We start from the raw sequence: 57671 nt of genomic DNA on the forward strand, positions 1-57671 counted from the left end.
GACTTGGGCTACCCGCTGGGGGGCCGACACGATTATGGACCTATCAACCGGCAAAAATATTCATGAAACCCGCGAATGGATTATTCGTAATTCTCCTGTACCCATTGGCACAGTACCAATTTACCAAGCCTTAGAAAAAGTAAATGGTGTTGCAGAAGACTTAAACTGGGAAATCTTTAAAGACACCTTAATTGAACAAGCCGAACAAGGCGTCGATTACTTTACCATTCATGCTGGGGTGCTATTGCGCTATGTGCCAATGACCGCTAACCGCCTCACAGGGATAGTCTCTCGTGGTGGGTCCATCATGGCACAGTGGTGTTTGGCACATCATCAAGAAAACTTCCTCTACACACATTTTGATGAAATTTGTGAAATTATGAAAGCCTATGATGTTTCCTTTAGTTTAGGTGATGGTTTACGTCCAGGTTGCATACAAGATGCCAATGATGAAGCGCAGTTTAGTGAATTACGCACCCTAGGGGAACTAACCCATCGCGCATGGGAACATGATGTTCAGGTAATGATTGAAGGTCCTGGCCATGTACCTATGCACATGATTAAGGAAAATATGGACTTACAACTTGAAGTCTGCCAAGAAGCACCTTTCTATACACTCGGCCCTTTAACCACTGATATTGCACCAGGCTATGACCATATTACTTCCGCAATTGGCGCAGCCATGATTGGTTGGTACGGTACAGCCATGCTTTGCTATGTTACACCGAAAGAGCACTTGGGCTTACCCAATAAAAAAGATGTCAAAGATGGCATTATTACCTACAAAATAGCAGCCCATGCTGCCGACTTAGCCAAAGGTCATCCAGGGGCGCAAGCACGGGATAATGCGCTTTCTAAAGCTCGCTTTGAATTCCGCTGGGAAGATCAATTTAACTTAAGCTTAGACCCTGACACAGCCCGAAGTATGCATGATGAAACCATGCCCAAAGATGCACATAAATCTGCACACTTCTGTTCAATGTGCGGGCCTAAGTTTTGTTCTATGAAAATTACACAAAATGTACGCGAATATGCCAAGGCAAATAATTCCAGCCAAAGCACTGAAATGCATACATTAAATCAAAAAATTGAACATGGATTTAATGAAATGAAAGCCGTTTATCAGGAACATGGTCAAAAACTATACTCCAAAGTATAATTGACGCAAAAAATCTTTTATCTTCGAGTGATTCTCAGTTAGGATGAAAAACAGCTGTTTTTCATCCTAATAAAGCTTATGAATATTATTAAACAAGCCTCTTATAATCAGAATAATTTTACGATAGAAAGCCGTGAGCACGTCTTCAAAGGATTTATTCAAGTTGAAAAAGTCAGCTTACGTTACCGCTTATTTAATCAAGAACAATATAGTCGCACTTTGGCGCGTGAACTCATTCAACGCAAAGAAGCCGCAGGCGTGTTATTGTATAGCCCAACACAACAAAAAATTGGCTTAATTGAACAGTTCCGTATCGGTGCAATTGATGATGTAGATTCTGCATGGCAACTCGAAGTCATTGCAGGTGTATTAGATGGTCAAGAATCACCTGAAAGTTGTATTCGCCGTGAAAGCCTTGAAGAATCAGGCTGTGAAATCGACCAACTTCAGCATTTATTTACCTTCTATCCTTCTGCGGGTGCTTGCTCTGAAATTTTTCATTTATATGCTGCTGCCACACAACTGCCTGAACACGGCGGTATTTTTGGCTTAGAAGAAGAAGGTGAAAATATTCAGCTTCATTTGATCGATTACACTGATATTCCAGCATTATTAACCAATGGGCGGTTAAAGAATGCGCCTGTCATTATGGCCTTGCAATGGTTACAAATGCAGATAAATACTATGAAGAATGTCTAAGGGGAAGGACATGCCTCTCATTAATAATAATGATCAACACAAGCACGATCCCGTGTTTGATTGGACCATCATTCAAATATCAGATACACATCTGATGGATCAGCACGAGTTAGATTTTGTCTCAGTCAATCCTGAGCAAAGTTTTCACGACGTGATGTATCACATTCAGCAACAAGTGCCACATATCGATGCGATTATTCACACAGGTGACCTCGCACAAGTCCCTGTTGCTGAAACCTATAGCCGTTATTTACAGTTTATGAATGGATTAGATATTCCCCATTATCAAATTCCAGGCAATCATGACTGTACAGACATATTTCCATTCCATTTACAGCAAGATCAGGCACATATTTTACATTATGGTGCTTGGAGTCTAATTTTGCTCAATAGTGCGGTCAAAGACAAAGTCGATGGTTGGATCAGCGAAGTACAATTACAACAATTACATCAGCTTCTGAGTGATCATCCGCAGCAGCATATTCTGATTGCTTGCCATCACCACCCCTTTGCGATGGAATCTGCATGGATTGATCAGCATAAACTCAAAAATGCGACGCATTTGATGGATGTGATTTCACAGCACAGTAATGTCAAAATTGTGATCTGTGGACACGTGCATCAAGACTCGATGAACACATGGAATAATATTCAATTTTTATCGACACCTTCGACCAGCATTCAGTTTAAGCCACATAGCCAAACCTTTGCTTTAGATCAAGTTTTACCTGGATATAGAGTGATACGCTTAAAGAATAATGGCGAATTTGAAACCGAAGTACATCGTGTTGCTTTATCGCAACCACAAATAAATGTCGAAATTTCAGGTTATTAACTTTTCAATTTGTTTTTTTTCTATTACTTTATGTCCTCAAATGGAAAAGTGATATAAAACATCCAGACATCTGGGACTATCAAAAAGGAAAAAAAGTCTATATGATGACGACCCCCACAGGAGGAAACTCCTTGAAAGGGTGGATATAACATGCATATCACCATATTTTTTGCGTATAACCATTTACGTATATGATGAGGAATGCCCTATATGGCGAATGATAACCAAAATCAAGTTTTAGACGAACAAACTGATGTTGCAGAAGAGAAGTCTGTAAAACGCGTACGCAAAACTAAGCCAAAGTCGGCTGATGGCGGTTCTACTGCAAGCTTATTTGGTATTGAACCTTATCAGCCGAAGAAAAATGAAGAATACATGTCAGAAGGCCAACTTCAACATTTCCGCAATATTTTACTTGCGTGGAAATCTGAGTTGATGTCTGAAGTAGACCGTACGCTAAACACAATGCAGGATGAAAACACTGCACTTCCTGATGTTAACGACCGTGCTACACAAGAAGAAGAGTTTGCGATTGAATTACGTACACGTGACCGTGAACGCAAATTGATTCGTAAAATTGAGCAATCAATTGAAGCAATTAAAAACGATGACTACGGTTTTTGTGAAACTTGTGGTATCGAAATTGGCTTGCGTCGTTTAGAAGCACGCCCAACTGCGACTCTTTGTATTGACTGTAAGACTTTGGCAGAGATCAAAGAGAAGCAAAATAACGGTTAATTCATGTTATTGAGTAATGCATCCCTCCCCCTTCCTTTAAATCAGGAAGGGAAAGAAGTGAATTACGTGGGTCGGTTTGCGCCATCGCCAACCGGCCCTTTGCATTTTGGGTCTTTAATTACTGCTGTTGCAAGCTATTGCGAAGCCCGCGCTCAGCAAGGTTCATGGCTGGTTCGGATTGAAGATACCGACATCCCCCGCATTTATCCTGGCAGTGAAGCGCATATTTTACGTGCCATAGATGCCTTTGAATTTGATCCAGATAGCAACATCATTTTTCAAAAAGACCGCTTAGACATTTATGAAGACGTGATTCAGCAATTACATGCTCAAGGCTTGGTCTATGCTTGCCAATGCACACGTAAAATGCTCGGTTCTAATCATATTTATCAAGGCACGTGCAGAGACCTACAGCTCGATTTAGCCCATCAAGCCATTCGGGTTAAAGTGTCAGATCAAGTCATCCAATTTACAGACCCAATTCAAGGTACGCATCAATCGAATTTAAAATTTGATTTAGGTGATTTCGTGCTAAAACGCCGTGACGGCATTATTAATTACCAATTGGCTGTTGTTGTCGACGATCATTTGCAAGGGATCACGCATGTGGTGCGTGGTGCCGATTTACTCGACAACACCGAGCGACAAATCTGGTTGGGTCAACTTTTGGGCTATGCGCCACTGCAGTATATGCACTTGCCGCTTGCCATGAATGATCAAAGGCAAAAACTTTCTAAGCAAAATATGGCCGAAGCTTTAGATTTAAGCCAACCTTCGCAATTGCTACAACGTGCACTCAAAGCTTTACATCAACCCGAAGTAGAACTCGACCGCCCTGCACGTATGCTCCAACAAGCGGTTGCACAGTGGTCAAGTACATATATTCCACATCAAACTATGCTCGAAGGTATTTACACCTAAAAACACACCGCTACGCCTGTGTATTACCTTTCTATACTGTTATAACCTAGATTTTTTAAACTGTATCCATCTTTTATACGGCGCTTATTACGCTCATTCTGTGTATACACCTAGGGCAAAGCTGAACATTCGCCCACACGGGCATAAAAATGCCGAGTACGGTTTTCACCCTACTCGGCTGATCGATTCAACTTTAAACGGCTTAGAAGCTCGATTCTTCTTTACTTGGGTTTACTTGATTGGTCGTGCTTTCAATCTTAAGGATTAAACTCATCATCACCGCACACATAATTAAAGATGAACCACCATAACTAATAAAAGGCAAGGTTAAACCTTTTGTTGGTAGCATCCCCATGTTCATGCCCGCATTCACCAAAATTTGCAGTAAGAAAATAATACTAATGCCATAAGCCAAATAGCCTGCACGCAAGTATTGATTACGTAAGGCACGATGACCAATTTTAATACTGCAGACCACCAGTGTGAATGACAGAATCATCACGGTGGTAATCCCCATAAAGCCGAACTCTTCACCCAAAATAGCCAACATAAAGTCAGTATGTGCTTCAGGTAAATAGGACATTTTTTGGATACTATGACCGAGACCAACCCCAAACCATTCACCACGACCAAAAGCCATCAACGCATTAGAGAGCTGATAACCTGTGCCCAGCGGATCGGCCCAAGGATTGGTAAACGATAAGGCGCGTTGTAAACGATATGGCTCAAAGACAATCGCGACAATTAAGCCCACCACAATAAAGGCCATGAACGCGATAAACTGTACAGCAGGCGCGCCTGCCAAAAAGAATACGCCTAAAATCATCAAGACAATTACAGCGGTTGCCCCTAAGTCGGGCTCAGCCAAAATCAGGCCGACCGTGATAATCATGACCCCACCTAAGCGCACTAAGCCAGAGACGCTATTACGCACCTCCTCTGCCCTTCGTACCACATAATCGGCGGTGAAAATGGCCATCATCACCTTCGCCACTTCAGAAGCCTGTAAGGTAAAGCCTGCAATTTTAATCCATCGGGTGGAACCATTGACTTCTGTACCAGCGACCAACACCACGGCCAGCAGTAAAATGGTTAATATCCAAAATGGAAAAGTATTATTAAACCAGACATTTAAAGGGACTTTATATACTGCATAAGCCGCCATAGAAGCAGCTAAAATTGAAATCCCATGTCGCGTGATATAGTGAAATGGATTTTCATGTAAACGTGCAGCATACGGCATAGATGCCGATGCCACCATAATTGAACCAATACACAGCAATGCCAATACACTAAATATGAGCACATTACGTGTGGTAATTTCGGCGGGCACGCGTGGTGCCCAGCGCTCATATACCTCGGTAATTTTAGTTATGGTCGTCTGAGCTAACCCAGCCATACAACTTTCCTTATCATTTTTTTAAGCCAATGCGTTCACGCAGTCGACAAACTGATGGCCGCGTTCACTATATCCTTTAAACATATCAAAACTTGCACATGCAGGTGATAGTAGTACGACATCATACGCTTGAGCATGTTGTTGGCACATTTCAACTGCTTGTTTTAAAGTTTCAGCATGTACTAATGTGGTTGTTCCTGTAATTGCTTTTTCAATAATTGGGCGGTCTTCACCAATGAGTACTGCAACCTTGGCATATTTTTGTAGCGAATCACGCAGTGCAGTAAAATCCTGCCCTTTGCCTTGACCGCCTAAAATAATGACCACTTTACCGCCTTTGGCCTCAATGGCAGCCCCTAAGCCATCCACTGCGGCCAATGTCGCGCCAATATTGGTGCCTTTTGAGTCGTTGTAATAACGCACATCATGCAATTCTTTCACGAACTCACAGCGATGCTCTAAACCTTTAAAGGTTTTTAGGGTATTTAACATACTGTCTAGGCTTAGGCCAATTGCTTCGCCTAATGCTAAACATGCCAATGCATTCGCTACATTATGCGTGCCCTGAATATACATGTCTGCACTATTGAGTAAACGCTCACGACCACGTGCCAACCAAATAGTGCCATCATCGTCTTTCAACACACCAAATTGATTAATATCAGGTGCATTTAAGCCAAAGCTTTGCATTGGGGTAGCATCTGGCACCAACGGACGTGTTAAAGAGTCGTCGCGGTTAAATACAACTTTTTTCACAGCTTGAAAGATTCTGTGCTTCGCTGTGTGATAACCCATCATATCGCCATGGCGGTCTAAATGGTCTTCACTCATATTGAGCACTACAGCCACCTCAGCAGCCAAATTGGATGTGGTTTCGAGTTGGAAGCTTGAGAGTTCAAGCACATAAAGCTCAGGATCATCTTTGGTTAAGTCCAAAGCAGGACGACCCAAGTTACCACCCACAGCCACTTTTTTACCAGCATCAGCAGCCATTAAGCCAAATAAAGTGGTTACGGTACTTTTCGCATTTGAACCTGTAATGGCAACAATCGGTTTATCTGTTGCGCGGCGTAAAATTTGAATTTCACTCACCACAGGAATGCCTTTTGCAACCGCAGCTTGTATTTCTACTAATTTTGGATCAAGCCCTGGGCTAATGACAATTTCTTCGGCTTGTAATAACAATTCTTGATCTAATTGACCAAAACTGGTTTGCACATCACTGGGGATTTGGTCATGTCCGGGTGGCGTTTCTCGAGAGTCTGTTACTGCAACACGGTAGCCTTTGTCATGTAAGAAATTAACTGCTGCAACACCAGATATTCCGAGCCCAGCAACGACTTTTAATCCACCACGTTGTATTAACATTTTTGCCTCTGTTTATGGTCTATTTTACAACTGTGGAAATGTTAGCACTTTGCTGTTTTGAATGCTTTTTCTGTTTTAACTTTATGATGGTTTTTTTGTGTCGGCGCGTAAAAAAAACCGTCATAAAAATGACGGTTTTCTTTTACACAGCATATTTTCAATGGCTAAAGCAATTACTTCCATTTAACCGCCTGTACTTGCTCTTTTTGAGGGCGTGCTTCTTCTGTAGCAGAACAACCACAACTCCCACCACAACCCGCAACCGCAGCAGGTTTTAACCATGTTGCCAGTTTTGACCAACCACGGCGTGCACAAGCTTTTGAAATAGACGTGAAGACTGAGTTCGATGTTTGAGGAAATACCTTTTTAAACACCACGACAGCACTCCAAATGACCAAAGCAGCCACAATTAGAATTTCAATCATCTCAATCTCCTTTTACCATCAAAGTAAAATGTTTTAATCTAAATTTTTAACCTAAATAATGCGATGCAATTTGATAGGTCAAAAATGACATGAAATATGCCAAACCAAACAGGTAAATCGTCATGAATGTAACTGTTTTCATTGAGCCTGTTTCACGTTTCACTGTTGCCAATGTCGCTAAGCAATGCGGTGCATAAATAAACCAAACGAGCAGTGACAAACCTGTTGCCAATGACCAGCTTAAGTCACCCGTACTGATGAGTGTTGATAGCCCTTGTGCCACAGCATCATCGTCTGCTGCAGATAAGGCATATACCGTACCTAAAGCAGCCACAACCACTTCACGTGCAGCCATTGCTGGAATTAAGGCAATACAAATCTGCCAATTAAACCCAAGTGGTGCAAAAATAGGTTGCATTAAATGCCCAAGCATTCCTGCAAATGAATAATCGATATCTGGCAGCGTTGCACCTTCTGGCGGTTGAGGGAAGGTACACAAGAACCACAATAAAATTGAAAGCGCAAAGATAATACCACCCACACGCTTTAAGAAGATTTTGGCGCGATCCAATAGACCAATCCAAACACTCTTAAAATCTGGAATACGATAACTTGGTAATTCCATTAAAAGTGCATGTTGTGATTTATCTTTTTGGAAGAATTTAAGTACGGTCGCAACCAATAAAGCACTCACAATCCCTGCTGCATATAAGCCAAACAGTACCAAGCCTTGTAGATTGAACACTCCCCAAACCATTTTTTCTGGAATAAAAGCAGAAATCAGTAGCGCATAAACAGGTAAGCGTGCCGAACAGGTCATCAGTGGCGCAACAAAAATCGTGGTTAAACGGTCACGTGGGTCGCTAATGCTTCGAGTTGCCATAATGCCAGGTACGGCGCATGCAAAACTTGATAGCAATGGAATGAAGGCACGGCCACTTAAGCCAGCTTTATACATCAACTTGTCTAAAAGGAATGCGGCACGAGGTAAATAACCCGATTCTTCTAAAACCAAAATAAAGAAGAAAAGAATTAAAATCTGTGGCAAGAAGACTACAACACCACCTGCACCCGCAATAATGCCGTCCACCACCAAACTATTGAGCATTGGGTGTGAAATATAAGCACCAACGGTTTCGCCAAACCAACCAAAGAAGCCTTCAATGCCATCCATAAATGGCGCAGCCCACGCAAAGACCGCTTGGAATACCACAAACATCATCACAGCAAGGCTAATCAAGCCAAACACAGGATGTAAAAATATTTTATCTAAAAAGTCAGAACGCTTATCTTCTTGGTCTACATACACCACTACATCTTTTAAGATGTTTTCGATTTGTGCATGAACAGAATCTGCTTTGCCCACGTCACTCAACGCAGCATCAGGTGTTCTAAAGGTGCCTGCATCCAGCGCACCCATGAGATTTTCAATGCCTGCATTACGTACAGCCACTGTTTCTACCACTGGAATACCCAAACGCTGAGAAAGTTTTTGCGTATTAATCTGCATGCCACGACGACGTGCTTCATCCATCATATTCAATACCAGTAGAATAGGACGTTTCAGCTCAATCATTTCCATGACAAGGCCCAAATGCAGTTTTAAGTTTGTGGCATCCACCACACATAAAAATGCATCTTGTTGGCCTTCTTCTGCAATTTTACCTTGCACCACATCACGAGTAATCGCTTCATCGGGACTGGTCGCATTTAGGCTATAAGTACCCGGTAAATCCAGCACACGTACAGGCTTACCTGAAGGCAATACAAATTGACCAACCTTACGTTCAACGGTTACACCCGCATAGTTCGCAACTTTTTGGCGCGTACCCGTTAAATGGTTAAATAATGAGGTTTTACCGCAGTTGGGATTCCCGACTAAAGCAATACGAAGAGCATCACTCATGCTGACGCCCCTTCAAGCAAAATTTCAATTTTTTCGGCTTCGACTTTACGTAAAGCAAAACGCGTAAATCCAACTTGAATTAAAATAGGATCACCACCAAAAATGCCTTTGGTGATAACTTGTACTTTCGTACCCGCAACAAAACCCAACGTTTCTAGGCGACTTGCTACTAAATCAGTCTGAGTTTCGCCATCCAAAGTACGATTTACTTTGCTAATGATGGCAGTTTGTTTGACTTTTAAATCAGATAAACGCACCGCATCCAACCCTTAAATATTTTGAACAGTATACAAACAAATGAGAATAATTACCAAATCAGATACGATAATGATTCGCATCTGTTATAGCACATTGATTACTAAGAATTGTTACAATACATTTGATAAAATCAATCATCACCATCGGTTATATTCATTAATTCTGAGTGCGTCATGCTAAATAAAAAACCTCGTATTCCAACTCCTGTTAGCATTCCGGAACACTATAGTTTTTTAAAAGGTTATCGAGACGATTTAATCGCACAGACCGTTAGCCCGCACACGCGAAATGCCTATTTATCGGATTTAATCCAATGTAGTGAATGCCTTACTCACCCAATGCCGACGTGGTCTGCAGACGATATTTCTGATGTTTTATTACATCTAACGCAACAGGGTAAAAGCCCACGCTCAATTGCTCGTTGCTTATCTGCCATGCGTTCGTTTTTTAAATTTCTGAGAGAGCAAAAACTGCGTAGTGACAACCCTGTCAGCACACATAAAACCCCAAAACTCGGTCGAGCTCTGCCCAAGGATTTGTCTGAAGCCGATGTAGAAGCACTTATTTTGGCACCCGATATTCAAACCGCTTTAGGTTTACGTGATCGTGCCATGTTAGAAGTGCTCTATGCCTGTGGCCTACGTGTGACGGAACTCTTAAATTTAAGATTAGAGTTGATGAATCTGAAGCAAGGCTATATTCGCATTGTCGGTAAAGGCAATAAAGAACGCTTGGTGCCCATGGGTCAGGCTGCCTGTGAATGGGTCGAAAAATATCTCAATGAATCACGACCACAACTCTATAAAACTGCGACTGACTATGTGTTTTTAACGCAACTGGGCGGGATTATGAGTCGACAAAATTTTTGGTACGCCATTAAACGTTACGCCTTACAAGCAGGCATACAAGCAGAACTTTCACCACATACATTACGCCATGCCTTTGCGACACATTTACTGAATCATGGTGCAGACCTACGTGTGGTACAAATGTTATTAGGTCATAGTGATTTATCAACCACACAAATTTACACCCATGTGGCGCAAGTCCGTATGCAACAGCTCCATGCTCAGTTTCATCCACGCGCTTAACGGTATGGCATATCAGACCAAGAAGTTTTTTTCACACCCGATTTTTTTGCTATGCTAGCTCACCTGTTTTTTAAAAAGCGAAAAGAAAAGGGTTTTTTATGCTATTTACCCGTTCAAAAATTGTGATCGCATGTACACTTGCTACAGGCCTTGCTTTAAGTGCTTGCAGCAAATCAAATAATGATGAAGAAAAACAAGCGCCTTTAACCGCAAGTGCGCCAGCAACGGGCGAAGCCTCTACCCTTTCAGAACGCAATCAACAGCAACGTCTCATTCAGACCCTGCAAGAAGGCCTGAAAAAAGCCAACATTACTGCCAAAATTAGCAGTGTAAAAGCCACCGAAGTCCCAAATTTATTCTGGGTAAGCTTTGAAGGCATGTCTTCTGTGTATGCCACAGCCGACGGCAAATACATTATTCAAGGTGATGTCATCCGCTTAGGTGACAAAACTTTGCATAATGTCAGCGAAAGTTTGCAGTCTGAAGTGACCAAAAAAGAATTAGCAAAACTCAAAACTGAAGATCTCATTGTTTACAAAGCAAAAGGTAAAACACAGCATGTGATCTACGTCTTTACCGATGCAAGCTGTCCGTATTGCCATAAACTGCATGAACATTTAGATGAGATTACCAGCAAAGGCATCGAAGTTCGCTATATTGCATGGCCACGTGGTGACCAATTTGTGCCGGCAATGGAAAGTGTTTGGTGTAGTGCAAACCGTCAAGAAGCCTTCAATCAAGCGATTTCAGGGGTTCAACTCCCTCCTGCATCATGCAAAAACCCAGTCCGCGACATGTACAAATTGGGTCTGAATATTGGCGTAAATGGCACTCCTGCAATTTATAATACCGACGGTGTTTATTTGGGTGGCTACATGGAGCCTAGCGAATTAATTGGACGCTTAAATAAATAAAATTTATTGATTAAATTACTGTTTTTTATAGATAGATATAAATTTGTGAATCTCCTAGAGTCATAGGCTTTTTTTAGCTATGATCTAGGTTCACTTAAAAAATTTGCTGAAATAAATGGAGTGTGACGTGAAACCAGTTCGTCTGGCAATCCTCGGTCTTGGTACTGTGGGTGGTGGTGCCCTTAAACTACTAAAAGAAAATGCTGCTGAGATTAAACGTCGCACCGGTCGTGAAATTGAAATTACCCATGTGGGAACGCGTCGCCCGCGTCCTGACCTTGATTTACCTGCATCAGTTCAACAAAGCGCAGATCTTTTAGAGATCGTTCGCCAACCTGATGTCGATGTTGTCATTGAGGTTATGGGGGGTATTCACCCTGCGTATGAAGTGATCAAAGAAGCTATTTTACACGGTAAGCAAATCGTGACAGCCAACAAAGCCCTGCTCGCAGAGCACGGTAATGAGCTGTTCAAACTGGCTGATGATCATCATGTACAAATTGCCTATGAAGCTGCAGTCGCTGGCGGTATTCCAATTATTAAAGTCATGCGTGAAGGCTTGGCTGCCAACAAAATTGATTGGTTAGCTGGCATTATCAATGGTACAGGCAACTTCATTTTGACTGAAATGCGCGAAAAAGGCCGTGCCTTTGCCGACGTACTCAAAGAAGCGCAAGAGCTTGGTTATGCAGAAGCAGATCCAACTTTTGACGTTGAAGGCATTGATGCTGCACATAAGCTTACACTTCTTGCATCTATCGCTTTTGGTATTCCATTGCAATTTGACAAAGTCTTCACTGAAGGCATTAGCAAAGTGACTGCACAAGATGTGAAATATGCTGAAGATTTAGGTTTCCGCATTAAACACTTGGGTATTGCACGCCGTGCAGCAAACGGTATCGAATTACGTGTACACCCGACGCTGATTCCAGAAGAACAGCTGATTGCCAATGTAAATGGCGTGAAAAATGCTGTATTAGTACAAGCCAATGCCGTTGGTCCAACACTTTACTATGGCGCTGGCGCTGGTGCAGGCCCTACAGCTTCTGCAGTTGTTGCTGACGTTGTCGATATCGTACGTGACATCTCTTATACCGAAGATGGTGCAGGGACTATTCCGCAATTAGCTTTTGAAAGCTTAAGCGATTTACCTATTCTGCCACGCGAAGAAATGACAACAGGTTACTACATCCGTATTAATGCTGAAGACCAAACTGGTGTTTTAGCTGAAGTGACCACTATTTTAAGCCGTGCAGGCATTAGCATTGATGCCATCATGCAACAATCGCGCTTAAAAGACCTTATTCCTATCGTGATTCTGACCGATCCAGTGAAAGAATCTAAAATGGATGAAGCCCTTCAACAAATTCAAGCATTGCCTGTCATTCATGGCGAAATTGTACGAATTCGTTTAGAATCGCTTGATAATTAATCGGGTTAAGGGGAAATTCTCCCCTTACCAAGCTCTATACACAATTGGAACATCATCATGTCGAATGCCAATCGTTATACTGGTTTAGTTGACCGCTATCGCGACCGTTTACCAGTGTCTGCCACTACTAAAGCGATTTCTTTAGGTGAAGGTAATACCCCACTGATTAAACTTGCAAATATTCCGCGTTTAATTGGCAAAAATGTTGAAATTTATGTGAAGTACGAAGGCTTAAACCCGACTGGTTCATTTAAAGACCGTGGTATGACCATGGCGGTAACAAAAGCTGTTGAAGAAGGCTCAAAAGCAATTATCTGTGCATCTACAGGTAATACCTCAGCAGCTGCAGCCGCTTATGCTGCACGCGCTGGCATCAAAGCATTCGTTTTAATCCCTGAAGGCAAAATTGCCATGGGTAAAATGGCGCAAGCAATGATGTATGGTGCTATCACCATGCAAATCCGCGGTAACTTTGACGATGGCATGCGCCTAGTGAAAGAAGTTGCAGACCAAGCACCTGTAACCATCGTAAACTCAATCAACCCATACCGTTTGCAAGGTCAAAAAACCATTGCTTACGAAATCGTTGATGAACTCGGCCGTGCACCAGACTACCACTGCTTACCTGTAGGTAACGCAGGTAACATCACTGCACACTGGATGGGTTATACAGAAGCTGTTGCAAACCAGCCTGTAGGTGAGTTTGAACAAGTGATTTACGATGCTGCAACTGACGCCTTCACTGGCCCTAAACCAGAAGGTTTACCAGTGATGGTCGGTTACCAAGCATCTGGCGCTGCACCATTCCTACGTGGCGCACCTGTAGCAAATCCAGAAACAATTGCAACAGCAATTCGTATTGGTAACCCACAAAGCTGGAACCATGCAAAAGCAGTTGTACGCGATTCTCAAGGTTGGTTTGATGAACTGACTGATGCTGAAATTTTAGATGCACAGCGTATGCTTTCGATGTATGAAGGCGTATTTGTTGAGCCTGCATCTGCAGCATCAATTGGTGGTGCAATCCGCGACCTTAAAGCAGGTAAAATTCCTGAAGGTTCTGTGATCGTATGTACCGTAACAGGTAATGGTTTGAAAGACCCTGATACTGCAATCAAACAATGCTCTGATGCCGTAATGTTGTCAATCGATGCAACAATGGATCAAGTTCGTGATTCAATTTTGTCAAATATGTAATCACATATTTAATTGAATAAAGAAAACCCTGCACTAGCAGGGTTTTTTTATGGGCTAAATTTAGCCTAAAAATAAAAAGCTCAAGTTGAGTAAGAAGTTAAGCCTTAAATTCGTTTTGGTAACTGAGTTACCCAAGTCATTAAGCGCGTTGCATCATCTGTACGTGCTTGAGAGGTATCGGCTCCCAGTAACACAACAACAGCTGGACGATTATTTAATGTTGTATGCATCACAACACAGCGACCTGCTTCATTGATATAACCTGTTTTAGAAATATTAATATTCCAACCACCATTACGCACCAAGGCATTGGTATTATTGGATTTGAGTACACGGTAGCCCAAGTTAAAGTCATAACTTGGTGTGGTAGAAAACTGACGGATTAAACCATATTGCGATGCTGTATTCACCAAAATCGCCAAATCACGCGCTGAAGCGACATTGCCCGGATGTAGACCTGTAGACTCGACATAATGCGTGCTGGTCATGCCCAATGAACGCGCTTTGGCATTCATCGCGCTATAAAATGCACTACGACCACCCGGATAAGTACGTGCCAAAGCCGATGCTGCTGGGTTCTCTGACTTCATTAGCGCCAGTAACAATGCTTCTGCACGATTCATGCTATCGCCGGCACGTAAAGTCGAACTTGAGCTCTTACAGCCAGAACATGAAAAATCACCTTGCTGTAAGGTAATATTTTCAGACATGTTTAAGCGGGCATCTGAAATAACCACGGCTGTCATCAACTTGGTAATCGATGCAATAGAACGCGCAACATTACTGTTTTTACTGTACAGCACTTCGCCTGTTTGACCATCCATCACAATCGCCGCACGTGCATTAATGCTCGGTTGGTTGGCATAATTATTGGTATCCACAATACGTACCGTTTGTGACGGTGCATTTTGTGTCGTTACGCCATTCGAACTACGCACACTGGTGGTGATTTTGGTCGAACCCTGTGGTGATGGCTCATCTGTAGCAGATGAAACATCTTGATTTAAAAGTTGGCTGACATCATCAGATGACCAGCTCAAATTCGATTGACTCGTGTTTGGATTCATAATAATTTCAGCAAAGCTTACGGTGCTTATGCCAAATAAAAATGAAAAGCCCAACACGTGTGCGAATGATTTATTTAAATTCTTCACTTTTACTTACTCAACTCTATCTTAGTAATTTAGCTAAAAATTTGCCTATTACCATAAATATGCCTTACATTTAGGCACATAGCAGAACAATTTTTACCCACGACATTGTGTATCAAATATTTTCATCGTAGATAAGAATAGGATTGCTAATTTTGTCGTTTCATTGCAAGCTTATTTTGCTTTATGTAACAAAAAAGACATGTATAAAACAGAGGGAGAATGTCAGTGATCACAGTTTTGGTGGTAGACGATCATGAGTTGGTTCGTACAGGTATTTGTCGAATGCTAGAAGACCATGTCGATGTACAAGTGATTGGGCAAGCCGAATCTGGTGAAGAAGCGATTTCTCTGGTGCGTCAGCATCACCCCAATGTCGTACTTCTCGATGTGAATATGCCAGGTATTGGGGGTGTAGAAACCACACGACGTCTCTTACAAACAGCGCCTGACACCAAAGTGTTAGCCGTAAGTGGTCTTGCTGAAGAGCCTTATCCTTCCCTACTCCTAAAAGCAGGTGCGAAGGGCTATATCACCAAAGGTGCGCCTGTTACAGAAATGGTGCGTGCCATTAACAAAGTCATGCAAGGCGGTAAATACTTTAGTGCCGACATTGCAGAGCAATTGGCCAGCTCGTATTTATCTGACACTCAACAATCTCCTTTTGATGCACTTTCAGAACGTGAAATGCAAGTGGCGATGATGGTGGTCAATTGTATTAGCGCACAAGAGATTGCAGATAAGCTTTTTGTGAGTGTAAAAACCGTCAACACTTACCGTTACCGTATTTTTGAAAAATTAAATTTAGACAGTGACGTCAAATTAACTCACCTAGCCATTCGCTACGGCCTTATTAAACCTTAAAAAATACCAGTGCATCCTTTATGCCCCAGCCTTCTTATCATGCGGAATTAAATCAGTATCATCTCGGGCTGTGGTATAGCGCATATCGCTTCATTATCAGTACGGGCTTATTGCTGATTTTTATGCTGACTTATCGACAGTTAAGTGTCGAATATCAGTATCCGCGCTTTTATTTATACGTCCTGAGCGCTTATGCATTAATCAGTAGCCTACAGTTTTTTTTAATGCGTGGCGTGCGTGCTTATATTCCCAAGCAACTGGTAAGCCTCTTTGCTGTCGATGTTACGGCGCTTAGCTTATTAACCTTGGCACTTGATGGTCCAAATTTACATATCAGCTTGCTGTTCGTCATTTGTATTTTTGCAGCTTCGCTTTTACTCAATGCACAAAAAGCTCTACTCATTACACTGATTGCCGTCATTAGTGTCGTTTACCAAGTATTTATTGGCTCCATTTTCGAGCTGACCTCACTGAAAAATATTGGTAATAGTGCTCTATTGGCCTTCTTATTTTTTGTGGTCTATGGAAGTGGACAAATTGCGATTCGTCGCTTCCAGATCATGGAAAATTTGAACTTTTCACAGTCCCTCGAATTAAACCAACTGCAAAATATTAACCGTTATATTTTAGAGCAAATTCAAACGGGCTATTTGGTGCTCGACCAAAACTGCCATGTGGTACTCAGCAATCCTGAAGCTTGTCATTTATTGGGCATTGCGCCGATGTATCGCTATGAAACACATCCACTGTATAAAACCCAACCCGACTTATTTGAGCTGATGAAATTTGAAGAACTGCCCGATGGCGATACATTCCAATTTCAATCACAACAAAGTCGCTTTCATATTCATGTTCGGGTACAAAAACTGAATGTGCCGCACCAGACCTTAACCTTACTGGTCTTGCAGGATGCACAAAAAATTAATCAGCATGTACAACAGCTAAAATTAGCAGCCCTTGGTCAGCTTTCTGCCAGTATTGCACATGAAATCCGTAATCCATTGGCGGCCATCGTTCAAGCCAATGATCTATTTTTAGATAGTGATCCATCACAACAAAAACTATTACATAGCATGATTGCTAAACAATCGGTGCGTATTGACCGTATTGTGCAAGACACGCTCAATATGGTGAAAAATAAAGAAACGCGCCCAATACTGATTCCATTAAAACACTTTATGCCTCAGCTCATTCAAGATGATCTTTCGGATATTCAAGATAAAATTCAACTGAATATGCGAGAGCCTGTGGCGATTCACTTTGATGAAGGTCAATTGCGCCAAGTCCTGATTAATTTGGTGCGCAATGCCATCCGACATAATGACCCCAGCACACCGCATATCGAATTAAATATTTATACATATCAAAAATATATACATATTGATGTGCGTGATTTCGGCCTTGGTGTTGCAGAACATGATCGATCTGCATTATTTCAACCATTTTTCAGTACCGAAATCACAGGAACTGGTTTAGGATTGTACCTAGCGCACAGTTTTTGCGAAGCAAATCAAGCACAGCTCACCTACGTAGAACAAAAAGAACAAGGGGCCTGTTTTAGAGTTTCTTGCTTAGCCGTGACCGTTTAATCGATTTTATTTGGGGGGAAATATGGCAGAACAGCAACCATTGGTACTGTTGGTCGATGATGAAGAAGACTTATGTACACTCATGCAAATGTCTTTATCACGCATGGGGATTCGTACACACATTGCACACCGACTCAGTGAAGCTCGCCAATGCTTAACAGAACACCAATACGATGCCTGTTTAACTGACCTCAACCTTCCTGATGGTAATGGCTTACAACTATTACAATGGATGAATGAGCACTGCCCAAGCCTGCCTGTAGCCGTTTTAACGGCGTATGGCAACATGGAAATTGCCATTGCAGCGCTCAAAGCAGGTGCTTTCGATTTTGTCAGCAAACCCATTAATCCAAAGCACTTAGAGCAACTACTACAAAAAGCACTCAATAAACCAATTCCTTCTACAACACCACAAGAAGACACACTAGAATACAAAATGTTGATTGGACAATCCTTGCCAATTCAACAGCTTCGTATCACTTTGAAAAAAATTGCTCGCTCACAAGCACCTGTTTTTATTACTGGTGAATCAGGTACGGGTAAAGAAGTTGTCGCAAATTTGGTGCACCGCCTAAGTAATCGAAATGAAGGCCCCTTTATTGCCATTAACTGCGGTGCGATTCCGAGCGACTTAATGGAAAGTGAGCTTTTTGGCCATAAAAAAGGCAGCTTCACAGGTGCAACCCAAGATAAGCAAGGTCTGATTCAATCAGCACATGGCGGTAGTTTATTCCTCGATGAAATTGCGGAATTACCCCTAAGCATGCAAGTAAAATTGCTCCGCGCTGTGCAAGAAAAGCGGATTCGTCCCGTCGGTGCAGACCATGAAATTGATGTCGATTTCCGCATTATCAGTGCAAGTCATCAAGATCTAGATGGACTGGTGCAACAGGGTCGCTTCCGTCAGGATTTATTCTTCCGTATTCATGTGATGGACTTAGAATTGCCACCGCTTCGTGAACGTGGCAATGACATCTTGTTATTGGCGCAGCATTTTATTCAAAAAATTTGCTCAGAATGGGATATTAAAGCCAAGGCCCTCACAGAGCGCGCGCAAGATTTTCTACTCAATCAATATTATCCAGGCAACGTGCGAGAGCTACGCAATATTATTGAACGTGCCATCACGCTCAGCGACACAGACAGCATAGATTTACCTCATTTGCAAAGTGCCCCACTGCGCCGTAGTGCACCTGTGCTGGATCACACAGATGCCTCTCAGGCTGTTGCTATGGCCTCTGTTACCAGTATGCCATTAAAGAAACTGCCTGAAGAAGGACTAGAGCCTTATCTAGAAAATATCGAAAAAGAAATTCTACTAAATGCGCTCAATCTGACGCACTGGAATCGAACCTTAGCTGCTAAAAAGCTGGGGATGTCATTTCGCTCTTTGCGCTATCGTTTAAAGAAATTTGGGCTCGATACCGACGAAGAATAAGTATTATTTTTTATTGAGCAGTTGCTCTGTCACATGCTCAAGATATTGCTGCTCACTCATCTCATGCTGTGGGTAGCTAAAATCAGGTTGCACCCCAATGCCTTCAATCATTCGACCATTGGGCGTGTAATACTGCGATACGGTCATTTGTAAAGCAGCACCGTTGGATAATGGAAAAAGCTTCTGCACTACACCTTTACCGTAGCTTTTTTCACCCACGACCCATGCTCGCCCATGCTCTTTTAACGCTGCCGTAAAGACTTCCGTTGCCGAGGCAGATCGACCATTAATTAAAATGCCCACTTTCATATTTTGAAATTCAAAGCTCGGTAAAGCTTGAAACTGCTGATCCCCTTCGGAGCGACTTCGCGTCGAAACAATCACGCCTTGGTTGAGAAATAAATCTGCCGTTTCTACCGCTGCCGACAATAAGCCCCCTGGGTTATTTCTTAAGTCAAATAAGATTGCTTTGACCTTCGACCCACTATGGCTTTCAATAATGCGTTTGATCTCATTGGCCGTGTCTTGCTGGAATACTTTTACCGTTAAGACCAAAACCTGATTATTGAGTAAACGGGATTCAATATCGGTTTCAATTTTGGTATTACGCACAATATAAATTGGCTTACTGTGTGTGGTCAGTTGTAGGCTCAATGTTGAACCAATCGCCCCATCTAATAACTGTTTAACTTGTACATGACTTAGCTTTTTCAGCTCTTGATCATCCATTTTGTACACAGCCATACCATTACTTAAACCCTGTTTTGCAGAGTCAGCATCTTTTTTGAGATTATGAATGACCCAGTGCTGCGCGATCGTGTCATAGTGCAAGTCAAAATCGACTGCTGCCAAATCGCCTTCGGTATATTGTAAAAGCTGTTTATAGTCTTCAGGAGAAAGATAACGTGAATAGCGGTCTAGACCACTGACCAAGCCTTGTATCGCTTGCTGAAACAGATCATCGTCTGATTTTTCTTTGAGATAATTGTCTTTAACAATGCCATAAATTTGAACAAATTGTTGTATGGATTCCACCGGAACTTCCATATTACTTTGTTCATAATCGCCATCAAAATCAAGGGCTGCTGACTTTTTGCCAACAGCCCATGTGGTATGACTAAAGCACATTAGAAGTGAGCCAAAAATTACCCCAGAAATCCAACGTGCTTGCGCCATACATCTACCCTTTCATCAATATTTATGCATCTAAATGAATTAGATTGCGACCTTGCATTTCAGCAGGAACTGGAAGCTTCATCAAGTGAAGTAATGTAGGCGCAACATCGGCCAAAACACCACCTTCCACAATCGTTGCTGACGTTGGGCCTGCATAGATGAATGGTACTAATTCAGTTGTATGCTGTGTATGTACCTGACCGCTTTGATAATCCTGCATTTGTTCAACATTACCGTGATCGGCTGTCACAATCATGTGACCTTGATTCGCCATGACTGCGTCGTACACACGACCTAAGCAAGTATCTACAGCTTCAACAGCTTTTACTGCAGCATCAAATACACCCGTATGACCAACCATGTCACCATTGGCATAGTTCACCACCAACAAGTCATATTCGCCTGAATTGATTGCAGCCACCAACTCATCTGTAACTTCGTATGCACTCATTTCTGGTTTTAAGTCATACGTAGCAACGCTTGGAGATGGAATCAAAATACGTTTTTCACCTGGATATTCATCTTCACGACCGCCACTAAAGAAGAAAGTCACATGGGCATATTTTTCAGTTTCCGCAATACGTAGCTGGGTTTTACCCAAGTTCGACAAGTATTCGCCCAATGAATTCACCAACGCTTCTGGCATGTATGCAACAGGTGCATCAATCGTCGCTTGGTAACGTGTCAACATCACATACTTAGACAATGCAGGTACAACTTTACGCTCAAAGCCTGCAAAGTCTTTTTCTACAAAGGCTTTGGTAATTTCACGTGCACGGTCAGCACGGAAGTTCATGAAGACAACGCTATCACCATCTTGAACTGGAGCTGCATCACCAATACGCGTTGCTTTCACAAATTCGTCTTTTTCATCAGCTGCATAAGCTAACTCTAGGCCTGCAACCGCAGTAGGGGCTGTACGTACAGCTTCACCTTCTGTCAACAAACGGTAAGCTTGTTCAACGCGATCCCAACGGTTGTCACGGTCCATTGCAAAATAACGACCGATTAAAGTCGCAATACGACCTTGACCTGGATATTGAGCAAACAATGCATCTAATTTCTCTAAAGATGGCTGTGCGCTGATTGGCGGTGTATCACGGCCATCTAAGAAAGCATGTAAATACACTTTCGCACCACGTTTTAACGCAAGCTCAGCCATCGCCACAATATGGTCTTCATGCGAGTGTACACCACCTTCAGACAACAAGCCCATCAGATGGACTGCACCATTGGCTGCTTTGGCTTTTTCTACAGCATCCACCAGTACTTCATTTTCAAAGAAGGCGCCAGTACGAATGTCTTTGGTAATACGGGTAAAGTCTTGGTACAGCACACGGCCAGCACCCAAGTTCATGTGACCCACTTCAGAGTTACCCATTTGGCCGTCTGGTAAGCCAACGTCTTCACCAGAGCCAGAGATTAAACCATGCGGATGCTTTGCTTCCATCGCGGTTAAATTTGGACGTTGAGCTGCTAAAAAAGCATTGTCCTCAATCGCTTCACGATGACCCACACCATCCATAATGACTAAAACGTGAGGGATTTTGCGAGCACTTGCATCCGTCATAATTGAACACTCTTTTTCGTCTATAAATTAATCATGCTATCTTACCGAATTTTCGGTCAAGACTCTATGTTCAAGGCATGGTTAATGCTGTTCATGAACATAGATTTACCCGATTTTTCCTGATCTAACGTGCACGGTGGAGCAAATAACCACCACCCATAAAGATCAATACAATAGGAACAAATACGAACCATGCTGGAGATGGTGAATACACCAAGCTGGCATAACCTAAGAAATCCTGTAAATAGAAGAACCCTAGGCCTGTAAATAAGGCAATTACCAAACGAAAGCCCATGGATTGCTGACGTAAGGGACCAAAAATAAATGAGCAGGCAATCACTACCAAAGCAATTAATGCAAATGGAGAACCGACTTTTTGCCAAAATGCGAGCTGATAAGTTTTTGGAACTTGACTATATTCATGCATATAGCTCATAAAACTAATCAATTGGCTCGGTGAAAGATCTTCTGGATCAAGGGTCACCATGTGCACATATTTCGGCTGTAAAGCCAAAGACAAAGGCTGTTCAGCGTTTTTTGCTAAAGTGGCATCGCCATCTTTTAACACATCCATTTGTTGCACAGTGTTGAGTTTCCATGTGCCATTTGACACAAACTGGCCTTGCTCGGCTTCAATCGTGCCACGCAAGCGATATGCATTATCAAAATCAATGACTTGAATATTTTTAAGCTCACCTTTTGAGTTAGCATAATCCACATAAATAAAGCGTTGGCCTTCACGAGTCCAATAACCATTGACCTCGCCTAATTCTGCAACAGAGCGGTGGCTTTTCACCCCTTTGGCTTGCTCATTGGTATAAGGAATAATCCATTCACTTAATGCAAATGACAGCACCACCAAAATTAAAGCAGAACGAATCACCCATCCAACAATTCGCCAAAGACTCACCCCAACTGAGCGCATGACAATCAGTTCACTATTGGATGCCAGCGTACCTAAACCCAGTACTGCACCAATCAGAGCAGAAATCGGGAGGATTTCATTCAAATAATACGGCGCACCCCACAACACATAAATAAAGGCATCCCAAGCCCCATAATTCGGTTGCAGTGATCCTAATTCGCCTAAATAAGTAAATAAAACCTGCAAACTCGACAAAACGGCGGTTGCACCTAACATGGCAAGTGCAGTCGTTTTAGTCACATGTTTGGCAACAATACGGCGTGCTAACATTTTACGACCTCACTCGCTGAATCTGTTTCTTAATTTTAGGTGCCAATTTTTGTTTACGCGAAAAGAGTGCGGCTGCCACGGCGTACACCAACAGCACCAATGGATAAGCGAAGATGCCCATCTCCCCTTTCGATATTCGCGTTTTAATCGCCATAAGTGCAACAATTAAGCTGGCAAAAATTAGTAAAGCGGGGAAAAGTTTTAAGTAGCGTCCTTGGCGTGGGCTCACTTCAGATAAAGCGGTTGCTAACATCAATGCCACCACAATTGAAAATGGCACGAATATACGCCAACCTAACTCACTCGCAACTACAGCATCATCACGGCTATGCCACAGTTGTGACATCGGCAATGCTTCAACTTCAGTACTTTCAAATTGCGCTTCTTTGTTATTTTCTAAGCGTAAACGATAAGTTTGAAACTCCACTTGCGAATAACGTGGTCGCCCAGGGTAAATTTCATAACGACGCCCTTCGACCAAATCCACGACATTGGCGCCATCATTATCTTCAACGTCCACACGAGTTGCTTCTTTGGCCAAAATAATCACGTCAGGTTTATCTGGTTTAGCTGAGCGCTGATAAAAGAAAATGTCTTTTAAATTTTTGCGGTCTTCAGATAAGTCACCTGCATAAATAGTATATGGCCCCGAAGGAATAAACTCTTTAGGACGGACCAAGTCAAAACCTGCACGTACTGCTTGTGTGGTGGTCAATGCTTCGAACTGACGTAATCCCCAAGGTGAGGCCCACATCATTAAAAACATTTGTGCTGCCAGAAAAACCGCTGTCATTGGCACTAAAATTCGCGCCAATTGGTTGCGACTGACACCGCTACTATTCATGACGGCCATTTCATGGTCGACATACATACGCCCAAAAACCAGCATGAGCGCAATAAAAAAGCCCAGTGGAAGAATTAAGGTGAGAAATTCAGGTAAGCGATAACCAATAATGCTAAATAAAATTCCCGCATCCAAACGGCCTTGCGCTGCGACGCCAAAATACTTGATTAGCCGGCCGCCCATCATGATTAAGGTCAGTAAAGCAATCACTACCAAGGACGTCGACACAACTTGCTTGACCAAATAACGCCGAATAATCAAATTAATTCTTCCAGAAAATTGGGTAATAAAGACTAGCGCTATTTTACCCGAATGTTGAAAATATAAAACCTATACCCATGTTGCACATTGAAACTCTATTCATGAAAATGTTTCAATGGTTTAATGGTTTGCAAATTTTAAAAGGCATGAATTCCGCATATGAAACTCACTATTAATACGTCATTCCAAGAGAATGCGTCTAGCCAATTTTTGTTGATATTAGTAGATTCTGAGCAGCTTCAAAATGCTTCAACTTTATACAAAATCAATGACTTAGATAATATTATAGAAGCAGCACAATTTAAAGCAAGCTTCAATGAAAGTTTAGCGCTCAATGGTGTTGTCGCTGAAAGTCGCATGTGTAGCTTAGTGGGGCTTGCAAAATCGACTGAACTCAATCCTGCGAAACTCGCGAAATTAGCTCAAACGATTATCAAAACTTCACAAAAAAAATTCAAACAGATCAGTGTTGATATTTCAGCCTTACCACAAGAGCTACACTATTTATTTGCATTAAGCCTAACGCAAGCAGGCTATGCATTTGATGAATATAAATCGAAAAAGAATGAGTTTGCATTGGAGCAAGTGAATCTCATCACAGCATCAAGCCCACTGACAGACACACAGTTACAATTGGTACATGCCATCCAATCAGGTCAAAGCCTTGCACGTGACCTTGGCAACCGCCCTGGTAACATCTGCTTCCCAGAATATTTAGCCGATCAAGCCTTGGCGCTTGCTGCTGAATTTCCAGAGCTACTCAAAGTTACGGTACTTGATGAGCAACAAATTGCTGACCTTGGCATGGGTGCATTCCTTGCGGTAAGCAAAGGTTCAGATCGTCCAGGTCGTATTATCACACTTGAATATCAAGCACAGCGTAGTGAAGCACCTGTCGTTTTAGTGGGTAAAGGTATTACCTTTGATACAGGCGGCATTTCACTTAAACCAGGCGCTGGCATGGATGAAATGAAATACGATATGTGTGGCGCAGCCTCTGTACTGGGTACACTTCGTGCGCTCTGTGAAGCGAAACTGCCATTACATGTTGTCGGTGCGATTGCAGCTGCGGAAAATATGCCATCTGGCCACGCTACACGCCCAGGTGACATTGTGACTACAATGAGTGGCCAAACGGTTGAAATTTTAAATACCGATGCCGAAGGCCGTTTAGTGCTGTGCGATACACTGACCTATGTCAAACGCTTTAACCCTGCCCTTGTGATTGATATTGCAACATTAACGGGTGCATGTGTGGTTGCACTTGGCTCAGTACTTACAGGTATGTTCAGTTCAGATGATCAATTGGCTGCCGACTTAGTGGCTGCAGGTCAAACCGCATTTGACCGTGTATGGCGCATGCCAGTCATTGAAGACTACCAAGAACAACTCGACTCACCTTTTGCTGATATTGCCAACATTGGTGGCCCTAAAGCAGGTGCAGTGACTGCAGCATGTTTCTTGCAACGTTTTACACGTGACTACCGCTGGGCGCATTTAGACATCGCAGGCAGTGCATGGAACTCAGGTGCAAATAAAGGTGCGACAGGTCGCCCTGTGCCGTTATTGGTTCAATTCCTCGCAAATCGCGTTGTAACGAATGGCTAAAATTAGCTTTTATTTGTTTGAAAAGAGTCCCGAACGGCAGGTCGAAAGTGCCTGCCGTTTAAGTCGTAAAATCCTTCGTCAATCTGCACGTATTTGGTTTTACTGCAGTGACCAAGGCTTAAGACAACAGTTGGATGAACGCTTGTGGACTTTTGACGAAGCCAGCTTCATCCCGCATGGCATAGACCAACCCCATGCACCCGTGTGCATTTCAGAGCATTTGCCAGAGCAAGATGACTGGATTGTATTTAATTTTAACAATCAAGCGCTTGAACAATGTTCACATTTTAGTCACATTATTGAAATTATAGAAAATAATGACGACGCCAAAATAATTGGCCGTGAAAAGTTTAAACAATACCGTCGTTTAGGCATAGCACCACAAACCTATAAGCTTTAACACGACTTTTAATTACTCATACAAGGAGATGCTGCAGTGGCATTAAATGTTGGTCCCGATTTTAAACAGCGCTGGTTAAACGTGCCTGATGCTGTACGTCAGACCTTTATTGATGACCTCAGCCGCATCTGTGATGTGCTGAAGCCAGAAAGTCAAATTCAGGAATGGCTGATCACCGACCAAAAGCAACAGCAAATGTCCTTTGAGATTATTGAAGAAGCTTATGCCAAGCGCAAAGCGGAATTAATTGAAGAAGCACGTTTGCGTAAACAGCTCGCACTTGAAAGAAAACTGGATAAAAAACGTGCTGAACAATTGGCTTATGTTGAACGACTGAAACAAGATGAAATTCGCCAATATGCTGAGCAGAGCCAAACCCTCGCGCTGATTCGTCAAAATATTGACCGTGAAATTCAGACTTATACGGCACGCTATCATAAAAACCCTGAAGGTATTGCCTTCAATTTTGCCCAAAACTTATCTATACCTGACCATGCCATGTTGTCAGAATTAGAAAGTGTTCGTGTTCGTTTAGAGCTTGAGGCAGACAGCCTGATTGAAAAGTCAGTCAATGCATTTCGTGCAGAACTCAAAGCTGCAGCCCAAGAAGAAATTGAATATATTTTAAAAAATTCAAATTTTTCAGATAAAAAAATTGAATCTTAAAATCAACTTAAAAAATTCTTTGGGATAGATTATTTGTCATCAAACTGACATATAATTGCAACAAGATGTTCATAGGCCAGCCTTAAGCCTGGCCACATCCTTTCATCAGGAGTCTAAAATGGACATCTTAAGCGACATTACTCAAAAAATTTCGGCATTGCCGACTGGGGAAACTTGGGAAATTTCGGCACGCTCACTATGGCTGAGCCACTCCGACTTTCACTCCATTCGTATTTTTTTAACACGTGAAGCTGAAAAAGGGTTATTTTCAATTCAAAATATTGACCACATGACATCTGATGCCACTGCATCACTGCAAGTCATCAAACATTAATACAGTAAAAAGCCTGCAACATTGCAGGCTTTCAATTTTTTGATCCGTCACCAATCCGTTAGGGAATCAGCTCCGCCACCGCCGAGACTGTATGACCTAAGCCATAACCAATTCCCAATAGCAACCCAATCCAAATCAGACCACCTACCACATTATAAAAGCTAAACATGGCAAAATTCATGTGCGCCGAACCTGCTGCAAAAGGTGCAAATGAACGTACAAACGGAACAAAACGTGCGACTAAAATGGTTTTGCCACCATGCTTCATAAAATAACGATTGGTTTTTGCTAAATATTCTGGCTTAAAGTAACGATTATGCTGATTGAAGTATTTAAGTCCCAATACACTTCCCGTGTAGTAATTCACGCTATATCCCAATACCGATGCAATAAACAAAAGTAGGATCATATAATGTAAATGTATTAGTTCTGTTGTTGAGCACAGCGCACCAATCGCCAGCAACAAACTGTCTCCTGGCAAGAAAAACATAAATACTGAACCAGTTTCTGCAAAAATCACCAAAAATAAAATGGCATAAATCCACAAACCGTATTGCTCTAACAGCATGGGCAACCATTGTTCTAAATTCAGTAAAAAATCAATCATCAACCCAATCCAATTTCTGCAATCACGTTCATCACGAGCGCATTATGACCTAAAATAAAAAAAACAGTCCAATTTTTCAATCAAACTGTTCGTTTTTACCGCTTTATTTTTTTATCTTAGGAAACCATTTTCAGCCAAAAAATCGAGACTAATTTTAGATTCTGCCTTGGCTTCTGCTGCTTTATCTCCCAGCAATAAGCGCTCAATATAACGTGCCAACACATCAACTTCTAAATTCACACGCGTGCCTGCTTTCCATGTACCAATATTGGTACGCTCAGCAGTATGTGGAATTAAATTTAAACTCAATACATTGCCATTGAGATGATTGATGGTCAGGCTAATACCATCGACTGTAATTGAACCTTTTTCTGCTAAATATTTTGCCACTTCAGCAGGTGCAGTCACTTCAAAATACAATGAGCGTGCATCTGAGCGTACTAAGGTAATTTCACCAACGACATCAACATGACCAGAGACAATATGCCCGCCAAAACGTGTGGTCGGAAGCATTGCTTTTTCAACATTCACAGGCTGGCCTACTTGCCATGCACCCAAAGTTGTTCGATTCAAACTTTCACGTGAAACGTCGGCTACATACCAATTTGAGCCCCAATCAATGACGGTTAAGCAGATCCCATTGGTTGCGATTGAATCGCCTAAATGCACATCCGACATATCCAAATCAGTTTGAATGCGTAAACGTACATCGCCCCCAACATTTTGGATACTTTCGACCTGACCTAAACTTTCAATAATGCCTGTAAACATACGCTTCTCTAAATTGTATTTGTTTTACCACAATGCCAATTGTGTGCTGACATCGGTTGTATCTACCCCGCCAAGCTCTGCAAAATGATGCAACTGCCCAAGTAATTGGCGTATTGGTGGGCCTGACTTTGCATGCGTATCTGTAATCACAATAAATTCCAGTACACGTGCACGCTCAGACTGACGCTGTTTACTCACACGATAACGTGGTACATCTTGTGTTAATAAGGTCACACGGCCACGTTTTAAATTGGCTTGCAACAAGTCTGTCGCACTAATATTTCCATCCGTTGAATAGCTAGTCAAAATATAACGTGCATTAATTGTTTCGACTAATTTTTCATAAGCTTCTTGGGCATGCTTGGACGAGTTATAGGGACTCGGACGCTCTTTACGCCATGCACGGTCAATACCGCTTTTAAAGCCTTTGGTATCTGGTGTAGGTAAATCTACCTGATCCCACAAAGTCAGCGCATTAAGTACATGATAGTTAGAACTATACGCATGTTGGTTATAAGGTGGATCTAAATAAGCCACATCCACTTCAAAGCCACTCATTTGATTTGCCAAATGTTGTGCATCAACACACCACATCTCAGCGGCAGGCTTTTTCGGATCACCCAATTCACAAAAACGACTTGGCGTTAACCACAATAAAGATTCAATACGCTCTAATGCAGTCTGTGTTTTACCGCCCCAACCATGGTGGAAGCTTTTAAACACCCCTGAAGTATTTGATACAAAACTTGCCGAATATAATAAAGGCGCCAACAGTGCCGACATTTCGACGTCATTAATTGCACCTTGAGTTTGCCAAGTGGCAATTTGCTGGCGAATAGCATCAATACGCATACCATTACGGCGTTTAAAGAACAAACGGTCACGGCTAGGATCGTAAATCTCATCATTACGCGGGCACAAATTATGCGTCACCCAACCCTTCACTTCAGGTAGGCGATTAAGATAATCAATAGCTTTTTGATAGCCACCCAATTCTTTAAATGTAGGTGCTTCAACGCAAGATAATACTGCGCTATTTAATGCATGACTATATGGTTCCCAGTCATTGGCAATCACACGATAACCATTTTGTCGTGCTAAGCGTGAAACTACACCTGAGCCTGCAAAAAAATCGGCAAAAATAGGTGCTCGACCATCTTCACGATTCAATGTGCCTGTTTGCTCAAGGGCTTCTAAAATCAAATGCAGTAAACGACGTTTGTTCCCTAAGTACGGCACCAATTGATGAAAAAGATATTCATCTGTGGTACGTGCTGCATGGCGACGTTTATGATAAACCGTAGACGTAGACTCTGTACTCATACTGACTCTGGAATAAGGCTCAAGCGAACATCTTGACCGAATTGGGCAACATGTTTGAGCTTAAAGCGAAGTTGTTCTGCCATCACACTAAATTCAGCATTAAACATGGCACGTGCTGACGACCCTAAAAAGGTCGGCGCAACATAACTAATAATTTCATCTACCAGTTTTTCTTGTAAAAAGGCAGTCGATAATGTTGCACCTGCTTCTACCAACACGTCATAAATTTGATACTGCTGCGCAAGAAGCGAGATTAAATCCGTTAAAGGTTGAACCTCGATTTGTTCTACACCTAAATCTGCAAGTTCCTGACGATATGGCCCCATGACCATTAAAGTTTCAGGCTGTTCACATAGTTTAGCCGTTAAAGCTAAGCGACCTTGACGGTCTAAGACTAAACGCTTGGGTTGTACAACTGTGTTGAGATCTATATCTGCTGATAATTGGCGTACATTTAACTGGCAATCATCCGCCAATACCGTTTCAATTCCTGTAATGACCACACCCGAAATTGCCCGCCAATGTTGTACATCTAAGCGTGCTTCTGGGCCTGTAATCCACTTTGACTCACCCGAAGCCATCGCAGTACGACCATCCAAACTCGATGCAACTTTCAAACGTACATAAGGCTGACCTGTCGCCATGGCTTTCAAAAAGCCCAAGTTAAGCTGGTGGGCTTCTGCTTCACATACCCCAACTTCAACCTCAATACCCGCATCTTTTAAAATTTGAACGCCTTTACCCGCAACCAATGGATTCGGGTCTGGACAAGCCACAACTACTTTTGCAACACCTGCTTCAACCAAACCTTTGGCACATGGAGGCGTACGTCCAAAATGCGCGCAAGGTTCTAAAGTCACATAAGCCGTCGCACCTTGGGCTAAAGCGCCAGCTTCACGCATGGCAAACACTTCTGCATGCGGTTGCCCCGCTTTAGGATGAAAACCTGCACCCACCTGCTGGCCGTCTTTTACCAATACACAACCAACATTGGGATTTGGGCGTGTCGAGTATTGCCCAAGCTGTGCCAATGCAATCGCACGTTGCATCCATATTTGGTCTGGGCTCAGCTCTGACATGTTGTGCGTATTCCTATATCTTTCACTTACTGATCGCGGTGTTGCATCTGTTCGATTTGACGACGAAATGCTTCCACATCTTGGAAATCTTGATAAACCGATGCAAATCGTACATAAGCCACATGATCTAAGGCAAATAAAGACTGCATGACAATTTCACCAATGGTTCGTGATTTCACATCTCGCTCGCCTAAACGACGAATTTGCAGTTGAATGTCACTCAATACGGTTTCAATTTGTTCTTGAGTCACGGGACGTTTTTGTAAAGCATGTAGCAATGAGCGTCTTAATTTGGCCTCATCAAAAGGCTCATTTTTACCATCTGACTTAATAACACGTGGCATAACCACTTCATAACTTTCAAAAGTCGTAAAACGCTCGCCACAACAAATACATTCACGGCGTCGGCGAATTTGACAGCCTTCAGCAGCCAAGCGCGAATCAATCACTTTACTGTCTGCAGCGTTGCAAAATGGACAATGCATAGCGGGTTAATTGAACAATTTTGAATGGCCTCAGAGTGTAGCAAAAATTCTGAGCTTTGTAGAGCATTACGCAACATATAGAAAAAAAACAGCCCTTTCGGGCTGTTTTACACAATATATTGATATTAGATCATCAGTATAATGTCGAATTATTATTCTACACGTTCGCCATGTTGGCTTAAGTCTAGACCCATGCGTTCGTCATCAGCTTCAACGCGGATACCAATCACAAGATCAATCACTTTAAGAATAATGAATGTTAATACTGCAGAGTAAGCGACGGTTGCAAGTACACCTTCTACTTGTACCCATAATTGATGCATCACGTCTGTTGGTGCTTTATCGCCCATGATGAAAGAGCTGGCAAAGAATGCTGTCAAAATCGCACCCACAATACCGCCTACACCGTGCAAACCAAATGCATCAAGTGAATCGTCGGCTTTTAATACGCGTTTTAATGCGGTAATACCCCAGAAGCATACTACACCACCAATCAAGCCCATTGCTAAGGCACCGCCTACAGTGACAAAACCTGCAGCTGGTGTAATCACCACTAGACCTGCAACCGCACCAGACGCACCACCAAGTACCGATGATTTACCACGAACCACTTTTTCAGTGATGAGCCATGCAATAGCTGCTGCAGCTGCTGCCACTTGTGTCACCACGAGTGCATAACCAGCTGAACCATTTGCACCTAATGCGGAACCACCGTTAAAACCAAACCACCCCACCCAAACTAAGCTTGCACCAATCACAGTTAAAGTTAAGTTGTGTGGTGCCATAGATTCACGACCTAGCCCCATACGTTTACCGAGCATGTATGCAGCCACTAAGCCTGCAACACCCGAGTTAATATGAACGACCGTACCACCAGCAAAGTCAAGCGCACCATCGTTACCTAACCAGCCACCACCCCACACCCAGTGTGTAATTGGGGCATAAACGATTACACTCCAAAGCGTAATGAACGCAACGAATGCACCAAACTTCATACGTTCTGCAATCGAACCGCTAATAATTGCAACGGTAATGATGGCAAACGTCATTTGGAAAATAACAAATAGAATTTCAGGGATTGTGCCTGTGAGTGCATCAGTGGTAATGCCTGAAAGCATCATTTTATCTAAACCACCAATGAAGGCATTTCCTGAGCTAAATGCGAGCGAATAACCAATAACAACCCATGTTAAGCTTACGATGCCAGCTGCTACAAAGCTATGTGCCATAGTGCTGAGTACGTTCTTTTTACGAACCATACCACCGTAGAATAATGCTAAACCTGGAATAGTCATTAATAAAACAAGTGCAGTAGACACTAAAATCCAAGCCGTATCACCTGTGTCCAGTTTTACTTCTTCTTTTGCTGGTGCTGGTGGAACTTCCACCGGTGCAACGGTTTCAGCGACTGGTGCCGCTGAAGTAGCCTCAGTTTCTACAACTGAAATTTCTTCTGTAGGTGTCGGCGCTGTTGCAGCTTCTTCAGCCCACGCAACAGAACCGCCTAAGAGTGCGCCAGATAGACTGAGCGCAAGCAACATCTTTTTCATTCGTATCCCCCAACCTAGTTTTTGTGAGTTATTAGGTACTCAGCAAACTTCGTGCCAATTAATTAGACAGCGTCAGCACCTGTTTCGCCGGTACGAATACGGATAACTTGTTCTAAGTTAGTCACGAAAATTTTACCGTCGCCAATTTTACCTGTGCTTGCAACACGGGTAATTGATTCAATCACTGAATCAACCATTTCATCACTAATCGCAATTTCAATTTTTACTTTAGGTAAAAAATCAACTACATACTCAGCACCACGGTACAATTCAGTATGACCTTTTTGACGGCCAAAACCTTTGACTTCAGTTACCGTGATCCCTTGAACACCAATTTCAGACAATGCTTCACGCACGTCATCTAATTTGAATGGTTTTACAATAGCAGTTACAAGTTTCATGTTTGTTTTCCTTCGGCTTATTTCACCTGTAAGGTTTTATGTTCAATTTTCATGCCAAAGTTACTAAGGTCGGGGGAAAATAGAAACTTTGAACACGAAGCTTATGTATAACCTATTTTATACGTTTAATTGCGTCTTGAACGCGAAAATTAGACGTTTTTACCATAAGAATTACGATTTTAAGTATCGATTCATACGATATAATCGGCCGAAGGCTATAGCCGAACCAGTGTGAATGCTACACTCGCTATTTTATGATTGGATTAGACATAAAATGATTGAAACCTTATTACAAGCTATTCTTGAGCAAATTGAACAACCCAAAAAAGATATTGAACACAATATACGAGCACTATTAAATGAAACTGTCAGCAAAATGGATTTGGTCTCACAAGCAGAGATTGAACGCCAACGTACAGCTTTAAATCATGCAAATTCACGCTTAGATGCCCTCTTGGCACACGTTGAGCAACTCGAAAAAGAATTACAGAACAAAAAATAAGCACCAAATAGGTGCAGCAACAGACGCATAATGATTAAAAAAAACGCACTATAATGGAACAACAATATGTCTTTTGCCAAAATCTATACCCGAGGGCTCTTGGGCTTACATGCACCTTTAATTGAAGTAGAAGTGCATTTGAGTCAAGGCTTGCCCTCTTTAACTATTGTGGGACTACCAGAAGCCGCTGTTCGTGAGAGTAAAGACCGCGTCCGTTCTGCCATTATCAATAGTGGTTTTCAGTTTCCAAACAAGCGACTAACGATTAATTTAGCCCCAGCAGATCTCCCCAAAGATGGCTCTCGTTTAGACCTTCCGATTGCTTTAGGGATTTTGATTGCCTCTGGTCAATTGCCTGAACAGGCTGCAGAAGGGCTAGAATTTGTTGGAGAGTTGGCGCTTGATGGCCATTTACGCCCAATTACAGGCATCTTAAGTATCGCTATTGCCTGCCAACAACTGGGACATCCACTCATTGTGCCCCAACAAAATGCCGCTGAGGCTGCGCAGCTCCCTAATTTTGAAGTCTTTGCTGCAGGGCATTTAAATGAAGTATGTGCACATCTGGCCCAAAAAGCACCTATTACTGCCTACACCGCACCGAGTACATCCATAATAGGTCAATACAATTTTGACTTGGCCGATGTTAAAGGCCAACTTCGTCCACGACGTGCCCTCGAAATTGCCGCTGCAGGTGGACATTCATTATTGTTTAAAGGTCCACCAGGCACTGGAAAAACCTTATTGGCTTCACGTTTGGCAAGTATATTACCGCCACTGAATATGCAGGAAAACATTGAAGTCGCCAGTATTTATTCTATCGCCAATAGTCAGCATCACTTTGGACAACGCCCCTTTCGAGCCCCACACCATACGGCATCTGCAATTGCCTTAGTGGGAGGTGGTTCAAACCCAAAACCTGGGGAAATTACCTTGGCACATTTAGGAGTGCTTTTTTTAGATGAACTCCCTGAGTTTGACCGCAAAGTCTTGGAAGTTTTAAGGCAACCGCTGGAATCTAAAGAAATTGTCATTTCACGGGCATCACGCCAAATTACCTTTCCAGCCAACTTTCAGTTGGTGGCTGCCATGAACCCTTGCCCATGTGGTTATGCATTTAACCAAGATGCGCGTTGCCAGTGCTCAGCCGATGCCATTAAACGCTATCAAAATCGAATTTCCGGGCCTTTACTCGACCGCATTGATCTGCATATTGATGTACCACCACTGCATGCAAATGAACTACAGAACACGCAAGCTGTAGAAAATTCAACCACAGTTCGCGCACGTGTATTACAAGCCTACGAATGTCAAATACAACGGCAAAATACGGTGAACATGGCGCTCAACCCCAAGCAATTAGAACAATTTGCACAGCTGGATACAGCAGCGCAAAACATCATGGCTATGGCCCAACAACGACTCAATTTATCGGCACGGGCGTATCATCGTGTTCTACGCGTTGCGCGTACCATTGCAGACCTCGCACAGGCCGAGCAGATTCAAACCGCGCATTTAACAGAAGCCTTGTCCTATCGCAGTCCATCCTAATCAATCTTTGCTTAGCAAAAATACAATGCTAAAAAAAGCCCTGAATACACAATGTATTCAGGGCTTTTGTTATAACTTATTAAAAGCTAGTTTACGCTGAGCTTTATTAGAAAGTCTTCGTTAGCGTAAATACTGCACCAGTTTCTACGCCACGCTCTTGAGCATGTGTGAAACCTTTAGTATCAATGTTTGTGCCCACTGCTGCCAATTCAGCCGTAGCACCTGGAATAGACTTAAAGCCATAGTTCACACCGACTTTCCAATCGATGTAATTATCATCGCCATTGAATGAATATTTTTTCTCATCATTTACAACAGTATAGCCAACACCTGCCACAGCGCCAAAGCCCGTATCACCAATGGGTGCCGAATAACCTGCAGTGAAATTCCAGCTACTGGTGTCGAATGCAGCATAATCATTGGTATAGTTAATGTTGGTGAGTAAGCTATCGCCCGACGTAAATACATCAGCAAAAGTTAATTTTCCATATAACTCCGCCCAATTTAAATCGCTTGCGCTTGGGTAGTTATAATAAACCACACCTACATCCAATACTGGCTTGCTGCTAAAGCTTTCTAAAGTTGTTGCATAACCAATAGAAGGATCTAATTCTAAGCTTGGCGTACCTGAACCAAAGTTCACGCTTGAACCCCAAAGGCCAACATAAACACCTGACTCATGCGCTAAAGTAAAGCCTGCTTGTAATGCTGGATCTGTTTCTGTTTGTGTAATACCGCGGAAACGATAATCTGTTGTGATCGCTGCATTACCGCTAAAAGATAGACCAAATGGCATTGCAGCTTTATCTTCTGCCAATACAGCGCCAGATGTTGTTGCCAATACAGATACAGCCAATAGTTTTTTTAACATTTTAAATCCCCACCCGATTTTATTTTGAATACTCAACAAGGATTAGCAAGTGCTGTGCCAACTTTGAGTTCATAAATCTCAGCTCAGCATTCAAGTTGTTCTTTGAAATAAATAAAATATTGTTTTTTATTATTATTTATATAAAAAAATAAATCTTAATATCTAAAATCATATTTTTTCGATGCATCCATTTGGATAAGTCGACCAAAGTTTCAATGCGATGACAACATGTAACTATTTATATATTAAAGCGCCTTTAATGCACACTTTTTCATCAAAGTGTCGTAAAAATGCATAAAAAAAGTGCATAAATTCACATTTATGCACTCTACGCTCAAAAGCAATATGTTTTAGTCACATCATCGTTATGAACTAAAAATTATAGTTCAGGCCAACCAAGGTTGGATTATCAAATTTCTCACCCATACGATCTTTGCCTCCCCACACTTGTTCAACAAAAACGTCTGCACCTGTATTGCCTAAAGCTTTGCTTAAGCCTAAGCGAGCTTCATTAAAGCGGAAGCTTTTGCGTGTTTCTACAAAATCATCATCGCCATGATCATTATAAATGTAGGCAGCCACTAATGCTTTTGCAGTAACATCATAAGGAAGCGCATATTGATAACCCGCACTGACATATACATCGCCAGCATTGCCGTAATTCACATCAGATAGCAACACACCTAGACCTAAGCTGAGGTCTTGGTAATTCAGTGTATTATTCAACTCTATGCCTGTAGTACGGCGCTTCGATGAACGATCATCGTTATAAACTGAACCACCGCCTTGGTAAATATAAGCAGTTACTTGGCTACTATAGCTCCATTGATCATTTAATTGACCGCCATAGCCAATATAAACATCGTGTTCAAAGCCACTGTTTTGTGTTTCATCCGTAGGGTCATAGCCCAACATTGAACCCCAATATCCTGCAAACACACCACTTTGATGATCATATTGCACACCACCTTGGAGAGTCACATCATCATTTTCTTCACCACCACGGTAAATATATTTATTTACGATAGACACACTGCCTGAAATTGCATGAGTCTCGGCATCCGTTATCTCTGAAGCCCATGTTGGGAGTGCATACAATGAAAGCGCGACACAGAGCGCACGGCGAAGTGAAATGAATGGCATGATAGAATCCCCAAAAGTTTTAAAATGTGTTCTGGCATTTTGTCGTTCAAATTTTCGTGCAAATTCTAGTCTCACTTTACCATTGAGTAAAGTTTACCAATCAAAAACAACGTTGATATTTATAAGGAACTCTATTTTTTAATCCTCATGCCGACATACATGCATATTTTTTATTATTTTTTTAATGTTATTTATATATCTTTATTAAACTTTCTTCATGCTTTAAATCATTGGGCTAATTTTGATTAAAAGTTAAATTTTAATTTTGAAAAAATAAAAATTATCTAAAAACTCAATACCGCATCAGTCACCTCTCAACTTATTCACCCTAGCAATGACAAGCACCAAAGCTTCATCAAGATTAGATCCAACTATCTTTATGTTTTTACTAACTATTAAAAATAAATTTCAGTTTTCTCTAATAGCTTAGAAATACCACAAATACTACTTATCTGAAAAATGCATGACTTTAGTTGTATAAATTCAATAAAAGTAATGTATTTTTAGAGAATACTTATACAATCGACATACCTTTTCACAACATCTTTTCGCATGAGGCTCTCTCCCAATGCTTAAATCAAAACAATTGACACTGGCGTTACTTGTAAACGCTGCTCTAATTTCTTCTGTATATGCAAGCGAACAAAGCGAATCGAAAGGCTTTGTAGAAGATGCTAACGGTACTGTATTGTTCCGTACTGGTTTTATTGATCGCGATAAAAAAGGTGCACCAGACAACCGTTCAACAGCTCAATCTGCAATTGTAAAATTAGAATCTGGCTTTACTCAAGGTGTAGTTGGTTTTGGTGTCAATGTTACAGGTGATGCATCATTCAAATTGGGTGATAACAAACATGCAGGTAACGGCATGATTCCACGTGAAACAGGCCTAGATAGCAAAGGCGTTCTCAAGAAAGGTGCTGGTGATACTTACGACCACTGGGCTCGTGGTGGTGCGAGTGTGAAAGCACGTGTTTCAAACACAACTGTTGAATATGGTACTCAAGTTTTAGACCTTCCTGTTCTTGCAAGTAATACTGCACGTATGGTGCCTGAATACTTTGAAGGTACTTTAATTAAAAGCCGTGAAATTCAAAACCTTGAATTGGTTGCAGGTAAATTTACCAAAAACCAATACTCAGACCAAATCAATACAGATGGCCGTCATTTAGATAATGCGATCGTTTGGGGTGCGAAGTACAAGTTTGATGATCAATTGAATGCATCTTACTATGGCTTAGACAGCGAAGATAAATTAGAGCGCCATTACATCAATGCTAACTATACATTACCGTTGGCTGAACAACGCTCTTTGACTTTAGACTTTAATGGCTACCATACAAAGTGGGACAAACAAGCTGGAACTTACTCATCTACGATTGGTAATAAAGACGTTGATGGCCGTAGCAACAGCATTTGGTCTTTGTCAGGTACATTGAACCAAGGTGCACACTCTGTGATGTTGGCTTACCAACAAAACACAGGCAACACAGGTTATGACTACGGCGAAAATGCCGATGGCGCGCAATCAATTTACGTGGCGAACTCATACCTTTCAGACTTTATTGGTAACCACGAAAAATCAGCACAAGTGCAATACAATTTGAACTTTGCTGACTATGGTATTCCTGGCTTGAACTGGACGTCTGCTTATGTTTATGGCTGGGATATCAAAACTGTTGATAATGGCAAAGTAACATCTGAAAACGCAAAAGAAAGCGAATTCTTTAACCAAGTGAAATACACAGTTCAATCTGGTTTTGCTAAAGATGCCAGCCTTCGTCTACGCAACTCGATTTACCGTGCAGACCAAGCGTATAACAACGTTTACATGCCTGACACCAATGAATGGCGTATCTTCTTAGACATTCCTGTAAAACTTTTCTAAGTTTTCAGTCTGTTTAAAACAAGCATAAAAAAACCTGCATCATGATGCAGGTTTTTTTATGGCTCAGTCACAACTAAAATAACTGAGCCTCATTCCAAAAAAGCAATTATTTGTTTGCTTCTTGGTATGCAGCAATTGAGCTCAATACTTCTTGTTTTGCAACATCAGCACCTTCCCAACCACTTAACTTAACCCATTTGCCTGGTTCTAAGTCTTTGTAGTGTTGGAAGAAGTGTTCAATTTGGCTGATCAACAACGGAGGAAGATCTGTATATTCTTGAATATCTTTGTAGATTGGCGTCAATTTGTCGTGTGGAACTGCAACAAGTTTCGCATCCACACCACCGTCATCTTCCATATTCAATTTGCCCACTGGACGGCAACGAATTACTGAACCAGGCTCAACTGGGTGTGGTGTCACAACCAATACGTCAAGCGGGTCACCATCAAGTGACAATGTATTTGGTACATAACCGTAGTTCGCTGGGTAGAACATTGCTGTACCCATGAAACGGTCTACAAACAAAGCGTCAGAATCTTTATCGATTTCGTATTTGATTGGCGCTGCATTTGCAGGAATTTCAATAATTACATAGATGTCGTTAGGTGCATCTTTACCCGCAGGGATATTGCTGTAGCTCATAGCATCACTCTTTAAACTAGTTAAATCTTTTAAACCGGCATAATTATAACGGTTTTTGTTTCATTTTTTCTGATTTTGCATCTTCGTCTTAAAATTTCATCTAAAAAAAACTTAAGACGTCAATTTTATAATCAACAACAACATGGTCACTGGGCACAACATCGACAATAACCAAATGATGGTACGTAAGGCTACCCAATTTTTTAAATAGCAAATTCCGTATATTACACGACAGACCAAGTAGGCTATACCAAAGGTCATAATCAGTCGCTGTGGCATCACCATATATTCAGCCATGAGTACGGCTGCAATAAATAAAGGTAAACTTTCAAAGCTATTTTGCTGTACAGCATTGGCACGACTGGCTAAACCTTCTGCTTTTGCCAATGCTTCACGTGGGTTTTGGTGATCTTTGGCTGTAAACCCTGCCGCTTTTTTTGCAATCATTGTAAAAACATAAGGGAGTAGACAAGCCCCCAAAATGAGATAAATGATCCCACTTATGCTTTGCATTTGTTTTTTCTCATAATGAAAAGTATTTAAAAGCATCATAGCATGGCATTTCGTGAATAAATTTTGTTAAATAGAGTGTTTTATTAAATTGTGTATATAGGTTCTGCCATGGTCAGTCCAGAACAACAGCAAATTTATGATGCACTAGCGCAGCAACGCGGTCATCAGAAGCAAGTTGATCGTGTTTTAAAAGTCGTTCTTCCCATTGCGGCCTTTTTACTGTGTGTAATTTGCGCCAATCTCAATGTATGGTCTACCCTACTGACCTTTGTCATGATGTGGATTTCCTTTTATGCCACCGCCATTAAACGCTGGCCACTTTGGCATTGGGCACTGGCAATTTTAGTGTTTTGCCTGATTGATAATATTTTAAGTTATGGCACCTTTAACAGCTCAGGCTTTAGCCGCCAATTTGGCACCATGTTTATTTTCTTAGGTGTCTTTGGTGTAGGTCGACGCTATTTTGATCGCTGGCTAATGAAAAAAAGTATTTAAAACATGTAGCAATAAAAAAAGCGCCCTTAGGCGCTTTTTTTTAGATCGGAAAGATTAGGCAGTTTTACGCAAATCTTTACGTAGAATTTTACCTACGTTCGATTTTGGTAATTCATCCATAAATTCAACATAACGAGGGCGTTTATAGCCAGTTAAGTTTTCTTTCGCAAATGCAAGAATCTCTTCTGTCGTTAAAGATGGATCTTTTTTCACCACAAAGAGTTTTGGCACTTCACCTGATTTTTCATCAGCCACACCAATTGCCGCCACTTCTAGCACTTTTGGATGTTTGGCAATCACTTCTTCAATTTCGGCTGGATACACGTTAAAACCAGATACCAAAATCATGTCTTTTTTACGGTCAACAATCTTCACATAACCACGTGGATCCATCACACCGATGTCACCCGTACGGAAGTAACCATTAAACATTACTTTGGCAGTTTCGTCTGGGCGGTTCCAGTAGCCTTTCATCACTTGTGGGCCACGAATCGAGATTTCGCCTTGTTCACCCAAAGCAACTTCATTGCCTTCATCATCTAAAATAGCAACTTCAGTTAATGGCAATGGAATACCAATCGTACCGCTGAATTCCATTGATGCAGGCGGGTTAGCTGTTGCAACAGGTGAAGTTTCTGAAAGACCATAACCTTCAATAATGTTTGTACCAGTCACTTTTTTCCATGCTTCAGCTGTAGACGGCAATACCGCCATACCACCACCCATCGCCATCTTCATTTTGCTGTGATCAAGTTGCTTAAACTCTTCATTGTTCACCAATGCGTTAAACAAGGTATTTACAGCAGGGAAGAATGTAGGCTGGTACTTACGTAATTCTTTGATCACCGCTGGAAGATCGCGCGGGTTAGGAATAAGTACGTTGGCTTGACCTTTGTACATACCGTAAAGTGCACACACCATAAATGCAAAGATGTGATACAACGGCAATGCACAGAAGATACGATCATCTGGCTGGCCATCTTGTTGGCCAAATTTGCTTTGGAAAATACCATCACATTGCAACATGTTTGCTACTAGGTTGCGGTGAGTCAGCTCAGCACCTTTAGAAACGCCCGTTGTACCCCCTGTATATTGCAATACAGCTGTATCACTTAAGGTTAAGTTTGGACGTTTATAGTTGCTCGCGCTCACTTTTGACATTGCCGCATTAAAGCGAATGTGGCCTGGAATATTCCATGCTGGAATTTGCTTACGTACAGAACGTAATACAAAATTCACTAATGTGCCTTTTAATGCACCAAGCATGTCACCCACAGAAGCAATAACAACATGCTTCACTGGCGTTTTACCAATAATTGCTTGATATACAGAAGCAAAGTTTTCAACAATCACTAATGCTTCTGCACCAGAGTCATTTAATTGATGCTCTAATTCACGTGCGGTATAAAGTGGGTTTACGTTAACAAGAACGAGGCCCGCGCGGAATACACCTAAAGCCACGACTGGGTATTGCAGTACGTTTGGCATCATAACGGCAACACGTGAGCCTTTTGCCAAACCTAAACTTTGTAAGTATGTCGCAAATTTACGGCTTGCTTCTTCTAACTGGTCGAAAGTGATGGTTTTATCCATGAAGATAAAGGCATCACGTGAACCAAATTTTTGGAAGTTACGTTCAAAAATATCTACCAATGAGCTATTTTCTTGCGGTAACTCTACAGTCTCTGGAATTCCTGTCTTTTGGTATTCTGCGAACCAAATCTTTTCCATAATGCCCAATTCTCCTGTACAAATCCTTAATAATTCAACTGTTTTTCTCAATACTAAGCATTCTTTATTTAACTTGTTACTGCTTAATATCGCATCCATTTCTCGAATATATGCATATATAACGTATTTCGATCAATGGATGCTAGTGTTATCTTTGAATCAACAGTTTATTTGCTTTTTGATATCCCCTAGGCAATAGCACACCTTTAGAGGCACGCTTCCCAATATACTTCTGCAAGTCATCACCTTTTAGCTTTAATTGCTGATTTCCTGCAAGCACTTGAATTATTTCATCTAGGTTAAGTGTTGTCATGGATACAATTTGATCTTTGCCTTCAAGTTGTATCAATTTATTACCCTTACCTTTATTCAGACTTGGCAAATCTTGTAGGTCAATTAACAATAAACGGCCTGCTGAACTGAGCAGTGCAAGATGTGTATATTGCTCAATCGCATGTAAAGGCAATGGATTTGCATCGTCAGATAACGTCAGGAACGCCTTACCTGCTTTGGCATTGGTATCTAAGTTTTTGGCTTGGGTTTTAAAGCCATAACCTTTATTGCTCAGTGCTAAAAGCTCAGCATCATCCTCTGCAATAAACACCTGTTTAAAGCCAACGCCACTTGCAGGAGATAATTTTGAACTTAAAGGCTCACCTAAACCACGTGCTGATGGCAAAGTATTAATCGCTAAAGCATAACTACGGCCAGATTCATCCAAGACATATACACGTTGATTTGACTTACCTTGTGCATGACTTAGGTATTGATCACCAGCGCGGAAATTTAGATTTTCGGCATCAACGTCGTGGCCTTTCGCTGAACGAATCCAACCTGCTTCCGATAACACAACCGTTACAGGATCAGCTGGCATCATGTCCTGCTCATTGATCGCATGTGAATCTTCACGTTGCACAATTGGCGAACGTCGATCATCACCAAATTTTTTCGCATCGTCTTTGAGTTCGTTAATAATTAATGATTTGAGTGATTCAGGGTTGGCCAATTGTTCACGAATAATGGCTGCACGAGCTTCCAACTCTTCTTGCTCACGGCGCATTTCCATTTCTTCAAGTTTGGCCAAATGGCGTAACTTAAGTTCTAAAATGGCTTCTGCCTGAATCTCATCAATCCCAAAGCGTTCCATTAATACCGGTTTAGGTTGATCTTCTTCACGAATAATTCGAATCACTTCATCAATATTTAGGTAGGCCACAATCAAGCCACCCAAAATATGCAAACGCTTTTCGATTTTATTTAAATGATATTGCAAACGACGCGTTACCGTTGTCTTACGGATTTCAATCCATTCCAACAAAATACGACGAATCGATTTCACTTGTGGACGGCCATCTGCACCAATCATATTCATGTTGACGCGATAGCTAGACTCAAGGTCAGTTGTTGCGAATAAGTGGCTCATGACCGCTTCAGCATCAATACGATTTGAACGTAAGACAATCACTAAACGCGTAGGATTTGCATGGTCTGATTCATCACGTAAATCACTGACCAACGGCAGTTTTTTCGCCTGCATCTGATCTGCAATTTGCGAAATGACTTTAGAGCCAGAAACTTGGTAAGGTAGCTCAGTAATCACGATTTCATTTTTGTCGATCGTATAAACTGCGCGGGTACGGTAACTACCACGACCCGTCGTTTGAATTTTCAGTAATTCATCCGGCGCCGTGATAATTTCGGCTTTGGTCGGTAAGTCTGGCCCAGGAATATACTCTGCAACCTTCTCATCCGTTAGATTTGGATTACGAATAAGAGCAATCGTGCCTTTGACCACTTCGCGTAAGTTATGTGGCGGGATATCGGTGGCCATCCCGACTGCAATACCCGTTGTCCCGTTTAATAAAATATTAGGAACGCGCGCAGGCAAATTTACAGGTTCTTTCATTGAACCGTCAAAGTTATCCTGCCAATCACAGGTGCCTTGACCGAGTTCAGAGAGCAGCAAATCACTGTAGGCCGATAGCTTTGCTTCGGTATAACGCATGGCAGCGAAGGACTTTGGATCATCGGGTGAACCCCAGTTGCCTTGACCTTCAATAAATGGATAACGATAGCTAAACGGCTGTGCCATAAGCACCATTGCTTCATAACATGCCAAGTCACCATGTGGGTGATATTTACCCAAGACGTCACCCACAGTACGTGCAGACTTTTTTGGCTTACCTGTGGGCTTGAGGCCTAACTCACTCATGGCATAGACAATACGGCGCTGTACTGGCTTTAAGCCATCGCTGATATGTGGCAAAGCACGGTCCATAATCACGTACATGGCGTAATTAAGATAAGCTTGTTCGGTAAATTCTGCTACGGAACGGTTTTCTGTCGCATGATGCGCAAGGCTTGTCATAACAACCTTTAATCCTAATAAATTCGTTTTTGTATATGGGTTCTTATGCTATGTCTCTGCCGTGCTGGACACAAGTGGCGAAACTTACACACAGCGACAAATCTTGTCTTAAGACAGCTCTATTGCCGTAAAATTATCCACTTTATGATAAATGTTCAACTTCTAATTTGAATTTTCAAGCACAAAAAAAAGCAGGTCACAGAATTTAATCTGTACCACCTGCTGATGTTTGCTTTAGGTTGGGCATTCATGCTTTCACGCCAGTGATCCGCTGAATTTAGATGCACTGCCAAAACAAATTGTTTTGTCCAAACTTATAAGCCTAAAGACTCTAAAGTTTTGCCTTTGGTTTCTTCACCCAAGACCAAAATCACAAAGGCAACCGCAAACAGTACGGCAGTAAACATGGTAAAGACCATACTAAAGCCATTGTTCATGACCATCATGTGCGTGACTGCCAAGGGCGCGACAATCCCCCCCATACGGCCAATGGCGGCTGCCCAGCCCGAACCAAAAGCGCGAATATTGGCTGGATATTGTTCTGGTGTATAGGTATACAGTACGCCCCATGCACCAAGGTTGAAGAAAGACATTAAACAGCCCCAAACCACAATCATCGTGACGGTTTCTGCCTGTCCAAAGAAATACGCCGATACTGCGCACATGCCAATAAAGCCTGCCAACGTGGCTTTGCGTCCTAATTTTTCGACCAACCATGCTGCCACGATATAACCTGGCAACTGCGCTAAAATCATGACCAGTACATATTCGAAAGACTGCACAATGGTATAACCTTGTTTGACCAATAAGCTTGGCAACCAGGTAAAAATGCCATAATACGAATAAACAATACCAAACCAAATGAGCCACAGCATCAGGGTACGGCGTGCAAATACACCCGACCAGAGCTGTTTAAATGACACATTTTGCTGCTGCGCAACAGGCTTCACTTCAAATATTTCAATCACCTCTACACCGCACTTGGCTTCAATTTTTTTAACCAAGGCATGTGCTTCAGCATGACGGCCACGGTTAATTAAATACGGAATAGACTCAGGCACAAACTTCCAAATAACGATGGCATATAGTGCAGGCAAGCCCCCAATTAAAAAGGCTGCATGCCAATTAAAATTTGGAATCACAAAATAAGAAACCAAGGCAGCCACCAACCAGCCCAAGCCCCAAAAACTTTCTAGTAATACAATAAAGCGCCCACGCACATGAGCAGGTATATATTCACTCACCAAAGTTACAGCAACCGGAAGCTGACCACCCAAACCTAGACCGACCACAAAACGAAATAGCAAAAGCCAAGTTAAGTTGGGAGCAAAAGCACAGGCTGCTGTCGCAAGACTGTAAATCACCAAAGTGACAGCAAAAACAGTTTTACGCCCAATACGATCAGCTAAAGCGCCTGAGCACACTGCACCAATTGCCATACCCACAAAGCCGATAGATACCACCCAGCCCTTTTCAGCAGGTGTCATGGCCCAGTCTTCAGCCATTTTGGCCAAGATAAAGGAAATTAAACCCGTATCCATGGCATCAAACATCCAGCCTAGCCCGATGACCAACAATAAAGTGTAGTGAAAGCGTCCAATTGGCAGACGCTGTATGCGTGAGACTAAATCCATAACAAGATCTCTGATAGGGTGAAAGAATGCATGCTGCCTTCACAACAGGAATTATGATTTTGCTATTTTAAGTATTGTGTGAGATGCAGAATGACCATGATCACTCACGGTCATTCTACTATGAAACTAAGAGAGGTCTTTAGAAGATGCTGACTGTTCGTCATCGTCTTTATAAATAAATTTCGGCATTTCTAAGCCAAAATAGATCGCAATCACACGTAAGCTAAAACCAAAGACTAAGGTAGCAATCACGGTTAGCTCTAGCGATAAACCGAGTTCTAGACAGATCCAATAACAAATGACTGCCACAAAGGAAATAGACGCATACAGCTCACGACGGAATACCAGTGGCACATCGTTACATAAAATGTCACGTAAAATACCGCCAGATACACCCGTCAAAACACCCGCAACTGCGCACACCACAAAACCATGTCCCATTTCTAATGCAATTTGGCAACCAATAATGGTAAAGCCAATCAGACCGAGGGCATCCAGCAACAAGAAGATATTGCGTAAGTGACGCATCCACTTGGCAATTAAAATAGTCACAAAAGCGGCACAGCAGGTCAGAATCAGGTATTCAGGATGTTTAACCCAAGTCAGCGGATAATGTCCCAGCAATACGTCACGCACTGAACCACCACCTAAGGCAGTCACACAGGCAATCAGCACCACCCCAAACCAGTCCATACTACGTCGTCCCGCAGACAACGCTCCTGTCATGGCCTCTGCCGTAATTGCAATGATATAAATAATGGTGAGTAACATTGCCCTTCATCCGCTGATGGGTAAAAGATGCGCGCTATTCTAAGTCAAATTTTAGAAAAAGTTACAGAAATTGCGCACAGCATTGCTTAAATTTTTTCGTTGAACCACAAATACACGGCTGTTTCATGGTGATTTGCATCTCTACAGTCGGATCGAGAAAATACCAAGCCGTATTGTGCTTCACAAAATGTGAAATTTCATGGTGTATATGTGCTTGCTGACCATCATGATAATGCGCTTTAAATTCGACTTGCGCATGCGTTTTATCTAGCTTTTCTTGGGCTTGTACCACCTCTAACTTCAACCATTGATTGTCCTTACTCCAAGCTGTAATCGCAGGGACATCTAAGAAGGCTTGCTGACCTTGTGCAGTCGTCGCAACGATATAGTCAATTTGCTGTAAGGCAAAAGCACTGTAACGAGATCGCATTAACTGGGCAGCGGTTTGGGCTTGTTCACGACCTGTATGTAAAAGCTGGCAACACTCGGCATACACGCCTAAACCACATGGACACTGTATTTCTGACATGTTTGTTACTCTGCAAATATTGAATTAAAAATAGCCCAACTGAGTGGGCTATTTGGGCAAAAGCATAGATCCATTTAACTTTGAAGTTTAGTGCTCTTCACTCGGGTTATGCACATTAATCACATGAACCTTGTCAATTTTATGACCGTCCATCGTCACCACTTCAAAAATATGATCATCCGCTGTTAATTTTTCACCATTTTCAGGCAAACGCCCTAAGTGAAATAAAATATAACCAGAAAGTGTCGAATATTGCTCTGACTCATCCACCAAATCACAGCCCAATAATAAGGACACATGGCGAATATCAGTTGAACCGTCCAGCATCAACGTACCATCTTCTAAACTTTCTGCAACGGTATCGAGTTCATCTTCATCTGGGAACTCACCTGCAATGGCTTCGAGCACATCAATTGGTGTTGCAATCCCTTCGATTGAACCATATTCATTTAACACAATCGCCATTTGTAGCGGTGCTTGACGCATTTGTTCCATCACCATCAACACTTGTGCATTTTCATGCACAATCACAGGTTCACGCAGGTGCTTTTCAAAGTTCACCTCACCTGTTTCAATATATTCGTTCATGATTTTGTGCGTTAACACCACACCTGCGATATTGTCTAATTCGCCATGTGCCACAATCAAACGTGAATGTGTTGTACTTAATAACTGCTCACGAATAAATTCAGCATCTTCGTCTAAATCAATCCATTCCAGCTCTGGACGAGGTGTCATCACTGATTTCACAGGACGTTCGGACAGACCCAACACCCCCTGCACCATCACGCTGTGGTACACGCCATTGTCTTCATCAAAGACTTCATCGGCAAATGCACGCGTTGCCAAAACGTCTTCATGATTATCGTTCTGAGTTTCTGAGGCACTTTTCCCGCCCAACATACGCATGACAGCTGAAGCAGTCCGGTAACGTAAATCAGTCGTAGTCACCATTTTTTCCTGATTATGACGCATAGTCTGATTCAGGAATTCAATCAGTACAGAGAAACCAATTGCAGCATATAAGTAGCCTTTTGGAATATGGAAACCGAAGCCTTCAACCAATAACGAAAAACCAATCATCATTAAGAAACATAGGCACAAAATGACCACAGTCGGATGACGATTGACGAAATTCATCAGCGGTTTAGAAACTAAGAGCATAATGCCAACGGCAATGACCACCGCAATCATCATCACGGGGAGTTGCTTCACCATACCCACTGCCGTGATCACGCTATCTAACGAGAACACTGCATCAAGAACCACAATCTGAATAATCACCATCCAGAAAGTCGCATGCACAGGATTTTCTTCTTTGAGCATTGGCTTGTTTTCAAGGCGCTCACGGAGTTCCATCGTGCCTTTAAACAGTAAAAATACCCCACCAAATAACAGAATCAGATCACGTCCCGAGAAAGGATGCTCAAAGACATGGAACAGTGGTGTGATCAGCGTCATGACCCAAGCAATCGATGCCAGCAACACTAAGCGAATACATAGCGCGAGCAACAAACCGACTTTACGTGCTTTATCTCGTTGTTCTGGTGGTAATTTTTCCGCCAAAATAGCAATAAAGACGAGGTTATCAATACCCAGTACAATCTCTAAAACCACTAAGGTGAGTAAGCCTACCCATGCAGAAGGGTCTGACATCCATTCAAAGATCATGAGTGATGCTCCTGAATTTCAGCCTGAATGGCGCAACGAGAAATCTGTTGTGTGAGGAATAAAAGACGCGCGGAGGCGATTGAAGTATTTATTTCTAAAAATTTTATACGTGCCGAGTGACAACTATCACTGCCCATGTTCGTTCATATCTGGTGAAACAAGTTTTTAGTATATCAAGATGAGACAAAATTTCATCTTTTTTATGCAACGACTATTTGCGTTTTTTTGTGCAAAACAGCCCGCTTCGACATAAATAAGTCATCCTTAAAAGTTAGGCTAGAGCCGTTAAAAATAACGTGCTAAGGTAATAAAAACAATGATGAACAGCGTATTCAATATGTCGAATCAATTACAAGAAGTCTCTCCTAAAACAACCACTCCCCTTGTTGCACTGTATTGTGGCTCACGCTCGGGCAACAACCCTATTTATTTAGAAAAAGCCGTGGCTTTGGCCCAAAATATTGCAGAGCATGGCTTTGGTTTGGTCTATGGTGGTGCAAGTATCGGACTGATGGGCCAAGTAGCCGATGCGGTCATTCAACATGGCGGTGAAGCGGTCGGCGTAATCCCTGAATTTATGCTGGATTATGAAATTGCACACCACAACCTTACCGAATTACATGTGGTGCGTACCATGCATGAACGTAAAGCCATGATGGCCGAACGTGCCAGTGCCTTTATTGCTTTGCCTGGTGGTTTAGGTACTTTTGAGGAAATTTTAGAAATTGCCACTTGGGGGCAACTGAATCAGCACCAAAAACCCATGATGCTCTACAATGTGAATGGCTTTTATGATGCTCTGATTGTTCAATTAGACCATGCCGTACAAGAAGGATTTTTGCCACCACAACATCGTGCCAAACTGATTGTGTGCAATTCATCTAAACAAATTTTAAATGCTTTAAAAAATCTAAATTGTCCAAAACAATTTGTGGTGTAGCGTTAGCTCTCAGCTGAAACATCAAAAAAGCGGACCTGATGTCCGCTTTTTTTCATTCAACTTAATCTATTCGACTCAACCTGAAATAAGTTGATAGAACCAAGGCAAAGTTGTAGCCAATACAATACTCATTATCAGACCAATCATGAGTTTCATGGCATCTTTACTCACATTACGTGAAGTGCGGTACTTATTGACCTCATGTAAATGCATCGACATCGCAAACTCACGACCAGCAAGTAAACCTAAGAATACCCATGTAGTACTCATTGGAATATTGCTCCACTCTTTAAACACCAACAAAATTGAGGCGTAAATAAAGTCGATAATCGTAGCTGAACGTATATCTGCAACCCCAGTTTTGGTATCAATAATTTTTTGAATTGCCCCGCCCCGCTGGTACAAAATCACACCGAGAAGCACCACAAATAAGCTCACGGCAAAAATCATAAAACTTAGGGGCACTTGTCGTGGCAAATAAACAAAGATATTGGCTAAGTCTTGAATTAACCATTGGCTCCATAAAAAAGCCGTAGAAATCCACTGTAAACCAATCCAAATATGTGAGGGCTCCTGATCACGCGTCTTACTGAAATATACCGAAATCTGTTTAATCACAAAGCGGTAAACAATAATGCCCACCACAAAAGCAACCGCATAACCCATCATCGATTTGGTCAGCATCGAGCCCAAACTACTTGGCGAAAATATTGTAAGCACCAAGAAAGTTGTACTCACAGGAATCCCATATTTGGTTAATAATATGAGTAAAATCGGCGGCACGATATATAACCACGTAATGCCTTCTTTCGGGAATGGAATCGTTTCCAAGCGTCCGTATGATGCATCGCCTGTACCTGATGCATACCAGCCATACATCAATACCACCACTAAAATCGTACTGATATATAGCCATAACACCCACCATGGGCGGTGTGCATTGGAAGAAATAAACGTGCCTAAAGTTTGCGGAACGTCATTTCCAACAATGGAATAGGCTGCTAAGCAAAAGCCAATCACCATTAAGATTTCAATTGTCATGAAAACAGAATACCTTTGCCGTACAGAAAAAGCCCCTCATACACTGAAGGACTCGAAGCTATTATGACAGCTAAATAGCAAGACAAACAATTTCAGCCTCGTATTTTATGTATTTACAACCGAAACGTAGCCCAAATCGCGTATTTAAGAGCTCATCTACTGCATGCCCTGCTGTTCAAGCAACTTGAGGAATTGATCTAAAAAGCCTAAAACCAAGATACGGTTTTAGCACATGATTTTCTGTCTATTCCCCTGTACATTGCGTACACTGCTTATACATCATTCTCCGTTATTTTTTGCCCTGCTTATGAATGCCACGCCCACACATCAAGCCTTACAACCCGAATTTAGACTTTTGGTTTTGCTGGTGTCTATTGGCTTTTTTATGCAAGGGCTCGACACCACAATTGTAAATACTGCCATTCCTGCCATGGCGGGTAGCTTGCAAGAAGACCCGCTCCAATTACACAGCGTGGTGGTGGCTTATGTGCTTGCTGTGGCGGCCTGTATTCCTCTCAGTGGTTGGCTAGCAGATCGCTTCGGGGTTCGAAATACTTATTTTAGCGCGATTATTATTTTTACCTTGGCCTCATTGGGCTGTGGCATGTCGAGCTCTTTGAATGAATTATTATGTTTTCGCGTACTTCAGGGCATTGGTGGTGCATTACTATTACCCGTAGGCCGTCTAGCCATGCTGAAGGTCATTCCGCGTACGCAGTTTTTATCGGCCATGAGTTTAATGAGTCTGGCTGGTCTCATTGGTCCACTCTTGGGTCCAACGCTCGGTGGTTGGTTGGTGGAAAATACCAGTTGGCATTGGATTTTTCTGATTAATCTTCCCATGGGTATTTTAGGATGTTGTATTGCATTCAAGGCCATGCCTAATGTGACTGAACCCACGGTACAGCGTTTTGATTTTGCAGGCTTCATCCTTCTCGTGATTGCCATGGCTGGCCTGACCCTAGGTATTGAACAATTTGCCAGCGTGGAAAATTCACTGCAGTGGAGCATCGGCCTGATGTTTGCAGGTCTCATCGCTGCACTGCTTTATGCGGTCCATGCCCACACCCACCAAAATGCCTTATTCCGCAGTAAAATGTTTAAAAACCGCATTTATGCAATCGGAATTGTGGGGAATTTCTTTGCGCGCTTGGGGGGCAATGCCATGCCCTTCTTGTTGCCTCTGATGCTCCAAGTTGCCTTTGGCTTAGAACCCTTAATGACAGGTTTACTCATGATTCCAACTGTTTTAGGTTCTTTGGCCTCTAAGCCCCTTATTCGTCCAATCATCCAACGCTTTGGCTATCGTCATGTCTTATTGGTCAATACTTTACTGGTCGGAGCTTGTATTGCCAGTTTTGCATTGAGCACCCCGTCGACCCCAACGTGGATATTGGTCAGTCATTTCTTTATTTTTGGTCTACTCAATTCATTGCAATTTGTGTCTATGAACACACTCACGTTAAAAGATTTGCCACAACAAGATGCCAGTAGTGGCAACAGCTTCCTTTCTATGATCATGATGGTATCTATGAGTATTGGCGTGGCATTGGCAGGCACATTGGTCAATATGTTTATGGCCTATTATGGCAGCTCGCATGTGCTCAATGCATTCCATATCACGCTAATGTGTTTAGGAGCCATCAACCTCATTACTGCGCTTATTTTTTGGCAAATCCCCAAACATACGGCGGTTTAAGGCGACAAATCATCTGTCGCCTCGCCCGATGCAGAAAGTACATAGTGTGCTCAGAAACTTCGCGCTATCATAGAGATCTCTTTAAAAGACTTTGATCTCTTATGAAAAAATCATCTGCACTCAGATCATACACACCCTATATCGGTGTCACAGGTCTAGCGATGATCGCGCTACTGATTTATATGCTGTTGGTGCCTCATCGACCAGCCAGTGCAGAAGAGTATCCAGTCAAAGGCTTCGACGTTTCACATCATCAAAAAGATATTCAGTGGAATAAAATCTCCCCTGAAAAATTTCAATTTGTGTACTTGAAAGCCACCGAAGGTGGCGACTTCAAAGACACCAAGTTCCAAGACAACTGGTTGCAAGCCCGTGAACGTGGTTTTTTAGTTGGCGCCTATCATTTTTACCGGTTATGTCGTGATGGCAAAATTCAGGCTGAAAACTTTATTGCAACCGTACCCAATAAAGACGATGCCTTGCCCCCTGTGATTGACCTCGAATATGACAGTCAATGTATAAATACGTATAGCAAACAACAAATGCTGCAAGAAATTCAATACATGCATGATCGTTTGGCACAGCACTATGGTAAGCAGCCCATTTTTTATGTGTCGAAGTCTTTTTATAATATTGTGTTGGCAGGTGAGTTTCGCAATACCCCACTTTGGGTACGTGAATACAAAGGCAAGCCTGATTTAAAAGACCAACCTGAGTGGCTATTTTGGCAGCATACCAATCAAGGTCAAATACGCGGGATTGCCACCACAGTTGACCTCAATGTGTTTCAGGGAAGCCAAAAACAATGGCAGGCTTTTTTACTCAAAAATGGCCTCTATCCACCTCAACTTAAACAAAAGACTGCTCCAAAATAAGTTCGACCTAAGCACTTAAGATCCGCCTATGCGCAAAATTATCCATATTGATATGGACGCTTTTTATGCCTCTGTAGAGTTAAGAGAGCGTCCCGAGCTGAGCCATTTACCTGTGGTGGTATCTTCACACCATCCACGGGCTGTGATTTGTGCGGCCTCCTATCCTGCGCGTGAATTTGGCCTGCGCTCAGCCATGTCGATGAGCCAAGCGCTTAAGCTCTGCCCACAAGTGACCGTTATTGAACCAAATTTTGATAAATACCGAGCAGTATCAGCACAAATCCACCAAATTTTTCAGCGTTATACCACGCAAATTGAACCACTCTCGCTAGATGAAGCCTATTTAGATGTGACTGAAAATTTGCAAAACCTGCCCAGTGCAACTGCGGTTGCTGAACAGATCCGTGCCGATATTTTTAATACCACAGGACTCACCGCCTCTGCTGGCGTTGCGCCCAATAAATTTTTGGCCAAAATTGCCTCAGATTGGAATAAGCCTAATGGCATTTGTGTAATTAAACCCAATCAGGTACAACAATTTATCCAGCACTTGGCGCTCAAGAAAATTCCAGGGGTAGGCAAAGTCACGCAAGAAAAACTTAAAAGCCTAAATTTAGAAACACTTGGCGATTTACAACAAGTGGATGAAAATCTGCTGATCCAACACTTTGGGAAATATGGCAAACAGTTATTTTTATATGCTCAAGGCGTTGATGAGCGACCCGTTCAAAGCGCACGTCAACGGCAGCAAATCTCCAAAGAAACCACATTTGATGCAAATTATAATCTACAACAATGCCTGCCTTATTGGCCCAAATTGATTGATCAAGTCTGGAATGCCCTCGAAAAAAAACAACTGCACGCCCGTGGTGTATCAGCCAAACTTAAGCTGAAAAATTTCCAAGTCATCCAACACAGTAAAAGCTTTAAACACGTCTTACACAGTAAACAAGAACTGCATCAAGCCCTTACGCAACTATTAGAAGAAATGCATATCGCTCCAAATTTGCAATTTCGTTTAATTGGTATTGGCGTGTATCAATTGAGTGAAGTACAAGCCGATGCCCAGCTTTCACTGCTTTAGTTCCTTCTTAACGCTCAACTTTTACACAAAAGAATAAAATTAAAGCAATTTATACTTCACATTGCCACAATATAGAGTAATCTATCAGCGCGGTGCATTTATCCATGTATACGCTGAGATGCTGAAAATCACCTTTACTTTCAGCATAATGTCCTGTAGTTGGCGTGACGATCAATCCGAATATTGCAGGACATCTCTGCTGTCATTCATGGAACACTTCTCTTGCATGTCTCCTGCCTCCCCCCTTCAGCTAAACCAGCTTTTAAAAAAATATGCGCATAAAGACGCTTTAAATTGTTTAGCACTATTATCGTCAATTGCTACAGCTTTATCCCTCATGATGGGTGCAATACACTGTATAAACATTCTGTTTTTTGCTTGGGTTGCCAACCGTTTGGATCAGCATGAAATGTGCTATTTGCTAGTTTAATTGGTGATTTGGCTACGTTAAGATTGTTTAAGGCCTTAAATGCACAAAACACAGGACTAAATTCATGACCATACAAAGACTTCATGTCTCTTCGCGCTTTTCTGAAATTGCTATCGCTGGAAATTTAGTCCATTTGGCAGGTCAACTTGCCACAGATACCAGCTTAGATATTCGAGGCCAAACCCAACAAACCCTCGACATTATTGACCAGTTTTTGGCAGATGCTGGCACAGATAAAAGTCAGATCATGTCTGTGACCATATATTTAAAGGATATTGAGCAAGACTACGCCGCTTTTAATGAAGTTTGGGATGCATGGGTAGCAGACATCGAGGCCTTACCCCGCACCTGTGTAGAAGCAAAAATGTATTTACCTGAAGTATTGGTTGAAATGACCGTTGTGGCTATTAAGCCAGTCGCAACAGCTTAAATCGTTAATTTAAAAATAAAAAAGCATGCTTCTGCATGCTTTTAAAAAAATGATTGATATACCGACTTGAACAGCTAACTCAATAACTTCACTTTCTTGCGCTCTAAATCAGAATAAAGGTGATATTTCTTTAAACCATTGACAGTCGGCGTATTTAAAATTGGAGCATTCGGATTTAAGAAATCTTCCCGAAGTTGAAAATACTCTGGTACATCGTCATATCGCACTACACGGTATCCCGCCATTTCCAATAGCGCATCTTGATATTGTGCAAGCTGTGGACGTTTGAGAACCATAGGATCATCCACTGCTACAATTGCAGTTACTTGTTGATTTTGATCTAAAATAACAAAATCAGCGACCATATTACGGTATTTATTACGTGTCCGATAATATTTGGTTGTTAATAAGGCATCAAAAGAAACATGTGCCAATACAATATGGCTCGGTAAAATTTCCTTAAGCCGTGTATAGGTCAATTGCTCATTGATATTAAAGATCGCACGTTGTTTAAGCGCGCTATCCTGTTGCTTTTCTCCAGTTTCTAAACTTTTCCAAGCAATCATTAGCATACAGAGGAGTAAAATACTCCCTATTACAATATAAATTGCCATGTTACATAATCCTTTACATTTCTTATAATCATTCGGACTGCACCACTAGCTTTACCCACCATCAAAACGCTGGGATATTCTATCGAGTGTACAGTCTGTTTTATTTTAAATTGTCCAAATCATCAATTTGCTTCCAATCCTCACGAAAAACATATCCAAATTTACAAAATAGCGTAACTTTCAAATATTCAATCCATTGGACTAGAACAGCAAAGGCAAATCATTTGCCCTATTTCACACTGTAGATCATTCGCAGAAAAGCTGGCAAGCACAGATTTAAAACCCAACCACAATTCCGACAAAATGCATACCAGATGTCCATCTCACCATATTTTCAGCACCAAATGCATAAAAACCAAGACCAATATAGGGTTCATGTCGAACACCTAAATCAAGCACATAAAAAAGGATGCCGAAGCATCCTTTTTTTAAATTTTAATATGAACTTTAAGCACGTGATTTAGGCTTAGACTTTCCTTTCGTTTGACTACCCGAAAAAGGTTTTTTGTCACCTGTTTCACGTGGCGGTAAACCCGTATGTTGCGTCAAAATTTGTCCACGTTCAGGTCGTTTTTTGGTATTTGAAGGGCGTTG

At 42.0% G+C, this 57671-nt stretch carries 55 protein-coding genes (2 of these 55 running past the window's edge); 25 read left to right on the forward strand and 30 right to left on the reverse strand.

Going from position 1 to position 57671, the window contains the following annotated elements:
- The 5 genes from thiC to gluQRS form a co-directional block, all read left to right on the forward strand.
- Positions 1-1159, forward strand: the 3' portion of a protein-coding gene (gene thiC, locus DYI81_RS05350; RefSeq protein WP_117006922.1) for a phosphomethylpyrimidine synthase ThiC. 743 nt of this gene lie to the left of the window's left edge; 1159 of the gene's 1902 nt are visible here — the last part of the coding sequence; its start codon lies off the left edge, out of view; the stop codon is at positions 1157-1159.
- A 78-nt stretch (positions 1160-1237) separates the two neighbouring features.
- The gene (locus DYI81_RS05355) at positions 1238-1858 is read left to right on the forward strand and encodes an NUDIX domain-containing protein (RefSeq protein ID WP_117006923.1); all 621 of its coding nucleotides are present in this window, start codon (positions 1238-1240) and stop codon (positions 1856-1858) included.
- A gap of 10 nt (positions 1859-1868) precedes the next feature.
- Positions 1869-2693, forward strand: a complete 825-nt coding sequence (gene cpdA / locus DYI81_RS05360) for a 3',5'-cyclic-AMP phosphodiesterase (protein WP_117006924.1) — start codon at positions 1869-1871, stop codon at positions 2691-2693.
- Between the two features lie 210 nt (positions 2694-2903).
- Positions 2904-3431, forward strand: a complete 528-nt coding sequence (dksA, locus tag DYI81_RS05365; protein ID WP_106983876.1) for an RNA polymerase-binding protein DksA — start codon at positions 2904-2906, stop codon at positions 3429-3431.
- Between the two features lie 3 nt (positions 3432-3434).
- A complete protein-coding gene (gluQRS, locus tag DYI81_RS05370) occupies positions 3435-4352 on the forward strand; it encodes a tRNA glutamyl-Q(34) synthetase GluQRS (RefSeq protein ID WP_106983875.1) in 918 nt (305 codons plus the stop codon).
- 202 nt (positions 4353-4554) lie between these two features.
- Here the strand turns inward: gluQRS and ftsW are convergent, their stop codons facing one another.
- From ftsW to DYI81_RS05400, 5 genes are all read right to left on the reverse strand, one after another.
- Positions 4555-5751, reverse strand: a complete 1197-nt coding sequence (gene ftsW / locus DYI81_RS05375; RefSeq protein WP_106983874.1) for a putative lipid II flippase FtsW — start codon at positions 5749-5751, stop codon at positions 4555-4557.
- A 21-nt stretch (positions 5752-5772) separates the two neighbouring features.
- Positions 5773-7119 (reverse strand): UDP-N-acetylmuramoyl-L-alanine--D-glutamate ligase, encoded by a 1347-nt coding sequence (gene murD / locus DYI81_RS05380; RefSeq protein ID WP_117006925.1) that lies wholly within the window; start codon positions 7117-7119, stop codon positions 5773-5775.
- A 173-nt stretch (positions 7120-7292) separates the two neighbouring features.
- The gene (locus DYI81_RS05390) at positions 7293-7544 is read right to left on the reverse strand and encodes a DUF6587 family protein (protein ID WP_106983872.1); all 252 of its coding nucleotides are present in this window, start codon (positions 7542-7544) and stop codon (positions 7293-7295) included.
- Between the two features lie 46 nt (positions 7545-7590).
- A complete protein-coding gene (locus DYI81_RS05395; protein WP_106983871.1) occupies positions 7591-9450 on the reverse strand; it encodes a ferrous iron transporter B in 1860 nt (619 codons plus the stop codon).
- The gene (locus tag DYI81_RS05400; protein ID WP_106983870.1) at positions 9447-9707 is read right to left on the reverse strand and encodes a FeoA family protein; all 261 of its coding nucleotides are present in this window, start codon (positions 9705-9707) and stop codon (positions 9447-9449) included. Before DYI81_RS05400 ends, DYI81_RS05395 begins: the two co-directional genes overlap by 4 nt.
- A 174-nt stretch (positions 9708-9881) precedes the next feature.
- On the opposite strand from DYI81_RS05400, the gene xerD reads away from it, so the two are divergent.
- The 4 genes from xerD (at position 9882) to thrC (ending at position 14342) form a co-directional block, all read left to right on the forward strand.
- Positions 9882-10799 carry a site-specific tyrosine recombinase XerD gene (gene xerD, locus DYI81_RS05405; protein ID WP_106983869.1) on the forward strand — a complete coding sequence of 306 codons (918 nt, stop codon included), beginning with the start codon at positions 9882-9884 and terminating at the stop codon, positions 10797-10799.
- Positions 10800-10897: 98 nt separating this feature from the next.
- Positions 10898-11713: a DsbC family protein gene (locus tag DYI81_RS05410; protein ID WP_106983868.1), complete on the forward strand. Its 816-nt coding sequence runs from the start codon at positions 10898-10900 to the stop codon at positions 11711-11713.
- A gap of 127 nt (positions 11714-11840) precedes the next feature.
- The gene (locus DYI81_RS05415; RefSeq protein ID WP_106984094.1) at positions 11841-13145 is read left to right on the forward strand and encodes a homoserine dehydrogenase; all 1305 of its coding nucleotides are present in this window, start codon (positions 11841-11843) and stop codon (positions 13143-13145) included.
- Between the two features lie 57 nt (positions 13146-13202).
- Complete coding sequence (thrC, locus tag DYI81_RS05420; RefSeq protein WP_106983867.1) at positions 13203-14342, forward strand: threonine synthase; 1140 nt, start codon at positions 13203-13205, stop codon at positions 14340-14342.
- Positions 14343-14446: 104 nt separating this feature from the next.
- On the opposite strand, the gene DYI81_RS05425 is transcribed toward thrC, so the two are convergent.
- Entirely contained in the window at positions 14447-15496 is a 1050-nt protein-coding gene (locus DYI81_RS05425; protein ID WP_130125643.1) for a D-alanyl-D-alanine endopeptidase, read from the reverse strand.
- A 225-nt stretch (positions 15497-15721) separates the two neighbouring features.
- Between DYI81_RS05425 and DYI81_RS05430 the strand changes: the two genes are divergently transcribed.
- Genes DYI81_RS05430 through DYI81_RS05440 form a run of 3 tightly spaced genes read left to right on the forward strand, consistent with a single transcriptional unit; the run spans position 15722 to position 19384 of the window.
- The gene (locus DYI81_RS05430) at positions 15722-16357 is read left to right on the forward strand and encodes a response regulator (RefSeq protein WP_106984092.1); all 636 of its coding nucleotides are present in this window, start codon (positions 15722-15724) and stop codon (positions 16355-16357) included.
- A gap of 20 nt (positions 16358-16377) precedes the next feature.
- Entirely contained in the window at positions 16378-17946 is a 1569-nt protein-coding gene (locus DYI81_RS05435; RefSeq protein ID WP_106983866.1) for a HAMP domain-containing sensor histidine kinase, read from the forward strand.
- Positions 17947-17968: 22 nt separating this feature from the next.
- On the forward strand, positions 17969-19384 hold the full coding sequence (locus DYI81_RS05440; protein WP_106983865.1) for a sigma-54 dependent transcriptional regulator: 1416 nt from the start codon (positions 17969-17971) through the stop codon (positions 19382-19384).
- A gap of 3 nt (positions 19385-19387) precedes the next feature.
- Here DYI81_RS05440 and DYI81_RS05445 read toward each other — a convergent pair whose 3' ends face one another.
- From DYI81_RS05445 to lptF, 4 genes are all read right to left on the reverse strand, one after another.
- Positions 19388-20560 carry a S41 family peptidase gene (locus tag DYI81_RS05445; RefSeq protein WP_106983864.1) on the reverse strand — a complete coding sequence of 391 codons (1173 nt, stop codon included), beginning with the start codon at positions 20558-20560 and terminating at the stop codon, positions 19388-19390.
- A 22-nt stretch (positions 20561-20582) separates the two neighbouring features.
- Entirely contained in the window at positions 20583-22130 is a 1548-nt protein-coding gene (gpmI, locus tag DYI81_RS05450; RefSeq protein ID WP_106983863.1) for a 2,3-bisphosphoglycerate-independent phosphoglycerate mutase, read from the reverse strand.
- Between the two features lie 124 nt (positions 22131-22254).
- Positions 22255-23325 carry an LPS export ABC transporter permease LptG gene (gene lptG, locus DYI81_RS05455; RefSeq protein WP_117006927.1) on the reverse strand — a complete coding sequence of 357 codons (1071 nt, stop codon included), beginning with the start codon at positions 23323-23325 and terminating at the stop codon, positions 22255-22257.
- A 1-nt stretch (position 23326) separates the two neighbouring features.
- Positions 23327-24430, reverse strand: a complete 1104-nt coding sequence (gene lptF, locus DYI81_RS05460) for an LPS export ABC transporter permease LptF (protein WP_117006928.1) — start codon at positions 24428-24430, stop codon at positions 23327-23329.
- A 159-nt stretch (positions 24431-24589) separates the two neighbouring features.
- On the opposite strand from lptF, the gene DYI81_RS05465 reads away from it, so the two are divergent.
- The 4 genes from DYI81_RS05465 (at position 24590) to DYI81_RS05480 (ending at position 27438) form a co-directional block, all read left to right on the forward strand.
- On the forward strand, positions 24590-26038 hold the full coding sequence (locus DYI81_RS05465; RefSeq protein ID WP_117006929.1) for a leucyl aminopeptidase: 1449 nt from the start codon (positions 24590-24592) through the stop codon (positions 26036-26038).
- Positions 26031-26438, forward strand: coding sequence for a DNA polymerase III subunit chi (locus DYI81_RS05470; RefSeq protein ID WP_106983859.1), 408 nt, complete (start codon positions 26031-26033; stop codon positions 26436-26438). Before DYI81_RS05465 ends, DYI81_RS05470 begins: the two co-directional genes overlap by 8 nt.
- Before the next feature lie 36 nt (positions 26439-26474).
- Positions 26475-27104: a hypothetical protein gene (locus DYI81_RS05475; RefSeq protein WP_106983858.1), complete on the forward strand. Its 630-nt coding sequence runs from the start codon at positions 26475-26477 to the stop codon at positions 27102-27104.
- Between the two features lie 118 nt (positions 27105-27222).
- A complete protein-coding gene (locus tag DYI81_RS05480) occupies positions 27223-27438 on the forward strand; it encodes a hypothetical protein (RefSeq protein WP_106983857.1) in 216 nt (71 codons plus the stop codon).
- Positions 27439-27496: 58 nt separating this feature from the next.
- Here DYI81_RS05480 and DYI81_RS05485 read toward each other — a convergent pair whose 3' ends face one another.
- The 7 genes from DYI81_RS05485 to glnK form a co-directional block, all read right to left on the reverse strand.
- Positions 27497-28045 carry a VTT domain-containing protein gene (locus DYI81_RS05485; protein ID WP_106983856.1) on the reverse strand — a complete coding sequence of 183 codons (549 nt, stop codon included), beginning with the start codon at positions 28043-28045 and terminating at the stop codon, positions 27497-27499.
- Between the two features lie 111 nt (positions 28046-28156).
- A complete protein-coding gene (locus DYI81_RS05490) occupies positions 28157-28816 on the reverse strand; it encodes a riboflavin synthase (RefSeq protein WP_117006930.1) in 660 nt (219 codons plus the stop codon).
- Between the two features lie 24 nt (positions 28817-28840).
- Positions 28841-30139: a DNA adenine methylase gene (locus DYI81_RS05495; RefSeq protein WP_106983854.1), complete on the reverse strand. Its 1299-nt coding sequence runs from the start codon at positions 30137-30139 to the stop codon at positions 28841-28843.
- The gene (gene ribD / locus DYI81_RS05500) at positions 30136-31218 is read right to left on the reverse strand and encodes a bifunctional diaminohydroxyphosphoribosylaminopyrimidine deaminase/5-amino-6-(5-phosphoribosylamino)uracil reductase RibD (RefSeq protein ID WP_106983853.1); all 1083 of its coding nucleotides are present in this window, start codon (positions 31216-31218) and stop codon (positions 30136-30138) included. The genes DYI81_RS05495 and ribD overlap by 4 nt, the downstream gene beginning before the upstream one ends.
- A gap of 26 nt (positions 31219-31244) precedes the next feature.
- Positions 31245-31703 (reverse strand): transcriptional regulator NrdR, encoded by a 459-nt coding sequence (gene nrdR, locus DYI81_RS05505; protein ID WP_106983852.1) that lies wholly within the window; start codon positions 31701-31703, stop codon positions 31245-31247.
- A 152-nt stretch (positions 31704-31855) separates the two neighbouring features.
- On the reverse strand, positions 31856-33253 hold the full coding sequence (locus DYI81_RS05510) for an ammonium transporter (RefSeq protein ID WP_106983851.1): 1398 nt from the start codon (positions 33251-33253) through the stop codon (positions 31856-31858).
- A gap of 62 nt (positions 33254-33315) precedes the next feature.
- Positions 33316-33654 carry a P-II family nitrogen regulator gene (glnK, locus tag DYI81_RS05515; protein ID WP_004650081.1) on the reverse strand — a complete coding sequence of 113 codons (339 nt, stop codon included), beginning with the start codon at positions 33652-33654 and terminating at the stop codon, positions 33316-33318.
- Positions 33655-33928: 274 nt separating this feature from the next.
- Between glnK and DYI81_RS05520 the strand changes: the two genes are divergently transcribed.
- Both DYI81_RS05520 and DYI81_RS05525 read left to right on the forward strand, forming a co-directional pair.
- On the forward strand, positions 33929-34156 hold the full coding sequence (locus DYI81_RS05520; protein ID WP_106983850.1) for an accessory factor UbiK family protein: 228 nt from the start codon (positions 33929-33931) through the stop codon (positions 34154-34156).
- Between the two features lie 66 nt (positions 34157-34222).
- Positions 34223-35707: a YifB family Mg chelatase-like AAA ATPase gene (locus DYI81_RS05525; protein WP_117006931.1), complete on the forward strand. Its 1485-nt coding sequence runs from the start codon at positions 34223-34225 to the stop codon at positions 35705-35707.
- Positions 35708-35813: 106 nt separating this feature from the next.
- Here DYI81_RS05525 and DYI81_RS05530 read toward each other — a convergent pair whose 3' ends face one another.
- Together DYI81_RS05530 and DYI81_RS05535 are read right to left on the reverse strand one after the other, a co-directional pair.
- Complete coding sequence (locus DYI81_RS05530; protein ID WP_106983848.1) at positions 35814-36578, reverse strand: TorF family putative porin; 765 nt, start codon at positions 36576-36578, stop codon at positions 35814-35816.
- A gap of 372 nt (positions 36579-36950) precedes the next feature.
- A complete protein-coding gene (locus DYI81_RS05535) occupies positions 36951-37721 on the reverse strand; it encodes a TorF family putative porin (protein WP_117006932.1) in 771 nt (256 codons plus the stop codon).
- Between the two features lie 568 nt (positions 37722-38289).
- Between DYI81_RS05535 and DYI81_RS05540 the strand changes: the two genes are divergently transcribed.
- Positions 38290-39609, forward strand: coding sequence for an OprD family outer membrane porin (locus DYI81_RS05540; RefSeq protein WP_117006933.1), 1320 nt, complete (start codon positions 38290-38292; stop codon positions 39607-39609).
- 106 nt (positions 39610-39715) lie between these two features.
- Here DYI81_RS05540 and ppa read toward each other — a convergent pair whose 3' ends face one another.
- A complete protein-coding gene (gene ppa, locus DYI81_RS05545) occupies positions 39716-40252 on the reverse strand; it encodes an inorganic diphosphatase (protein ID WP_106983845.1) in 537 nt (178 codons plus the stop codon).
- Positions 40253-40363: 111 nt separating this feature from the next.
- Positions 40364-40765: an MAPEG family protein gene (locus DYI81_RS05550; protein WP_117006942.1), complete on the reverse strand. Its 402-nt coding sequence runs from the start codon at positions 40763-40765 to the stop codon at positions 40364-40366.
- Positions 40766-40873: 108 nt separating this feature from the next.
- On the opposite strand from DYI81_RS05550, the gene DYI81_RS05555 reads away from it, so the two are divergent.
- Entirely contained in the window at positions 40874-41260 is a 387-nt protein-coding gene (locus tag DYI81_RS05555) for a hypothetical protein (protein ID WP_106983844.1), read from the forward strand.
- Positions 41261-41314: 54 nt separating this feature from the next.
- Here DYI81_RS05555 and DYI81_RS05560 read toward each other — a convergent pair whose 3' ends face one another.
- The 6 genes from DYI81_RS05560 to DYI81_RS05585 all read right to left on the reverse strand — a co-directional run bounded on the left by DYI81_RS05560 (position 41315) and on the right by DYI81_RS05585 (position 49964).
- Positions 41315-42991 (reverse strand): AMP-binding protein, encoded by a 1677-nt coding sequence (locus DYI81_RS05560; protein WP_117006934.1) that lies wholly within the window; start codon positions 42989-42991, stop codon positions 41315-41317.
- A 148-nt stretch (positions 42992-43139) separates the two neighbouring features.
- Positions 43140-45359: a DNA topoisomerase IV subunit A gene (parC, locus tag DYI81_RS05565; protein WP_117006935.1), complete on the reverse strand. Its 2220-nt coding sequence runs from the start codon at positions 45357-45359 to the stop codon at positions 43140-43142.
- 314 nt (positions 45360-45673) lie between these two features.
- Positions 45674-46993: an MFS transporter gene (locus DYI81_RS05570; protein WP_106983841.1), complete on the reverse strand. Its 1320-nt coding sequence runs from the start codon at positions 46991-46993 to the stop codon at positions 45674-45676.
- A gap of 126 nt (positions 46994-47119) precedes the next feature.
- Positions 47120-47764, reverse strand: a complete 645-nt coding sequence (locus DYI81_RS05575; RefSeq protein ID WP_106983840.1) for a trimeric intracellular cation channel family protein — start codon at positions 47762-47764, stop codon at positions 47120-47122.
- Positions 47765-47825: 61 nt separating this feature from the next.
- A complete protein-coding gene (locus tag DYI81_RS05580) occupies positions 47826-48293 on the reverse strand; it encodes a YchJ family protein (protein WP_106983839.1) in 468 nt (155 codons plus the stop codon).
- Positions 48294-48380: 87 nt separating this feature from the next.
- The gene (locus DYI81_RS05585; RefSeq protein WP_106983838.1) at positions 48381-49964 is read right to left on the reverse strand and encodes a TerC family protein; all 1584 of its coding nucleotides are present in this window, start codon (positions 49962-49964) and stop codon (positions 48381-48383) included.
- A gap of 319 nt (positions 49965-50283) precedes the next feature.
- Between DYI81_RS05585 and DYI81_RS05590 the strand changes: the two genes are divergently transcribed.
- Complete coding sequence (locus tag DYI81_RS05590; protein WP_117006943.1) at positions 50284-50904, forward strand: TIGR00730 family Rossman fold protein; 621 nt, start codon at positions 50284-50286, stop codon at positions 50902-50904.
- 75 nt (positions 50905-50979) lie between these two features.
- Here DYI81_RS05590 and DYI81_RS05595 read toward each other — a convergent pair whose 3' ends face one another.
- Complete coding sequence (locus DYI81_RS05595) at positions 50980-51945, reverse strand: hypothetical protein (RefSeq protein WP_117006936.1); 966 nt, start codon at positions 51943-51945, stop codon at positions 50980-50982.
- Between the two features lie 307 nt (positions 51946-52252).
- On the opposite strand from DYI81_RS05595, the gene mdtD reads away from it, so the two are divergent.
- From mdtD to DYI81_RS05620, 4 genes are all read left to right on the forward strand, one after another.
- The gene (gene mdtD, locus DYI81_RS05600) at positions 52253-53644 is read left to right on the forward strand and encodes a multidrug transporter subunit MdtD (protein WP_117006937.1); all 1392 of its coding nucleotides are present in this window, start codon (positions 52253-52255) and stop codon (positions 53642-53644) included.
- Positions 53645-53805: 161 nt separating this feature from the next.
- Positions 53806-54519: a glycoside hydrolase family 25 protein gene (locus DYI81_RS05605; RefSeq protein WP_227865910.1), complete on the forward strand. Its 714-nt coding sequence runs from the start codon at positions 53806-53808 to the stop codon at positions 54517-54519.
- Positions 54520-54547: 28 nt separating this feature from the next.
- Entirely contained in the window at positions 54548-55603 is a 1056-nt protein-coding gene (gene dinB / locus DYI81_RS05610; RefSeq protein ID WP_117006938.1) for a DNA polymerase IV, read from the forward strand.
- A gap of 494 nt (positions 55604-56097) precedes the next feature.
- A complete protein-coding gene (locus DYI81_RS05620) occupies positions 56098-56463 on the forward strand; it encodes a RidA family protein (protein ID WP_106983832.1) in 366 nt (121 codons plus the stop codon).
- A gap of 74 nt (positions 56464-56537) precedes the next feature.
- Here the strand turns inward: DYI81_RS05620 and DYI81_RS05625 are convergent, their stop codons facing one another.
- Both DYI81_RS05625 and DYI81_RS05630 read right to left on the reverse strand, forming a co-directional pair.
- On the reverse strand, positions 56538-57077 hold the full coding sequence (locus tag DYI81_RS05625; protein ID WP_106983831.1) for a DUF2726 domain-containing protein: 540 nt from the start codon (positions 57075-57077) through the stop codon (positions 56538-56540).
- A 447-nt stretch (positions 57078-57524) separates the two neighbouring features.
- Positions 57525-57671 carry the final stretch of a YgiQ family radical SAM protein gene (locus tag DYI81_RS05630; protein ID WP_117006940.1) on the reverse strand. Its footprint extends 2265 nt past the window's final position, so the window shows 147 of its 2412 coding nt (coding positions 2266-2412); its start codon lies beyond the right edge, outside the window — the gene reads right to left on this strand; it ends in the stop codon at positions 57525-57527.

Origin of the sequence: Acinetobacter sp. SWAC5, from assembly GCF_003419885.1 — a bacterium.
Taxonomy (GTDB): Bacteria; Pseudomonadota; Gammaproteobacteria; order Pseudomonadales; family Moraxellaceae; genus Acinetobacter; species Acinetobacter cumulans.

Coding starts and splice junctions, on each gene's coding strand:
- gpmI (WP_106983863.1), bottom strand. CDS start 22,130: ATGACGGATGCAAGTGCTCGCAAAATCCCTCACGTTTTAGTCATTATG.
- DYI81_RS05390 (WP_106983872.1), bottom strand. CDS start 7,544: ATGATTGAAATTCTAATTGTGGCTGCTTTGGTCATTTGGAGTGCTGTC.
- DYI81_RS05485 (WP_106983856.1), bottom strand. CDS start 28,045: ATGATTGATTTTTTACTGAATTTAGAACAATGGTTGCCCATGCTGTTA.
- DYI81_RS05620 (WP_106983832.1), top strand. CDS start 56,098: ATGACCATACAAAGACTTCATGTCTCTTCGCGCTTTTCTGAAATTGCT.
- DYI81_RS05595 (WP_117006936.1), bottom strand. CDS start 51,945: ATGACAATTGAAATCTTAATGGTGATTGGCTTTTGCTTAGCAGCCTAT.
- murD (WP_117006925.1), bottom strand. CDS start 7,119: ATGTTAATACAACGTGGTGGATTAAAAGTCGTTGCTGGGCTCGGAATA.
- DYI81_RS05625 (WP_106983831.1), bottom strand. CDS start 57,077: ATGGCAATTTATATTGTAATAGGGAGTATTTTACTCCTCTGTATGCTA.
- DYI81_RS05550 (WP_117006942.1), bottom strand. CDS start 40,765: ATGCAAAGCATAAGTGGGATCATTTATCTCATTTTGGGGGCTTGTCTA.
- DYI81_RS05535 (WP_117006932.1), bottom strand. CDS start 37,721: ATGCCATTCATTTCACTTCGCCGTGCGCTCTGTGTCGCGCTTTCATTG.
- nrdR (WP_106983852.1), bottom strand. CDS start 31,703: ATGCATTGTCCATTTTGCAACGCTGCAGACAGTAAAGTGATTGATTCG.
- parC (WP_117006935.1), bottom strand. CDS start 45,359: ATGACAAGCCTTGCGCATCATGCGACAGAAAACCGTTCCGTAGCAGAA.
- DYI81_RS05555 (WP_106983844.1), top strand. CDS start 40,874: ATGGTCAGTCCAGAACAACAGCAAATTTATGATGCACTAGCGCAGCAA.
- DYI81_RS05495 (WP_106983854.1), bottom strand. CDS start 30,139: ATGAGTACAGAGTCTACGTCTACGGTTTATCATAAACGTCGCCATGCA.
- DYI81_RS05585 (WP_106983838.1), bottom strand. CDS start 49,964: ATGATCTTTGAATGGATGTCAGACCCTTCTGCATGGGTAGGCTTACTC.
- DYI81_RS05570 (WP_106983841.1), bottom strand. CDS start 46,993: ATGGATTTAGTCTCACGCATACAGCGTCTGCCAATTGGACGCTTTCAC.
- ftsW (WP_106983874.1), bottom strand. CDS start 5,751: ATGGCTGGGTTAGCTCAGACGACCATAACTAAAATTACCGAGGTATAT.
- DYI81_RS05490 (WP_117006930.1), bottom strand. CDS start 28,816: ATGTTTACAGGCATTATTGAAAGTTTAGGTCAGGTCGAAAGTATCCAA.
- DYI81_RS05440 (WP_106983865.1), top strand. CDS start 17,969: ATGGCAGAACAGCAACCATTGGTACTGTTGGTCGATGATGAAGAAGAC.
- DYI81_RS05575 (WP_106983840.1), bottom strand. CDS start 47,764: ATGTTACTCACCATTATTTATATCATTGCAATTACGGCAGAGGCCATG.
- DYI81_RS05580 (WP_106983839.1), bottom strand. CDS start 48,293: ATGTCAGAAATACAGTGTCCATGTGGTTTAGGCGTGTATGCCGAGTGT.
- DYI81_RS05510 (WP_106983851.1), bottom strand. CDS start 33,253: ATGAAAAAGATGTTGCTTGCGCTCAGTCTATCTGGCGCACTCTTAGGC.
- lptG (WP_117006927.1), bottom strand. CDS start 23,325: ATGTTAGCACGCCGTATTGTTGCCAAACATGTGACTAAAACGACTGCA.
- dinB (WP_117006938.1), top strand. CDS start 54,548: ATGCGCAAAATTATCCATATTGATATGGACGCTTTTTATGCCTCTGTA.
- DYI81_RS05445 (WP_106983864.1), bottom strand. CDS start 20,560: ATGGCGCAAGCACGTTGGATTTCTGGGGTAATTTTTGGCTCACTTCTA.
- DYI81_RS05530 (WP_106983848.1), bottom strand. CDS start 36,578: ATGTTAAAAAAACTATTGGCTGTATCTGTATTGGCAACAACATCTGGC.
- glnK (WP_004650081.1), bottom strand. CDS start 33,654: ATGAAACTTGTAACTGCTATTGTAAAACCATTCAAATTAGATGACGTG.
- DYI81_RS05355 (WP_117006923.1), top strand. CDS start 1,238: ATGAATATTATTAAACAAGCCTCTTATAATCAGAATAATTTTACGATA.
- dksA (WP_106983876.1), top strand. CDS start 2,904: ATGGCGAATGATAACCAAAATCAAGTTTTAGACGAACAAACTGATGTT.
- DYI81_RS05410 (WP_106983868.1), top strand. CDS start 10,898: ATGCTATTTACCCGTTCAAAAATTGTGATCGCATGTACACTTGCTACA.
- mdtD (WP_117006937.1), top strand. CDS start 52,253: ATGAATGCCACGCCCACACATCAAGCCTTACAACCCGAATTTAGACTT.
- xerD (WP_106983869.1), top strand. CDS start 9,882: ATGCTAAATAAAAAACCTCGTATTCCAACTCCTGTTAGCATTCCGGAA.
- DYI81_RS05520 (WP_106983850.1), top strand. CDS start 33,929: ATGATTGAAACCTTATTACAAGCTATTCTTGAGCAAATTGAACAACCC.
- DYI81_RS05395 (WP_106983871.1), bottom strand. CDS start 9,450: ATGAGTGATGCTCTTCGTATTGCTTTAGTCGGGAATCCCAACTGCGGT.
- DYI81_RS05560 (WP_117006934.1), bottom strand. CDS start 42,991: ATGGAAAAGATTTGGTTCGCAGAATACCAAAAGACAGGAATTCCAGAG.
- DYI81_RS05605 (WP_227865910.1), top strand. CDS start 53,806: ATGATCGCGCTACTGATTTATATGCTGTTGGTGCCTCATCGACCAGCC.
- ribD (WP_106983853.1), bottom strand. CDS start 31,218: ATGTCAGAGCTGAGCCCAGACCAAATATGGATGCAACGTGCGATTGCA.
- thrC (WP_106983867.1), top strand. CDS start 13,203: ATGTCGAATGCCAATCGTTATACTGGTTTAGTTGACCGCTATCGCGAC.
- cpdA (WP_117006924.1), top strand. CDS start 1,869: ATGCCTCTCATTAATAATAATGATCAACACAAGCACGATCCCGTGTTT.
- DYI81_RS05435 (WP_106983866.1), top strand. CDS start 16,378: ATGCCCCAGCCTTCTTATCATGCGGAATTAAATCAGTATCATCTCGGG.
- DYI81_RS05470 (WP_106983859.1), top strand. CDS start 26,031: ATGGCTAAAATTAGCTTTTATTTGTTTGAAAAGAGTCCCGAACGGCAG.
- ppa (WP_106983845.1), bottom strand. CDS start 40,252: ATGAGCTACAGCAATATCCCTGCGGGTAAAGATGCACCTAACGACATC.
- DYI81_RS05525 (WP_117006931.1), top strand. CDS start 34,223: ATGTCTTTTGCCAAAATCTATACCCGAGGGCTCTTGGGCTTACATGCA.
- gluQRS (WP_106983875.1), top strand. CDS start 3,435: ATGTTATTGAGTAATGCATCCCTCCCCCTTCCTTTAAATCAGGAAGGG.
- DYI81_RS05540 (WP_117006933.1), top strand. CDS start 38,290: ATGCTTAAATCAAAACAATTGACACTGGCGTTACTTGTAAACGCTGCT.
- DYI81_RS05480 (WP_106983857.1), top strand. CDS start 27,223: ATGGACATCTTAAGCGACATTACTCAAAAAATTTCGGCATTGCCGACT.
- DYI81_RS05590 (WP_117006943.1), top strand. CDS start 50,284: ATGAACAGCGTATTCAATATGTCGAATCAATTACAAGAAGTCTCTCCT.
- DYI81_RS05465 (WP_117006929.1), top strand. CDS start 24,590: ATGAAACTCACTATTAATACGTCATTCCAAGAGAATGCGTCTAGCCAA.